The 57671-nt window shown below is 72.6% G+C and carries 47 protein-coding genes and 1 other RNA gene (2 of these 48 cut by a window edge); 34 read left to right on the top strand and 14 right to left on the bottom strand.

The genetic code is table 11. The features are described 5' to 3' along the window. The 4 genes from ABD299_RS22335 to ABD299_RS22320 all read right to left on the bottom strand — a co-directional run. On the bottom strand, nucleotides 1–123 hold the beginning of the coding sequence (locus ABD299_RS22335) for a carbohydrate ABC transporter permease (RefSeq protein ID WP_344265650.1). It extends 804 nt beyond the left edge of the window; the window shows 123 of its 927 coding nt (coding positions 1–123); the start codon lies at nucleotides 121–123; its stop codon lies beyond the left edge, outside the window. Continuing rightward, on the bottom strand, nucleotides 120–1421 hold the full coding sequence (locus tag ABD299_RS22330; RefSeq protein ID WP_344265647.1) for a carbohydrate ABC transporter permease: 1302 nt from the start codon (nucleotides 1419–1421) through the stop codon (nucleotides 120–122). The genes ABD299_RS22335 and ABD299_RS22330 overlap by 4 nt, the downstream gene beginning before the upstream one ends. Nucleotides 1422–1439: 18 nt before the next feature. Next, on the bottom strand, nucleotides 1440–2819 hold the full coding sequence (locus ABD299_RS22325) for an ABC transporter substrate-binding protein (protein WP_344265740.1): 1380 nt from the start codon (nucleotides 2817–2819) through the stop codon (nucleotides 1440–1442). 244 nt (nucleotides 2820–3063) lie between these two features. Continuing rightward, on the bottom strand, nucleotides 3064–5634 hold the full coding sequence (locus tag ABD299_RS22320; RefSeq protein ID WP_344265736.1) for an FHA domain-containing protein: 2571 nt from the start codon (nucleotides 5632–5634) through the stop codon (nucleotides 3064–3066). A 356-nt stretch (nucleotides 5635–5990) separates the two neighbouring features. On the opposite strand from ABD299_RS22320, the gene ABD299_RS22315 reads away from it, so the two are divergent. The 4 genes from ABD299_RS22315 to ABD299_RS22300 all read left to right on the top strand — a co-directional run bounded on the left by ABD299_RS22315 (nucleotide 5991) and on the right by ABD299_RS22300 (nucleotide 11034). Further along, on the top strand, nucleotides 5991–7631 hold the full coding sequence (locus ABD299_RS22315; RefSeq protein ID WP_344265645.1) for a serine/threonine-protein kinase: 1641 nt from the start codon (nucleotides 5991–5993) through the stop codon (nucleotides 7629–7631). Nucleotides 7632–7746: 115 nt separating this feature from the next. Then, entirely contained in the window at nucleotides 7747–8985 is a 1239-nt protein-coding gene (locus ABD299_RS22310; protein WP_344265643.1) for a serine/threonine-protein kinase, read from the top strand. A gap of 52 nt (nucleotides 8986–9037) precedes the next feature. Beyond that, nucleotides 9038–10144, top strand: a complete 1107-nt coding sequence (prfB, locus tag ABD299_RS22305; protein ID WP_344265640.1) for a peptide chain release factor 2 — start codon at nucleotides 9038–9040, stop codon at nucleotides 10142–10144. 239 nt (nucleotides 10145–10383) lie between these two features. After that, complete coding sequence (locus ABD299_RS22300) at nucleotides 10384–11034, top strand: hypothetical protein (protein ID WP_344265637.1); 651 nt, start codon at nucleotides 10384–10386, stop codon at nucleotides 11032–11034. A 160-nt stretch (nucleotides 11035–11194) separates the two neighbouring features. Here the strand turns inward: ABD299_RS22300 and ABD299_RS22295 are convergent, their stop codons facing one another. Next, a complete protein-coding gene (locus tag ABD299_RS22295) occupies nucleotides 11195–11392 on the bottom strand; it encodes a hypothetical protein (RefSeq protein WP_344265634.1) in 198 nt (65 codons plus the stop codon). A 206-nt stretch (nucleotides 11393–11598) separates the two neighbouring features. On the opposite strand from ABD299_RS22295, the gene ftsE reads away from it, so the two are divergent. The 6 genes from ftsE to ABD299_RS22265 all read left to right on the top strand — a co-directional run bounded on the left by ftsE (nucleotide 11599) and on the right by ABD299_RS22265 (nucleotide 17536). Next, nucleotides 11599–12288 (top strand): cell division ATP-binding protein FtsE, encoded by a 690-nt coding sequence (ftsE, locus tag ABD299_RS22290; protein ID WP_344265631.1) that lies wholly within the window; start codon nucleotides 11599–11601, stop codon nucleotides 12286–12288. A 30-nt stretch (nucleotides 12289–12318) separates the two neighbouring features. Next, nucleotides 12319–13230: a permease-like cell division protein FtsX gene (gene ftsX, locus ABD299_RS22285; RefSeq protein WP_344265629.1), complete on the top strand. Its 912-nt coding sequence runs from the start codon at nucleotides 12319–12321 to the stop codon at nucleotides 13228–13230. An 80-nt stretch (nucleotides 13231–13310) separates the two neighbouring features. Continuing rightward, nucleotides 13311–14459, top strand: coding sequence for a S41 family peptidase (locus ABD299_RS22280; protein ID WP_344265626.1), 1149 nt, complete (start codon nucleotides 13311–13313; stop codon nucleotides 14457–14459). A gap of 17 nt (nucleotides 14460–14476) precedes the next feature. Further along, nucleotides 14477–14956 (top strand): SsrA-binding protein SmpB, encoded by a 480-nt coding sequence (gene smpB / locus ABD299_RS22275; protein ID WP_344265623.1) that lies wholly within the window; start codon nucleotides 14477–14479, stop codon nucleotides 14954–14956. A gap of 175 nt (nucleotides 14957–15131) precedes the next feature. After that, nucleotides 15132–15502, top strand: a transfer-messenger RNA (tmRNA) gene (ssrA, locus tag ABD299_RS22270). Between the two features lie 108 nt (nucleotides 15503–15610). Beyond that, nucleotides 15611–17536 carry a penicillin-binding transpeptidase domain-containing protein gene (locus tag ABD299_RS22265; RefSeq protein WP_344265620.1) on the top strand — a complete coding sequence of 642 codons (1926 nt, stop codon included), beginning with the start codon at nucleotides 15611–15613 and terminating at the stop codon, nucleotides 17534–17536. 75 nt (nucleotides 17537–17611) lie between these two features. Here the strand turns inward: ABD299_RS22265 and ABD299_RS22260 are convergent, their stop codons facing one another. Next, the gene (locus tag ABD299_RS22260; protein ID WP_344265617.1) at nucleotides 17612–18538 is read right to left on the bottom strand and encodes a helix-turn-helix transcriptional regulator; all 927 of its coding nucleotides are present in this window, start codon (nucleotides 18536–18538) and stop codon (nucleotides 17612–17614) included. Between the two features lie 213 nt (nucleotides 18539–18751). On the opposite strand from ABD299_RS22260, the gene ABD299_RS22255 reads away from it, so the two are divergent. The 10 genes from ABD299_RS22255 (at nucleotide 18752) to ABD299_RS22210 (ending at nucleotide 30050) form a co-directional block, all read left to right on the top strand. Then, entirely contained in the window at nucleotides 18752–18925 is a 174-nt protein-coding gene (locus tag ABD299_RS22255) for a hypothetical protein (RefSeq protein ID WP_344265614.1), read from the top strand. Between the two features lie 77 nt (nucleotides 18926–19002). Next, nucleotides 19003–20229, top strand: coding sequence for an ATP-grasp domain-containing protein (locus ABD299_RS22250; protein ID WP_344265611.1), 1227 nt, complete (start codon nucleotides 19003–19005; stop codon nucleotides 20227–20229). Continuing rightward, nucleotides 20219–21253, top strand: coding sequence for a DUF1015 family protein (locus tag ABD299_RS22245; protein WP_344265609.1), 1035 nt, complete (start codon nucleotides 20219–20221; stop codon nucleotides 21251–21253). The genes ABD299_RS22250 and ABD299_RS22245 overlap by 11 nt, the downstream gene beginning before the upstream one ends. Before the next feature lie 108 nt (nucleotides 21254–21361). Further along, nucleotides 21362–22756 carry an MFS transporter gene (locus ABD299_RS22240; protein WP_344265606.1) on the top strand — a complete coding sequence of 465 codons (1395 nt, stop codon included), beginning with the start codon at nucleotides 21362–21364 and terminating at the stop codon, nucleotides 22754–22756. Between the two features lie 99 nt (nucleotides 22757–22855). Continuing rightward, entirely contained in the window at nucleotides 22856–24025 is a 1170-nt protein-coding gene (locus ABD299_RS22235; RefSeq protein WP_344265603.1) for a uroporphyrinogen-III synthase, read from the top strand. A 55-nt stretch (nucleotides 24026–24080) separates the two neighbouring features. Next, complete coding sequence (locus ABD299_RS22230; protein ID WP_344265599.1) at nucleotides 24081–26408, top strand: HelD family protein; 2328 nt, start codon at nucleotides 24081–24083, stop codon at nucleotides 26406–26408. A 321-nt stretch (nucleotides 26409–26729) separates the two neighbouring features. Further along, nucleotides 26730–27140, top strand: a complete 411-nt coding sequence (locus ABD299_RS22225) for a DUF6153 family protein (RefSeq protein WP_344265596.1) — start codon at nucleotides 26730–26732, stop codon at nucleotides 27138–27140. Between the two features lie 100 nt (nucleotides 27141–27240). Further along, nucleotides 27241–27870, top strand: coding sequence for a DUF305 domain-containing protein (locus ABD299_RS22220; protein ID WP_344265593.1), 630 nt, complete (start codon nucleotides 27241–27243; stop codon nucleotides 27868–27870). 161 nt (nucleotides 27871–28031) lie between these two features. Beyond that, on the top strand, nucleotides 28032–29438 hold the full coding sequence (locus ABD299_RS22215) for an NAD-dependent malic enzyme (protein ID WP_344265590.1): 1407 nt from the start codon (nucleotides 28032–28034) through the stop codon (nucleotides 29436–29438). A gap of 330 nt (nucleotides 29439–29768) precedes the next feature. Then, nucleotides 29769–30050 carry an HU family DNA-binding protein gene (locus ABD299_RS22210; protein WP_344265587.1) on the top strand — a complete coding sequence of 94 codons (282 nt, stop codon included), beginning with the start codon at nucleotides 29769–29771 and terminating at the stop codon, nucleotides 30048–30050. A gap of 96 nt (nucleotides 30051–30146) precedes the next feature. Here ABD299_RS22210 and murA read toward each other — a convergent pair whose 3' ends face one another. Next, nucleotides 30147–31466, bottom strand: a complete 1320-nt coding sequence (gene murA, locus ABD299_RS22205) for a UDP-N-acetylglucosamine 1-carboxyvinyltransferase (RefSeq protein WP_344265585.1) — start codon at nucleotides 31464–31466, stop codon at nucleotides 30147–30149. A 209-nt stretch (nucleotides 31467–31675) separates the two neighbouring features. Between murA and ABD299_RS22200 the strand changes: the two genes are divergently transcribed. From ABD299_RS22200 to ABD299_RS22175, 6 genes are all read left to right on the top strand, one after another. Continuing rightward, the gene (locus ABD299_RS22200; RefSeq protein ID WP_344265582.1) at nucleotides 31676–32233 is read left to right on the top strand and encodes a YqgE/AlgH family protein; all 558 of its coding nucleotides are present in this window, start codon (nucleotides 31676–31678) and stop codon (nucleotides 32231–32233) included. Between the two features lie 86 nt (nucleotides 32234–32319). Next, on the top strand, nucleotides 32320–32619 hold the full coding sequence (locus ABD299_RS22195) for a DUF3039 domain-containing protein (protein WP_344265579.1): 300 nt from the start codon (nucleotides 32320–32322) through the stop codon (nucleotides 32617–32619). A 92-nt stretch (nucleotides 32620–32711) separates the two neighbouring features. Further along, nucleotides 32712–34385: a beta-N-acetylhexosaminidase gene (locus ABD299_RS22190; RefSeq protein WP_344265576.1), complete on the top strand. Its 1674-nt coding sequence runs from the start codon at nucleotides 32712–32714 to the stop codon at nucleotides 34383–34385. Between the two features lie 144 nt (nucleotides 34386–34529). After that, nucleotides 34530–35441: an FAD binding domain-containing protein gene (locus ABD299_RS22185; protein WP_344265573.1), complete on the top strand. Its 912-nt coding sequence runs from the start codon at nucleotides 34530–34532 to the stop codon at nucleotides 35439–35441. Then, nucleotides 35438–36973, top strand: coding sequence for a 2Fe-2S iron-sulfur cluster-binding protein (locus tag ABD299_RS22180; protein ID WP_344265570.1), 1536 nt, complete (start codon nucleotides 35438–35440; stop codon nucleotides 36971–36973). Before ABD299_RS22185 ends, ABD299_RS22180 begins: the two co-directional genes overlap by 4 nt. Beyond that, nucleotides 36970–39294 carry a xanthine dehydrogenase family protein molybdopterin-binding subunit gene (locus ABD299_RS22175; protein ID WP_344265567.1) on the top strand — a complete coding sequence of 775 codons (2325 nt, stop codon included), beginning with the start codon at nucleotides 36970–36972 and terminating at the stop codon, nucleotides 39292–39294. Before ABD299_RS22180 ends, ABD299_RS22175 begins: the two co-directional genes overlap by 4 nt. Before the next feature lie 21 nt (nucleotides 39295–39315). Here ABD299_RS22175 and ABD299_RS22170 read toward each other — a convergent pair whose 3' ends face one another. Beyond that, nucleotides 39316–40383 (bottom strand): ArsO family NAD(P)H-dependent flavin-containing monooxygenase, encoded by a 1068-nt coding sequence (locus ABD299_RS22170; protein ID WP_344265733.1) that lies wholly within the window; start codon nucleotides 40381–40383, stop codon nucleotides 39316–39318. Nucleotides 40384–40570: 187 nt separating this feature from the next. Here ABD299_RS22170 and ABD299_RS22165 point away from each other — a divergent pair, with 187 nt between their 5' ends. Beyond that, complete coding sequence (locus tag ABD299_RS22165; protein ID WP_344265565.1) at nucleotides 40571–42025, top strand: MFS transporter; 1455 nt, start codon at nucleotides 40571–40573, stop codon at nucleotides 42023–42025. A 32-nt stretch (nucleotides 42026–42057) separates the two neighbouring features. On the opposite strand, the gene ABD299_RS22160 is transcribed toward ABD299_RS22165, so the two are convergent. Together ABD299_RS22160 and ABD299_RS22155 are read right to left on the bottom strand one after the other, a co-directional pair. Further along, on the bottom strand, nucleotides 42058–43017 hold the full coding sequence (locus ABD299_RS22160; protein WP_344265562.1) for a Gfo/Idh/MocA family protein: 960 nt from the start codon (nucleotides 43015–43017) through the stop codon (nucleotides 42058–42060). A gap of 70 nt (nucleotides 43018–43087) precedes the next feature. Continuing rightward, the gene (locus ABD299_RS22155) at nucleotides 43088–45706 is read right to left on the bottom strand and encodes a tetratricopeptide repeat protein (protein ID WP_344265560.1); all 2619 of its coding nucleotides are present in this window, start codon (nucleotides 45704–45706) and stop codon (nucleotides 43088–43090) included. A gap of 639 nt (nucleotides 45707–46345) precedes the next feature. Between ABD299_RS22155 and ABD299_RS22150 the strand changes: the two genes are divergently transcribed. The 3 genes from ABD299_RS22150 to ABD299_RS22140 all read left to right on the top strand — a co-directional run bounded on the left by ABD299_RS22150 (nucleotide 46346) and on the right by ABD299_RS22140 (nucleotide 50054). Next, entirely contained in the window at nucleotides 46346–48133 is a 1788-nt protein-coding gene (locus ABD299_RS22150) for a DEAD/DEAH box helicase (RefSeq protein ID WP_344265558.1), read from the top strand. Between the two features lie 412 nt (nucleotides 48134–48545). Beyond that, nucleotides 48546–49190, top strand: coding sequence for an IclR family transcriptional regulator (locus ABD299_RS22145; RefSeq protein ID WP_344265555.1), 645 nt, complete (start codon nucleotides 48546–48548; stop codon nucleotides 49188–49190). 33 nt (nucleotides 49191–49223) lie between these two features. Continuing rightward, nucleotides 49224–50054, top strand: coding sequence for a S16 family serine protease (locus tag ABD299_RS22140; RefSeq protein ID WP_344265553.1), 831 nt, complete (start codon nucleotides 49224–49226; stop codon nucleotides 50052–50054). A 100-nt stretch (nucleotides 50055–50154) separates the two neighbouring features. Here the strand turns inward: ABD299_RS22140 and hppD are convergent, their stop codons facing one another. Beyond that, a complete protein-coding gene (gene hppD / locus ABD299_RS22135; protein WP_344265551.1) occupies nucleotides 50155–51300 on the bottom strand; it encodes a 4-hydroxyphenylpyruvate dioxygenase in 1146 nt (381 codons plus the stop codon). Nucleotides 51301–51436: 136 nt separating this feature from the next. Between hppD and ABD299_RS22130 the strand changes: the two genes are divergently transcribed. Further along, nucleotides 51437–51913, top strand: coding sequence for an Lrp/AsnC family transcriptional regulator (locus ABD299_RS22130; protein WP_344265548.1), 477 nt, complete (start codon nucleotides 51437–51439; stop codon nucleotides 51911–51913). A 62-nt stretch (nucleotides 51914–51975) separates the two neighbouring features. Here ABD299_RS22130 and ABD299_RS22125 read toward each other — a convergent pair whose 3' ends face one another. Beyond that, on the bottom strand, nucleotides 51976–52644 hold the full coding sequence (locus tag ABD299_RS22125; RefSeq protein WP_344265545.1) for an AMIN-like domain-containing (lipo)protein: 669 nt from the start codon (nucleotides 52642–52644) through the stop codon (nucleotides 51976–51978). Nucleotides 52645–52743: 99 nt separating this feature from the next. After that, on the bottom strand, nucleotides 52744–53193 hold the full coding sequence (locus ABD299_RS22120) for an SsgA family sporulation/cell division regulator (RefSeq protein WP_344265543.1): 450 nt from the start codon (nucleotides 53191–53193) through the stop codon (nucleotides 52744–52746). A gap of 389 nt (nucleotides 53194–53582) precedes the next feature. Here ABD299_RS22120 and ABD299_RS22115 point away from each other — a divergent pair, with 389 nt between their 5' ends. Together ABD299_RS22115 and ABD299_RS22110 are read left to right on the top strand one after the other, a co-directional pair. Continuing rightward, complete coding sequence (locus tag ABD299_RS22115) at nucleotides 53583–55001, top strand: RDD family protein (RefSeq protein WP_344265541.1); 1419 nt, start codon at nucleotides 53583–53585, stop codon at nucleotides 54999–55001. 75 nt (nucleotides 55002–55076) lie between these two features. Beyond that, nucleotides 55077–55700 (top strand): RDD family protein, encoded by a 624-nt coding sequence (locus ABD299_RS22110; RefSeq protein ID WP_344265539.1) that lies wholly within the window; start codon nucleotides 55077–55079, stop codon nucleotides 55698–55700. Between the two features lie 61 nt (nucleotides 55701–55761). Here the strand turns inward: ABD299_RS22110 and ABD299_RS22105 are convergent, their stop codons facing one another. Further along, on the bottom strand, nucleotides 55762–56031 hold the full coding sequence (locus ABD299_RS22105) for a hypothetical protein (RefSeq protein ID WP_344265536.1): 270 nt from the start codon (nucleotides 56029–56031) through the stop codon (nucleotides 55762–55764). A 279-nt stretch (nucleotides 56032–56310) separates the two neighbouring features. Here ABD299_RS22105 and ABD299_RS22100 point away from each other — a divergent pair, with 279 nt between their 5' ends. Beyond that, on the top strand, nucleotides 56311–57671 hold the 5' portion of the coding sequence (locus ABD299_RS22100; protein ID WP_344265533.1) for an immune inhibitor A domain-containing protein. The gene runs 1003 nt beyond the window's last position; the window shows 1361 of its 2364 coding nt (coding positions 1–1361); its start codon is at nucleotides 56311–56313; its stop codon lies off the right edge, out of view.

Genomic DNA, 57671 nt, shown 5'->3' with positions numbered 1-57671 from the left:
CGCCCCGCCGGCGGTGTACGCCACGAGTCGCGAGGCGAGCGACCGGCGCGGAACGGCCGGTTCCGCCGGCCGGGGCGACGAGACCGGGTCGGGCAGGCGGTCGGTCGGAGTGGGGGCGGTCATCGCTGTGCCTCCCGTCGCAGTCGCCGCACATTCAGAACGATCACCGGCACCACCAGCAGGAGAAGGAACACGGCGATCGCGCTGCCCACGCCCTGGTTCGCCCCGGTCCCGAAGGACGAGAGATACAGCTGCAGGGCCAGCACGTTCGCGTCGGGCTGGGTGGACCCCGGCGGGATGATCAGCACCAGGTCGAAGATCTTCAGCACATTGATCATCAAGGTCACCATCACCACGGCCAGCACGGGGGCCAGCATGGGGACGGTCACCCGTCGGAAGACCTGCCATTCGGTGGCGCCGTCCACCCGGGCCGCCTCCATGAGTTCCCGCGGTACCCCGGCCAGGCCGGCCGCGATGAGCACCATCGCGAAGCCCGCCCACATCCACACGTAGCTGCCGATGATCGCGGGGGTGACCAGCGTCGGGCCCAGCCAGTCCACGCCGTTGAAGGACGCGGCGAAGTTGGTGGCGGCCAGCCGGAGCTGAGCGCCGTCGGCCTCCGCCGGCAGTGCGAACGTGCCATCCTCAGCGGTGGTCGCGGTGGCCACCACCCGGCCGTCCCGGAGGGCCTCCACCTCGATCCCGGCCAGCGCCTTCTCGCCGGGGTCGATCACATCGGGCTCGCCACCACCTCCCGGCGCGAAGTCGAGCCAGACGGTGCCGGTGACCTCACCGGCCACCTCCGGGGCCGGCTTGGCCTGTTCGGCGCCCTCGGCCTTCTGCGGGGGGACGCCGACCAGCGGCAGCAGGACCGGGGAACCGGCCTCGGCCGGTGCCTGGGCGACGAACGAGCCGTCGCCGCCGGGAGCCAGTTCGCCGTCCGGCCGGGGCCTCGCGTCCGGCCACGGCGCGCCCTCGGAGAAGGCGTCGTGCACCGACGTCAGGACGGCGTTGGCGATCCCGCGGTCCGGGTCGGCCTCGTAGACCAGCCGGAAAATGATGCCCGCCGCCAGCATGGAGATCGCCATCGGCATGAAGACGACCAGCTTGAAGGCGGTGCCCCAGCGGATCCGCTCGGTCAGCACGGCGAAGATCAGGCCGAGTGCCGTGGCGACCGCCGGGGCGACGGCGATCCAGATCAGGTTGTTCTGCAGGGCCTGGCGGATCCCCGGGTTGGTGAACAGCTCCCGGTAGTTGTCCATGCCGACGAACCCCGTGCCGGCGGCGTCGAACAGACTCCGCTGGACCGAGTAGCCGATCGGATAGACCACCAGGGCGCCCAGCAGCACCATGGCGGGGAGCAGGAAGAGGGCGACAGCCCATGGTCGTGCCCGGATGACGGCCGGGCCGCCGGATGCCATGACAGCAGCTCCGGCCGGTCAGTCGCCGTAGGCCCTGGCGGCCTGGGACTCCAGGTACTCCTGCGCGCCCTCGATGTCACCGGGGTTGCGCAGGAAGTCCTGCAGGCCCTGCCACATGCCCTGGCCGGTGGTGCCGCCGAAGGCCGCGGGGGCCTGGTCGGACAGGTCGAAGCGGAAGCCGTCCCCGGCCTCGATCAGTGCCTGGGCGATGTCACGCTGCACCTCGTCGGGGTAGGCGTCGAACTCCAGCTGGCTGTTGGGGGAGACGAAGCCGCCCTGCTGGGCCCAGATGCGGGCGGCGTCGGTGGAGGCGAAGAACGCCAGCAGGGCCTGTGCCGCCTCGGAGGCCTGGCCGTCGGGGGCCACGGCCACGGCGACGTCGCCGCCGCTGACCACCGGAGCCTCCTCGCCCACAGCCGGGAACGGGAAGACCTGGGCGTCCTCGCCGACCACCGCGTCGGTGGAGTCGGCGATGACGGAGGCCACGAAGTCGCCCTCGTAGACCATCGCCGCGGCGGGCGCGTCGGGGTTGGAGAAGGGCTGCGTCACGGAGGTCGGGAAGTCGGTGCGCAGCGCGCCCGCGCTGCCGCCGGCCAGCAGGCTCTCCTCGCCGAACAGCTCGCCCAGGGTCTCCAGCGCCTGCGCGACGCTGTCGTCGGTCCACGGAATCTCGTGGTTGGCCAGCTGGTCGTACATCTCCGGGCCGGCCTGGGAGAGATAGATGTTCTCGAACCAGTCGGTCAGCGTCCAGCCGTCCGCGCCGGCCACCGCGACCGGCGGAGTGCCGGAGTCCGAGATGGTCCGGGCATTGGTGATGAAGTCGTCCCAGGTCTCCGCCTCGCCCACCCCGGCGTTCTCGAAGGCGGTGGTGTTGTACCAGATGAGGGACTTGTTGGCGGCCTTCACATAGACGCCGTACTGCTCGCCCTCGTGGGCCCCCAGGTCCTTCCAGCCGTCGCCGTAGTTGGCGTCGAGCTGCTCCTGGACGGCGTCGTCCACCGGGGCTATCCAGCCGCGGTCGGCGAACTCGTGCAGCACACCCACCTGGGGCAGCAGCACCACGTCCGGCGGGGAGCCCCCCTCGATCTTCTGGCCGACGAAGGTGGCCACGTTGTCACCGGTGGGGACGAAGTTCACCTTCGCCCCGGTGCGGGACTCGAACTCCTTCACCGCCTCAAGAAAGTTGGCCTGCTCGGGGCCGGTCCATACCGCGGCTATCTCCAGTTGCTGGCCGCTGAGGTCGGGCAGTTCGACAGTGGACTCGGTCTCGCCGCCGCCATTGCCTCCGCCGCCGCCGCCGTCATCACTTCCGCACGCGGTGAGGGCCAGGGCGGAAGCGACCGCCACCACTGCCGCTGTACGGGTGGTCCTCCGGGAGCTGTGGACCCAACTGCGCATTGTCAACCGCCCTTGTCTGTAAGGCGCGTGGCCGTTCTGCGGCTGAGCAGTCCGGCCACGTCGCACGTCCTGTGCGGAATGTCCTACGCGCCGGGAGCGGACCAGGCAAGCGCGCCACTTGACGGACCCTTCTTTGTAATGGCCCTGTTACCGGGGTGGCAACAACCTGCCAGTTCTGGGTGCCAGACCACGCGCAGTACCGGATCGTGCCTGGTCATAGTGGCATGACCCGGTGAACAGCAGACTAGACCAATGATGCCGCCGTCGCCTGGTCCGGCTGGGCCGCCCGGGTGGCGGCACTGGCCAGCAGGGCCACGTCCGTCGGGCCGTTGCCCAGCTCCCGCACCGGACGCCGGGCGGGCGGATCGCCCGCGCGGGTCCAGTCCAGCGGGACCACCGTGGGCCGCAGGGTCGCCGTGCGCGGGATCCTGCCGGTGACCCGTCCGGCCTGAAACACCGGCAGGGAACCGTCCTTGCCCAGCAGTTCGGCCCGGCCGGGCGGGCGCCCGGTCAACCGGATCCGCAGGCCCGCCGGCCTTCCGCCGGGCTCGGCCGTCGTGATCAGGTGCACGCCCAGCCGGTTCCCCTCCTCGGCCACTGCCCGCAGGGCACGGATCACGGAGCCTGCCGCCTGCCGCCCGGGTGCGCCCAGCGGAGGGTCCAGCAGGGCCTCGACGTCGTCGGCCAGTACCACCAGCCGCGGGAGCGGTCCGCAGACGGGCGTGCGCATCGGCGGCTCGGTACTCTCCGGCGGTTCGCCGCTGCGCCCGGCGGGCCGTGGCGCCACCACCCGCCGGACGCCGCCGGAGACGGCGTGCTCGGTGAACTCACGATCGCCCAGGACGGCCGCCCGCCGCTTGAGCTCGGCGCGCAGCGACTGGGCGAAGGCCCGCATCCTGACCGGGTCCCTGGCGTCCAGGTGACAGGCGGTGTGCGGCAGCTCCGCCCCGGGCCGCAGACCGTCCTTGGAGCCCTCCACCAGCAGCAGCGCGAGGTCCGCCGGGCTCGCGGCGGCGGCCAGCGAGACCGCCATCGAGCACAGCAGCTCCGTGCGTCCGGACCCCGGAGGGCCCTCGACCAGTACCGGACCGGGCGAGCGGGCCGGATCCACCGTCACCGGCCCCTGCGGCCCGGTGCCCAGCACCAGCGGGAGGCCGGAGCGCCGGGCCCAGCGTTCCCGCAGGGCAACCGGCGTCACCCGGGAGAGCGAGAGGGCGTCCAGCAGGCGGCAGCTGTCCGGCAGTACGGAGGGCGCCCCCGGCGCGGCACCGGCGGGCTGCCCGTGCGGGGCGAGCGACCGGGCGAAGCGCTCGGCCCAGGCCGGGGAGACCGCGTCGGCGGTGGCCGCCGCACCGGGCTCGCCGTCCGGGCCGACCAGGCGGACGGTGGTGGCCATCGCCCCACTGAGCAGGCCGACCGTGCCGCAGGCGGCGACGGCCGGTGTCTCGCGCCGGGCGGCGGCCAGGGTGTCGGCGAGCGGTGAGGCGGGTGTGGCGGGGGGTGTGCGGGCCAGGCACAGCAGGTGCACTCCCGCCTGCGGCCCGTGAGCCGCCAGGCGCGCCACGGCCTCGTGCTGCTCGCTCCCGCCCGGGTCGCCGTCGAGCAGGACCACTGTCCGGCGGGACGGCCCGGCGCCCCCCGGCGCCCGCTCGGGCGGGGCGGCGAGCCGTTCGGTCAGTTCCCGCAGGCGGGCGGCGGCCTGCCGGCGGTCGAAGGCGAGCAGCAGGCGGCAGTCCTGGCCGCGCAGCGGCCGCAGGTGGGGCAGCCAGCCGAGCCACGACCACTCCCTGGCCAGCCCGGGGGTTACCGCGACGATCTCCAGCACGGCCGGCGGGTGGAGCACCGCGAGCTGAGCGAGTACCCAGCGGGCCAGTCCGGTGAGCCGTTCCCCGGGGCCCGCCAGGCCGAGCGAGCCCGCGGCGGTGAGGTCGACGGTTATCGGGTACAGCGGACCGGCGGCCCGGGGGACGGTGCCCACCTGCACGGTGAAGGGCGGCCGGCCGGACGGGTCGTTCTCCCACAGCCGGGGACCGGACTCCACTGCGGTGAGCAGGACACCGGCCGGGTCCGGCCAGTCACCGGGAGGCGGCTCCGGGAGGGGGGTGCGCTCCGGCCGCGCGGACGCCGTGGCCCCCGCCCGCCGTCTGCCCCAGCGGCGGGCCGGACGTCCGGCGGCGGTCTGCTCGGGTCCGGGCAGCGCGGGGGCGTGGTCGGTGACCGGTTCGGGCGGGCCGTCGCCGGTGACGATCCGCAGGGCGGATTCGCCGACGCGCAGCAGCGCACCGGGCCGCAGCGGCACCGGGTCGGCGGTCACGGGCACGCCGTCCAGCGTGGTGCCGTTGGTGGAACCGAGGTCGGCCACGGTGAGCGAGCCGTCCGGGGCGAGGTTCACGACGCAGTGCAGCCGGGAGACGTCGGGGTCGTCCAGCGGTACGTCGGCGCCGGCCGACCGGCCGACGCGGATCTCCCCGCCGTGCAGCAGGTGGACGCCACCCGCGTCCGGCCCGGAGACGACCATCAGCCGGGCGGCCGGGGGTGTGACGCGGGAGGGGGCGTCGGCCGGGCGGTGGAGCGAGATCACGGCGCCGTCCACCAGCGGGGGGTGCCCCAGGGGGGTGGAGCGGGGGTCCAGGCGCCGGCCTTCGCAGTAGACCGCGCCGGGCACGCCGGAGCCGGGCGCCGCCGCGGTGGCGAGCGCGCCGAGAACATCGGCGAGCGAGGTGCCCTCGGGGGCCGTGACCGCCACGTCGGTGCCGGAGCCGCTGCCCGTGGGATGGCCGCCGAGCGGCCCGAGAACGGTCAACCTGGTCTGGATCGGCATCGGCCCTCCCGGTCACCTCTGTCGCCCCGGCTGTGTCTCCCGGTCGCATCGAGTCCGATGCTGCATGCATCCTCGCACCCGTTTATGACAGGGGCCCCCGTCGCGGGCACGTGACGATCTTGATTGAGCAGATCTGACCAGAACTGATCGGTGCCGCCCTGTTCACGGCCGGGCCCCGGGGCACGTGACCGGACCCTGCGGTGGGCCGTCGGAGGTCTCGCCGGTCCTATTACAGTGGGCAGCCGCTGTTCCACCATGTTCCGATCCGTTCCACCGGCACGTTCACCGGACGGCTCCGTGCCGGCCCGCTTGCCGTCCTGTCCCACCACGCGACGATCCAGGGAGCGCACGTGCGGCCCGTAGGCAGTAAGTACCTGCTCGAGGAGCCGCTCGGACGCGGCGCCACCGGCACCGTCTGGCGGGGGCGCCAGCGGGAGACCGCCGGGGCGGAGGCGGCCGTGCCCGGCGAGCCCGGGGAGTGGGTCGCCATCAAGGTCCTGCGCGAGGAGCTGGCCCACGACCCGGACGTCGTGATGCGCTTCCTGCGTGAGCGGTCGGTGCTGCTGCGGCTCGCCGACGACAACATCGTCCGGACGCGGGACCTGGTGGTCGAGGGCGAGCTGCTCGCCCTGGTCATGGATCTGATCGACGGCCCCGACCTGCACCGCTATCTGCACGAGAACGGCCCCTTCAGCCCGGTCGGTGCTGCGCTGCTCACCGCGCAGATCGCCGACGCGCTCGCCGCCGCCCACGCCAAGGGCGTGGTCCACCGCGACCTCAAGCCGGCGAACGTGCTGCTGGCCGGGGGCGGAGAGAACGGGGAGCCGCTGCGCCCGATGCTCACCGACTTCGGCATCGCCCGCCTCGCGGACTCCCCGGGCGTGACCCGGGCCCACGAGTTCGTCGGCACGCCCTCCTACGTCGCGCCCGAGTCCGCCGAGGGCCGCCCGCAGACCAGCGCGGTGGACATCTACGGCGCGGGCATCCTGCTGTACGAGCTGGTCACCGGTCGTCCGCCGTTCTCCGGCGGCAGCGTGCTGGAGGTCCTCCAGCGCCACCGCGGTGAGCAGCCCGCGCGCCCCGAGGGGCTGCCGGACCCGCTGTGGACGGTCATCGACCGCTGCCTGCGCAAGGACCCGGGAGAGCGGCCGGGCGCCGTCAGTCTGGGCCGGGCCCTGCGCACCGTCGCCGCGGGCATCGGCGAGCACGCGGGGGAACGGGAACGGAACGCGGCGCTGGGTGTCGCGGCACTGCTGCTGCCCGACCCGTCCCCGGCCCGGGTGCCGGGTACCGGCATCAGCCCGCCCGGCTCGGCGGAACCCACTCAGGCGCTGCCCGGCGGTTCCGGCGGCCCGGGAGCGTCGCCGGACGCGGCGACCAGCGTGCTGCCCCGGGCGGGCGGGCAGCCCGGCCCGGAGCCGACCCGGGCGATGCCGGCGCCCGGCGCGGGCGGGGACGGCTCGCACCCGTGGGAGAACCAGCTGCGGGCGGCCCGGGACCGGAACGAGCAGACCCAGATCCAGCCCATGGACCCGGCGCACGATCCGCTGTACCGGGCTCCCCAGCGGCAGCGCAGGCGCCCCCCGGAGCCGCAGCAGCAGCCCCCTCAGCACCATCAGTCGCAGCAGTACCGGCAGCAGCCGCAGCGCCCGCCCCGGCGCGATCCGCAGCAGGACTACTACGACCAGCAGCAGTACCACCGGCCCGAGCCCCGGCCGCGGCGTCCCGAGCCGCGCCCCGAGCCGCCGCGCCGCGCGGCGCAGCGCTCCTCGGCCCCCATGCGCATCCCGGGGCTCGGCTGCCTCAAGGGCTGCCTTTTCGTGGTGCTGATCATGGTGGTCGTTCTTGTGCTGCTGTGGAACTTCACCCCGCTGCAGGACTGGATCGCCGAGGGCCGGAGCTTCTGGGAGACGGTCACCGACTGGTTCGAGACCGTGCGGGAGTGGGCGGGACTCGCGGAGGACGTCCAGGGGCAGATCCCGTCCGGCTGACATTGCGGATTTGTCGACACTTGGGCCGGAATTTTTCCCGGGGCGGCCACGGCAAAGACGGACAAGGCGGGCACGGCGTCCGGAGCCGGTCCGCCGGGCGTCGTAGCCTCACGCCATGGCAAGGAGAATCGGCGGCCGGTACAGCGTGCACCGCGTCCTCGGCCGCGGCAGTGCGGGCACGGTATGGCTCGGAGAGGGACCCGAGGGCCCGGTGGCCGTCAAGCTGCTGCGCGAGGATCTCGCCGCCGACACAGGGCTCGCCGCCCGCTTCGCCCATGAGCGGCACGCGCTGCTCGGGCTGGAGCACCCCCATATCGTCGGGGTCCGGGACCTGGTGATAGGGGACGGCGACGGCCGGGACCTGGCGCTGGTCATGGACCTGGTGCGTGGCACCGACCTCCGCACCCGCCTGGACCGCGAGCGACGACTGGCCCCCCGCGACGCCGTGATCATCACCGCACAGGTGGCCGACGGGCTCGCCGTGGCCCATGCCGCCGGAATCGTGCACCGTGACGTCAAGCCGGAGAACATCCTCCTGGACGACACCGCGCAGGACGGCCCGCGGGCACTGCTCACCGACTTCGGTGTGGCCAAGCTGATCGACGAGCCCCGTAACGGCAGCACCAGCGGTGTGGTCGGCACCCCCGACTACATCGCCCCGGAGATCGTCGAAGGGCTCCCGGCCCGTGCCGCCGTCGACATCTACGCTCTGGCGACCGTCCTCTACGAGCTTCTCGCCGGTTTCACGCCCTTCGGCGGCGGCCACTTCGGCGCGGTGCTGCGCCGCCACGTCACCGAGCGGGCGGCCGAGCTGCCGGACGTCCCGCGCGAGCTGTGGATCGTGCTCCAACAGTGCCTGGCCAAGGCCCCCGCCTCCCGGCTGCGCGCCGCGGAACTGGCCTCCCGGCTGAGGGAACTGCTGCCGGCCCTGGAGGGGCTTCCGCCCCTGGACATCCGTGACCCGGCGGAGGAGCCGGTTCTCCCCTCGCCGCGCAGCGGGGAGCCGGTCGCGGTCCCGGCCACCGGCGCGGGCGGACTGCGCGGTGCCGTGCCGCTGGTGCGCGGTGCCGCACCGGACTCGGAGCGCTCCACCCACACCCGGATGCGGGTCCCCGGCCCGGAGGAGCTGGCCGGGGGCGCCCACGGCACCGCCCGGACCCCCCGGGCGGCCGGCCAGCGGAGGGCGGGCTCGGCCAGGCACGGCGCCGCGGCCCGCCGCCGCAGGCTCGCTCTCACGGTCGGCGCGGCGCTGCTGGCCGTGGGGCTCGCCGTGGGCGGCTGGATGGCCGCGTCGGGCGGCGACGGGGAGGGCCACGACCGGCCGGCCGCCGAGCTCTCCGGCACCGCGCGGTGACGGCACCGCCCGGCCGGGCCGGAAAGCTTCCCCCAGCCGTTAGGCTGGGGGTGTGGCAGTCGTCGATGTATCCGAAGAGCTGAAGTCCCTGGCCTCCACCATGGAGTCGATCGAGGCCGTCCTCGACCTCGACAAGCTGAGGGCCGATATCGCCGTGCTCGAGGAGCAGGCGGCGGCCCCCTCGCTGTGGGACGACCCGGAGAGCGCCCAGAAGGTCACCAGCAAGCTTTCCTGGCTGCAGGGGCAGGTCAGGAAGACCGAGGAGCTCCGCGGCCGCATCGACGACCTCGAGGTGCTCTTCGAGCTGGCCGATTCCGAGGACGACGCCGACGCCCGGGCCGAGGCCCAGGCCGAGCTCGAGTCCGTCCGCAAGGCGGTGGACGAGCTGGAGGTCCGCACGCTCCTCTCCGGCGAGTACGACCCCCGCGAAGCCATGATCAGTATTCGTGCCGAGGCGGGTGGCGTCGACGCGGCGGACTTCGCCGAGCAGCTCCAGCGGATGTACCTGCGCTGGGCCGAGCGCAAGGGCTACCCCACGGAGGTGCTGGACACCTCCTACGCGGAGGAGGCCGGCATCAAGTCGACGACCTTCGCGGTCAAGGCCCCCTATGCCTACGGCACGCTCTCCGTCGAGCAGGGCACGCACCGCATGGTGCGCATCTCCCCGTTCGACAACCAGGGGCGGCGGCAGACCTCCTTCGCGGGGGTCGAGGTGCTGCCGGTGGTCGAGCAGACCGACCACATCGAGATCCCGGAGAACGAGCTGCGCATCGACGTGTTCCGCTCCTCGGGGCCCGGCGGCCAGTCGGTCAACACCACGGACTCCGCGGTCCGCATGACGCACCTCCCCACCGGCATCGTGGTCTCCTGCCAGAACGAGAAGTCCCAGATCCAGAACCGCGCCGCGGCGATGCGCGTGATGCAGTCCCGGCTGCTGGCGCACCAGCGGGCGCAGGAGCAGGCCAAGATGGACGCCCTCAAGGGCGACGGCGGCAACTCCTGGGGCAACCAGATGCGGTCCTACGTCCTGCAGCCGTACCAGATGGTCAAGGACCTGAGGACGGAGCACGAAGTCGGCAACCCGCAGGGCGTGCTCGACGGTGACATCGACGACTTCCTCGAGGCGGGCATCCGCTGGCGCAAGCAGCAGGAGAAGTGACCGGCGTCCGGGTGTTCTGTGTCAGCGGGACATTCGGCGCATCCCCCGCTTGACTCAACTCGGCCTTCCCGCAAGGCTGTCCGATTGGCATGCCCGCATCGGGGCGGCTTCTGCCGCCGCGGCCCTCACTACCGATGTACCGTCAGGGGGCCCTGGTTCAAACGTCGTTGCCCTGTGCGAGGCTGCTTCTCGGCGCCGAGGCGTCAACAACCACAATTGCTACAGGGGGTACTGGATACATGGCCAGTTCCAAGACGCGCGTCCTCGTGGCGCGTGTTGCAGCGGGGGCCGTCTTCGCCGCGGGCGCGTCGCTCGCCGTCGCCGGTGCGGCACAGGCGTCCCCGTCCGCCCAGGACACGTGCCCGGGGCTTCCGGTCATCGGCGACGAGTGTGAGGACGAGCCGGGCGACCCCGGTGACCCGGGCGACCCCGGTGACCCGGGCGACCCCGGCGACCCCGGCGACGGTGACCCGGGCGACGGTGACCCGGGCGACGGTGACCCGGGCGACGGTGACTCCGACGGTGGTGACTCCGACGGTGGTGACTCCGACGGTGGTGACAACGGCGGCGACCAGGGCGGTGACAACGGCAACGGCAACGGCGGCCCCGGGGGCGGGGGTCCGCAGGGCGTGACCAACGGCGGTGGCAGCGAGGGCGGCAACGGCAGCCCGCAGCTGAGCACCGGCGGCGGCAGCGTCGAGCAGACGCCGGCCGAGGAGGGCCTGACCGAGGTCGAGGAGACGCCGGCGGAGGGCGACCGGGCCGAGCTGGCCGAGACGGGTGCCACCACCGACGGGCTGCTGATCATCGGCGCGGCGACGATGCTCGCCGGCGGTGTGGCGTTCCGCTACCTGCCGCGCCTGCTCCAGGGACGCTCCGAGGCGGTCTGACCGGCCGGACGTGCCTGAACGGCACTGCGGGCCCGAGGCGGTTTCCCGCCTCGGGCCCGCACCACGTCCGGCTCAGGTCCGGACACGCGCGGCAAGCTGCGCGTGTCCGCTGCGAGCGGCCCACCGCACCCTTACGGGGCGTCCGTCTACGGGGCGTCCGTCACGCGGGGCGCGCCACCAGCAGCGCCACCGCGGCCAGTGCCAGCAGCAGGGCGATCACGGCCGCGGGGCTGCTCAGCACGGCGGCCCAGGGGCTGCGCTCCTGCCGCAGCCGGGCAAGCTGAGCCCGGCAGACCGAGCAGCGGCCCTCGCTCACCCGCCCCGCGCAGTTCGCGCACACCAGCCAGTCGGCGGTCATGCCCATCGTCTCCTCTCGGTCCCCTCCGCCCTCCACTGTGCCAGGTCCGGGGCCGAAGCGCAGAAACAGGGGAGGAAAGGGGCAATCTCCGCAATTGAGGGTTGCTCTCTGCGGGCCGGACGCGGCTTCGCGTAGGGTCAGCCCCACCGAGGGGGGAGCCGCACATGGCTCCCGCCGCACCTACCCAGTCCCGACGTGGTGTAACCGTGATCCGATTCGACAGTGTCTCCAAGACCTATCCCCGGCAGACCGCGCCGGCGCTCCGCGATGTCACGCTGGAGGTCGAGCGGGGCGAGTTCGTGTTCCTGGTGGGCTCCTCCGGCTCCGGCAAGTCCACCTTCCTGCGGCTGCTGCTGCGCGAGGAGCGGGCCACCCAGGGGTCCGTGCACGTGCTGGGCAAGGACCTCGGACGGCTGTCCAACTGGAAGGTGCCGCAGGTGCGCCGCCAGCTGGGCACGGTCTTCCAGGACTTCCGGCTGCTGCCCAACAAGACCGTGGGGGAGAACGTCGCCTTCGCGCTGGAGGTGATCGGCAAGCCGCGTGGCCAGATCCGCAAGACCGTTCCGGAGGTGCTCGACCTCGTCGGTCTCGGCGGGAAGGACGACCGGATGCCCGGTGAGCTGTCCGGTGGTGAGCAGCAGCGGGTCGCCATCGCCCGCGCCTTCGTCAACCGTCCCATGCTGCTGATCGCCGACGAGCCGACCGGCAACCTCGACCCGCAGACCTCGGTGGGCATCATGAAGCTGCTGGACCGGATCAACCGGACCGGGACCACCGTGGTCATGGCCACCCACGACGCCCAGATCGTGGACCAGATGCGCAAACGCGTGATCGAGCTCGAGAAGGGCCGTCTCGTGCGCGACCAGAGCCGCGGCGTCTACGGCTACCAGAACTGATCCTTCGTCCACGAGCACTGAGAGAACACCATGCGCGCGCACTTCGTCCTGTCGGAGATCGGCGTCGGTCTCCGCCGCAATCTCACGATGACCTTCGCGGTGATCGTCTCCGTCGCCCTGTCGCTGTCGCTGCTCGGTGGCTCGCTGCTGGCGAACCAGCAGGTCAACAGCATGAAGGACTTCTGGTACGACAAGGTCCAGGTGTCGATCTTCCTCTGCAACCAGAACGACGCCGAGACCGACCCGGAGTGTGCCAAGGGTGCGGTGACCGAGGAGCAGAAGACGGAGATCGAGGAGGAACTCCACAAGTTCGACATCGTGGACGAGGTGTACCACGAGTCGGCCGAGGAGGCGTACGGCCACTACCGGGAGCAGCAGAAGAACTCGCCGCTGGCCGCCGTGGTCACTCCCGACCAGATGCAGGAGTCCTTCCGCGTCAAGCTGACGGATCCCACCAAGTACGACGTGGTGTCCACCGCGTTCGCCGGCCGGGAGGGGGTGCACTCGGTCCAGGACCAGCGGTCGCTGCTGGAGAATCTGTTCAACCTGCTCAACGGGGTGAACTACGCGGCGCTGGGGCTGTTCGCGCTGATGCTCGTGGTGGCCCTGTTGCTGATCGTCAACACCGTGCGGGTGTCGGCGTTCAGCCGCAGACGGGAGACCGGGATCATGCGGCTGGTGGGTGCCTCCAGCTTCTACATCCAGCTTCCGTTCATCCTCGAAGCGGCCCTCGCCGGGCTGCTGGGCGGCATCCTGGCCTGCGTCATGCTGATCGGCGTCAAGTACATCGCCATCAACAACTTCCTTGCGGAACGCATCCCGTTGATCGAGTTCGTCGGGTGGGACGCGGTGCTGTCGGTGCTGCCGTTCATCCTGGCCGTCGGGGCCCTCATGCCGGCCGTTGCAGCTTTCTTCGCACTGCGCAAGTACCTGAAGGTGTAATGGAGATGTGATTTTTCCCCCTGGCGCGCGACCCGGCACTCCTTCCGTGCGCCACCGGCTTGTGTCCTACACTCCGCAGCATGTCGCATCCGTCCCGTTGCGTTCCGCCCCGGCCTGTCCGGCGCGGTGCCGCCCTGGTATGCGTCCTGGCGAGTGTGCTGGCCACCGGGGCCGCCACCGGATCGTGGGAGCCGGCCGGCCATGACGGCGGGCTGTCGTACCCGGGGCCGGTGCCCGGCGCCCGGCAGGCGGTGGCCCCGGCAGATCCCGCCGGCGACGCCGCCCGGCTGGTGAGCCGCAGCGGGGACCGCTGGTCGGCGGCGTACTCTCCGCAGGAGTACGAGGCGTTCCGGCGCTCGCTGGAAGGCGAGTACATCGGCACCGGGATCACGTTGCGCCGCACCCCCGCGGGCCGCATCGAGGTCTCCGGGGTGCACCCGGGGAGTCCCGCCGACGAGGCCGGTGTGACCCCCGGCGACATACTGCTGACGGTGGACGGCGAGTCCGTGGACGGGGTTCCTGTGACCGAGGCGGTTGCCCGGCTGCGCGGCAGCGACCGGCCGGAGGCCGCCGGGCCTGGCAGTACGGTCCTGCTGGGGCTCGAGCGTGACGGGGAGCCGCGTGAGGTGCCGGCCACGCGTGCGCGGCTGAGTATCGAGCCGGTGACCGTGAGCCGGGAGGCGGACGGGGTGACCCGCATCCACCTCTCGTCCTTCACGGCGGGATCCGCCGAGCGGCTGCGGGCGGCGGTGCGGGAAGCGGCCGGCGACGAGGGCATCCTTCTCGATCTGCGAGGCAACTCCGGCGGGCTGCTGACGGAGGCGGCCCGGGCGGCGTCGGTGTTCCTCGACGGCGGCCTGGTGGCCACCTACGACGTGCACGGCAGCCAGCGCGCCCTGCACGCCGAGCGCGGTGGTGACACGCGCACCCCGCTGGTGGTGCTGGTGGACGCGGGGACGATGAGCTCCGCCGAGATGCTGACCGGCGTGCTCCAGGACCGCAACCGGGCGGTGGTGGTGGGCTCGCGGACCTTCGGCAAGGGCACGGTCCAGATGCCCCGGGAACAGCCCGACGGTTCGGTGGCCGAGCTCACCGTGGGGCACTACGTCATGCCGTCGGGAGCGGTGGTGGAGGAGCACGGCCTGGTGCCGGACGTCGTGGTCGGGCCGGGAGAGGACGCCGAGACGCGGGCCCGCACGGTATTGAGTGGCCTGGCGACCGGCCGGTAGGGAACAATGGCCCGGTCATGGCTAAAGAGACGGGTCGCAAACTGATCGCGCAGAACAAGAAGGCGCGGCACGACTACCAGATTCTGGACACGTACGAGTGCGGGCTGGTGCTGACCGGCACCGAGGTGAAGTCGCTCCGGCAGGGCAGGGCGTCCCTGGTGGACGGCTTCGCGCAGCTCGACGGCGGCGAGATGTGGCTGCACAACGTCCACATCCCGGAGTACGCGCAGGGCACCTGGACCAACCACAGTGCCCGGCGCAAGCGGAAGCTGCTGCTGCACCGCTCGGAGATCGACAAGCTGATCGGGAAGGTGCAGGAGACAGGGCTGACGCTCGTGCCGCTTCAGCTCTACTTCTCCGGCGGCCGCGCCAAGGTCGAGATCGCGCTGGCGCGCGGCAAGCGGGAGTACGACAAGCGGCAGACGCTCCGGGAGAAGCAGGACCGCCGGGAGGCCGAGCGGGCGATGTCGGCCGTCCGGCGCAAGCAGCGGGCCTGAGCCCGCCCCGGAGAACGCCCCTGCGGAACGGGGGCCGGACCATGTACCATGGTTATTGGCGCCCCCGGGGGCGGTCGGCACGAAGAGCCCCTTCGGGACTTCGACGTCCGGTCCGTTCCGGAGGTGCCGGAGCCCGGCGGGAATACCTCGCGGGTGCTTCTTGTCAACACCATATGGGGATGATCGGTTTCGACAGCGGCTGTCGAAGCAGGGGAAGCGAGCCGAGGAACGCGGCAATGATCTCGTAAACCATCTGCCGCAAAAAAATAATCGCCAATCAGAAGCGCGATTCCTTCACCCTCGCTGCCTGAGCAGCGGGCGTGAAGTGTCAGTCCGGGCGCGTTCCCGTCCCGGGTCCTGGCATCAGCTAGGGAACTCACCGTCAGCTTCGGTCACGGGAGCTGAGCGGGACAACCAACAGTGACTGAGCCCGTCGGAGACTTGTCCGCGTGATCTCCGGGGCCGAGAAACTCGTAGCGGACTGCGCTCGGAGAAGCCCTCCTTCTGCACCGTTGGACGCGGGTTCGATTCCCGCCATCTCCACCATCCCCCGCCTGGCCGTGAAGGCCGGGAGGGGAAGAGCCCCGCCGCCGGAATCACGGCAGCGGGGCTCTTTCCGTGCCGCCCGTCGGTGCCGCCCGGTAGTGTGCGGCCATGGGCGACAGTGTGACGGGGTGGGACCCTCCGGGGCAGCCGAGTCGGTGGCCGGCTCACCGCTCCAAGATCATCGCGGGGGCCGCGCTGCTCGTCACCGTGCTCGCGGTCCTCGCCGTGCTGCTTCTGCGGACCACCGGTGACTCCCGGGCCGACGCGGCCGGGGAGCGCGTGGCGGATTTCCTGGCGGCCTGGGAGGCGGGCGACCCGGCGCGGGCCGCCGCGCACACCGATGATCCGGAGGCGGCCGAGTCGCTGCTGGAGTCCGTGCGGCGCAACCTCGGTGCGAAGGAGACGGCACTGGAGGTCACCGGCAGTGCCCGGGACGCGGGCGAGGGGGCACCGGACGGTGCCATGGCGGTGCCGTTCACCGCGGTGTTCACCTTCGAGGCGCTGGGGGAATGGACCTACGACTCGACGGCCCACGCCGTTCCGGGCCCGGACGACGCACCCTGGAAGGTCCATTTCGAGCCGGCCCTCATCCACCCGCGACTGGCGGAGGGGCAGACCCTGATGTACAGGGTGGAGCACCCCGAGCGGGCCCCCGTCCTGGCCGCCGATGGCAGCGAACTGGCCGGGCCCTCCACCGTGTGGGATCTCTCCGTGTGGCCGGCCATGCTGGAGGACCCGGAGGACGCCTACGAGGTGCTGGACGGCCTGGACGTCGGCCTGGACACCGAGGCACTCGCGGAGCGCGTGGCCGCTGCCGACCCGGATCAGGCCGTCCCCGTGATCACACTGCGGGACTCGCTCTACCAGGAGCACGCCGACACGCTGACGGCGGTCCAGGGGCTCCAGGCGCAGCAGGCCACAAGGCCGCTGGCGCACGCGGCCCGCTCGGTGATCGGCGGCGTGGACCCCGGCACCGGCGAGGGCTCCCACGGGCTGCAGGGCCGCTACGACGAGCAACTGACCGGCACCCCCGAGGCCTTCGTGGTGATCGCCGACCGGCAGACCGCCGAGCCGGTGGAAACCCTGGCCGAGCAGGGCGACGGCGAGCCGGGCACCCCGGTGCGCACCACCATCGACCCCGGTGTCCAGCGCGCCGCTGAGGAGGCGCTGGCCGGCCTGGAGCAGGACGCCTCGATCGTGGTGGTCCAGCCCTCCACGGGTCACATCCTGGCCGCGGCCGACCTGCCGGCCGCCGGCCCGGACCGTTCGCTCAGCGGCCGGCTCGCTCCCGGCTCCACGTTCAAGGTGGTGAGCACGGCCGCTCTGCTGGAGGACGGAGTGGGCCCCGAGGACCCGGTCGGCTGCCCGAAGTACGCCACCGTGGACGGACAGCGGTTCCACAATCAGAACGAGTTCGAGCTGGGACCGGACACGACGCTGCGCGAGGCGTTCACCGCCTCCTGCAACACGGCGTTCATCGAGAACCGGGACCGCTTCGAGGACGGCACGCTGCGCGACACCGCCGCGGCCTTCGGCATCGGCGGCGACTGGGATGTCGGGGTCTCGACCTTCGACGGCAGCGTGCCCGGCGCCGAGGGGGCGAACGACCTGGCCGCTTCCCTGATCGGCCAGGCCCGGGTGCAGGCCAGCCCGCTGGTGTTGGCCTCCGTGGCGGCCACGGTGGCCGAGGGCGCGTTCCGGCAGCCCGTGCTGGTCCCGGACGCGGTCCGGGAGCCCCACCGGCCGGCAGAGGAGCTGAGCGACGGGACCTTCGAGGCGCTGCGGGCGATGATGCGGGAGACGGTCACCAAGGGCACCGCCTCGGGGCTGCGCGGCGTGCCGGGACAGGCTCACGCCAAGACCGGCACCGCCGAGTTCGCCACCGGTGAGGACGGCGAACTGTCCACCAACGCGTGGCTGATCGGCTTCCTGGGTGAGGGCGATCTGGCGTTCGCGGTCCTGCTGGAGGACGGCGGCTCCGGCGGCTCGCACGCCGGCCCGGTCGCCGCCGCCCTGCTCAGGGGCCTGGACTGACCGCAGTGGGCCGGCTCGGCCGGTCCCGCGGCTCCCTTCCGGGGCCGCTTGTGGGGCCGCCTGCGGTCCCAGGGCTCAGGACAGCCAGCCGTTCATGGCGGCCCGCACGCCGGCCTGGAAGCGGCTGTCGGCCCCCAGACGCTCCATCAGGCCGGCGACGATGCGGCTGACCGAGCGCGGCGACATGCCGAGCTGGTGCGCGATGGCCTCGTTCTTCTTGCCCACCGCCATGAGCGCCAGCACCTCGCGCTCCACGCCGGTCGGTGCCGGGCCGGAGTCCTCCTCCTCGGAGAAGTCCAGGCCGCGCTCCCAGTAGTGCTCGAAGAGCCGCCGCAGGAAGCTCAGTACCGCCGGGTCGCGGATGAGGGCCACCCCCGCGGCCGTGTGCTCCGGATCCAGCGGCAGGACGGCGGAGCCCTTGTCGTACACGAGCATCCGGGAGGGCAGCAGGCCGGTGGTGCGGACCTCGGCGCCGGCGGCGGTGATCCTGGTGGCGTACTGCGTGGTGGGCCAGTGCCGCCGGGCGCTGTGCTGGAACAGCGTGCGGATCTTCACTCCTCTGGCCAGCGTCTCCAGATCCAGCGGGGTGGCGGCGCGGATGGCGTCCTCGTCCTGCCCGCCGCCGGGCACCATTGCGTCGAGGGAGGAGACGCAGGTGCGGGCCAGATCGTCGATCACCGCCCGGATGCTGTCGATGCCCTCGATGATCTCGATGCTGCTCTTGGCCGAGCGCATGCTGCGGGCTTCCAGGTAGTCCCCGGACAGCGCGTGCAAGCGGGCCCGGGTGGCCGCCATGGTGATGCGCCGCTGCAGTATCTCCTGCTCCACGGGCGCCAGCAGGTCGTCCGCCGCGCTCTCCGGGCTGATGGCCACCCAGCCGCCGCTGGGGGAACGTCTCAGCAGCCCGAGGGCCTCCAGTCTGCTCTCGGCATCGGCGGCCTCCTGCGGTGTCAGTTCCGCGCGCACCGCGATCTGGGCCACCCGATCCGTGGGATGGATCACACGCAGTCGATAGACTCGGGTGGCTGCTGCATCTATTTCGCCGGATTCCTGCACGTTCTTCTTCCTCGAACGACTCACCCAGCCCCTGGCATCAACACGCCAGGCTAGATGACGCCAGCGCGAATATATCGACTTCGCCGAAGATGCTCGTGAACATCGACTGCATCAGCATGCCACTCGTGCTCGCCAATGTGCACACGGAAGAGGGAACCCGTGAAGAAAATCGCTCTCACCCTTGCCGCAGCTCTGGCTCTCGCCACCGCTGCCACCGGGGCGCTGGCCACCGGGCAGGAGTCGGCCGCTCAGGCGCAGGCCGGCAACATCTGGCAGAACCCCGGGCAGCAGTCCACCGAGGACGTCGGCTCCGCGGGGAACATCTGGGGCTGACGCCCACTGGCCACGTCCCCCCCCCACGGGACTCCGGCCGGTTCCGAGGTCAGTCGTCCAGTTGAAGGAGCGGTCCGATGACGCCCCCCACCCCCACCGCGGTGCTGCTCAGTCCGCACCTGTCGGCGGTCCGGGCGGCACGGAGGGCCGGAGCGCGGAGCCTGGTGCTCGCACCCGACCTCGCCGCTCCCGGCGTCCGGCAGGCCGCGGCAGCGGCCGACCGGGCCGTGGAAACGGACTGGTCGGATCTTCCCCGGCTGCTGAGCGTCGCCGGGACGATCCGGCCTGCCTCGGAACCGGCTTCCGTCTTCGGGTTCACCGAGGCCGGTGCGCTGGCCGCCGCGCGGGCCAATGAGGCCCTCCGGCTGCCGGGAAACCCGCACGCGGCAGTGGCGTACCTCACCGACAAGGCAGCGCTGCGGGACCGGGTCAACCAGGTCACCGACGCCCCCGTCCGGTTCGAACGCTGTGACCGGGCGGCAGCACTGCCCGCGGTGGCGGAACGGGTCGGATATCCCTGCGTGGCCAAACCCAGAACCGGCTTCGGCGGTCAGGCTGTCCACACCCTGCGCAGCGCCGCCGAAGCCTCAGCCCTGGCGCGCCGGCTTCCCCCGGAGCCCGCCCTCATCGTGGAGGAGTATCTCGACGGCCCGGAGTACGCCGTCATCGCCCTGTCCGCCGGAGGGACGCACACCGTGCTCACCGTCTGCCGTGTGCGCACCACCGGGGTCCCCCGCCACGCGGAGACCGGGCAGGAGCTCCCCGCGGAGCTCGACCCCCCGGTGACGGCCCGGCTCACCGGGCTCGTCGAGGCCACCCTGACCGCCGCCGGCCACCACACCGGCCCGTCCCGTACCGAGGTGATCATCACCGCCCGAGGCCCCCGCCTCATCGAGTCGCACGCCCACCCCGGCGGTGAACACGTCACCGAACTGCTGCGAACCGCCACGGGCATCGACCTTCCCGCCCGCACCATCGCGGCCGTGCTCGGTCTTCCCCAGCCGCCCGAGCCACCGGTACGCGGACGGTGTGCGGGCATCCGCCACCTCCACCTCACCGCGGCCGAACTCGACACGGTGCTCGGCGTCGACGACGCACGGGCCCTGCCCGGGGTCACCCGGGTCGAGCTCACCGCGCCCCACGGCCGCCATGTGCCGGCGACCACCAGCCGGGTCGCCGGACATGGCTACATCACCGCCACCGCGGACAGTCCCGAAGAACTGGACGCGGTGCTGCGCAAGGCCCAGGAGACCTTGCGGACAGCCGTCACCCTCCCGAAGGAGCCTGAACCCAGTGCGGCCTGAGCTGCTCCCCACAGCAGCCCTTCCCGGAACTCCCGCCCCCCGGACCGACCTTCTGCTGCCCTTCCGCAGCGCCCTCGCGCACGCCGCCGGCCAGGCGGACTGCTATCACGTGCTCGAACGCCGCGACGCCACCGGAGCCGTCGAACAGCGGGGCGTCATCGGCGCGCTGGACCTGCGGGGCACCGAGACCGGCCACATCCTGCGGCACTCACAGGTGAGCGAGTCCGAAGTGCGCACTCAGGCACGGCTGCTGCAGCGCTCCGGCGGTGCCGCCGAGCCGCTGCTGCTGGCCGCCCCCGATCCCGGAGGCTTCCGGGAGTGCGCCGAACTCACCACCCGGCGTCCCCCCGACTCGGTGCTGAGCACTCCCGACGGCGGTGAACAGCGCCTGTGGGCCTGCGCCCCCCGTTGGACCGCCGATCCGCCCGCGCTGCCCCCGGTCCTGCTCGCCGACGGTCATCACCGACTGGCGGCCGCCCGGCGGATGGGGCGGGTGCGCATGCCGGCGCTCGTGGTGGACCACGCCCGGTACCCGCTGACCCTGTCGGCCACCCACCGGATCGTCCCCGGGCTGGACGCCGGCCGGGCCGCCCGTGCCGCCGCCCGGTTCGCCCGGGTGCGCTCCCGGCCCGCCGGCGTACAGGGCCCGCTGCCGCCGGGAACCTTCGTCCTGACCGGCGGAGGCAAGGCCTGGGAGATCTCCCGGATCGCGATGGCCACCGTGGCGGGCCGGCTTCGGTTCCTGCCCTCGGAATGGGCCGAACTGGACGCCGCCATCAGCGACCACGTGCTCATCCCGGCGCTCTGCGAGGAACAGGGCATCCTGCCCAGGCCGCGTCACGTCACCTCCCAGCCGTCCCCAGCCGACCCGGGCGTCATCCTGCCCCGGCCGACGTGGAACCAGGTCTGGGCGGGAGTGGCCAGCGGGGCGGGGCTTCCCCGCAAGAGCGCCAGCCTGGGGCCCAAACCCGTGCTGGAGCACATCGCCGCGCCCGCGCTCACCGCCGTCTCCCTGCCCGGGTGAGCCGAAGGTTTCGCCTGCGTCACCTGCGGCCACCGTCCGGAAACGCGGCCTGCCTAACGTCGGGAAAGCGAACGGTTCATCCAGCCGCCCGACGACCGTGGAGGCACCATGGCCACCTCGAAGACCGCCGCCGCCCGCCGAGGCGGGCGGTGGATCGAACACTGGGACCCGGAGAACGAGCGGTTCTGGAAGCAGCACGGCGAGCGGATCGCCAGACGCAACCTGCTCTTCTCCATCATCTCCGAGCACATCGGCTTCTCCATCTGGACCCTGTGGTCCGTGCTCGTGCTGTTCATGGGCCCGGAGTACGGCATCGACCCGGCAGGGAAGTTCTTCCTGGTCGCCGTGGCCACCCTGGTAGGCGCCGTCGCCCGGGTGCCCTACACCTTCGCGGTGGCCCGCTTCGGCGGGCGCAACTGGACGGTCATCGCCGCCGGGATGCTGCTGCTTCCCACCGTCGCGGCGTGGGTGGTGATGGAACCGGGCACCTCCTACACCACCTTCCTGCTGGTCGCCGTCCTCACCGGCGTCGGAGGCGGAAACTTCGCCTCCTCCATGACCAACATCAACTCCTTCTTCCCGCTGCGGAAGAAGGGCTGGGCGCTGGGACTCAACGCCGGCGGCGGCAACATCGGGGTGCCCGTCGTCCAGCTCGCCGGCCTGCTCGTCATCGCCGTGGCCGGAGCCGGCCAGCCCCGCGTGCTGCTGGCCGTCTACACCCCGTTGATCCTGGTGTCCGTCTACTGCGCCTGGCGCTACATGGACAACCTCGCCCCGGTCACCAACGACACCGGAGCGGCCCGGGACTCGGTGCGCGACGCGCACACCTGGATCATGTCGTTCCTGTACATCGGGACCTTCGGTTCGTTCATCGGCTACAGCTTCGCGTTCGGCCTGGTGCTCCAGACCCAGTTCGACCGCACACCGCTCCAGGCCGCCTCGCTCACCTTCATCGGCCCGCTGCTCGGTTCGCTGATCCGGCCCGTCGGCGGCTACCTGGCCGACCGGCGCGGGGGCGCCCGCATCACCCTGTGGACCTTCCTCGCCATGACGGCCGCCACCGGCGTCGTCGTGCTGGCCTCGGTGCGCGCCTCCCTCCCGGTCTTCCTGCTCGGCTTCATCAGCCTGTTCGTCCTGACCGGGCTGGGCAACGGTTCGACGTACAAGATGATCCCCGGCATCTACCACGCCAAGGCCCGGGCCCTCGGTCTCACCGGCGAGGAGGCCGCCGCCTACGGCCGCCGGCTGTCCGGCGCGGCCATCGGACTGATCGGGGCGATCGGGGCACTCGGCGGCCTCGGCATCAACCTCGCGTTCCGGCAGTCCTTCCAGACCGCCGGAACCGGCACCGCCGCGTTCGTGGCCTTCATGGCCTTCTACGCGGTCTGCTGCGTGGTCACCTGGGCCGTATACCTGCGCCGGTCGCCGGACGCGCGGGGGCACGACAGCCCGGCCGCGGACGGCGCCGACCGGCAGCGGCAGCCCGTGTTCGCGGGGGTGTGAGCCCGTAACACCCGGGAAACCGTGCCGAACCGGGCCCGTGACCCCCGGTTGACAGGCTCGACACGGCAGATCACCACTTCGGGCGGAGTGACGACAGCGATGCGGCGACAGCAGGACCACAGCGGCCTCAGGCCTCTCGAGGGGTTCACCGTCGGTGTGACCGCGGCCCGGCGCGCCGAGGAGCTGATCGCGCTGCTGCGGCGGCGCGGCGCGGAAGTGCAGCACGCGCCGGCGCTGCGCATCGTCCCGCTCGCCGACGACGAGGAACTGATGGCCGCCACGCGGCACCTGACGGCCCGGCCCCCCGACGTGGTGGTCGCCACCACGGCCATCGGTTTCCGCGGCTGGCTGGCCGCGGCGGACGGCTGGGGCACCGGTGAAGCACTGCTGCAGGCGCTGGGCGGCGCCCGGGTGCTCGCCCGCGGGCCGAAGGTGCGCGGCGCCGTCCGGGCGGCCGGTCTCACCGAGGAGTGGTCCCCGGCCTCCGAGTCGATGGCGGAGGTCCTCCAGCGGCTCCTGGACGACGGCGTCGAAGGGCTCAGGATCGCCCTCCAGCTGCACGGGGAGCCGCTGCCCGGGTTCATCGAGACGCTGCGGGCCGCAGGAGCCGAGGTCGTCGAGGTGCCGGTGTACCGGTGGATGCCGCCGGAGGACCTCGGCCCGGTGGACCGGCTCATCGACGCGGCGGTCTCCCGCTCCGTGGACGCGGTCACCTTCACCAGCGCCCCCGCCGCCGTGTCGCTGCTGGCCCGCGCCGGGGAGCGCGGTGCGCGGGAGGACCTGCTGGCAGCCCTGCGCGGCGAGGTGCTGGTCGCCTGCGTCGGCCCGGTCACCGCGCTGCCGCTGCAGTCCCTGGGGGTGCCCACCTGCCGGCCCGGTCGCTTCCGGCTCGGGCCGCTGGTGCAGACACTGTGCGAGGAGCTTCCCGCCCGGGCGCCGTCGCTGCCGGTCGCCGGTCACGTGCTGGAGCTGCGCGGGCACGCGGCGGTGCTGGACGGCGTGCTGCGGCCGGTGCCCCCGGCGGGCATGGCGCTGCTGCGAGCCCTGGCCAGGCGCCCGGGCTGGGTGGTGCCGCGCGCCGAGCTGCTGAGCGCGCTCCCCGGCACCGGCCGTGACGAGCACGCCGTGGAGACGGCCGTGGCCCGGCTGCGCTCGGCCCTGGGCCGGCCCCGGCTGATCCAGACCGTCGTCAAGCGCGGCTACCGGCTGGCGCTGGACCCGGCCACCGGCGGCGGCAAGTACGCCGTGACGGAAGAGCACCGCCGCTGACCGGGCGGTGTACGGTGGACGGCTGCCTTTCCCGGCTCAGAAAGGGGCTGTCGCGTTGGACGTGCGGGAGCGGGAGATCCATGGCGAACAGGAACACCTGGACGCCGTCTACCGGCGCCTCGAGGAGAAGATCCACGAGGCGGAGTTCCTCATGGACGACGCGGCCAAGCGGGTCCAGGTCGGCACTCCCGGAGCCCTGGTCGAGCGGGACGCGCAGGTGTTCCGCGCCGGACTGCACCTGAACCGGCTCAACGCGGAGTTCGAGGACTTCCTCTTCGGCCGCGTCGACCTGCTGGCCGGCAAGGACGGCGAACGCGGGGCGGACGGCGCGTACACCTCCGTGGAACCGGCCGACGGGGCCGTCCGGGAGCGCGACGGTGTGCCCACCGCGGAGATCGCCGAGACCCTGCACATCGGCCGGCTGGGCGTGCTGGACGCCGACTACGTGCCGCTGGTCATCGACTGGCGCGCGCCGGCCGCGGCACCGTTCTACCGGGCCACGCCGGTCGCCCCGGGCCGGGTGGTGCGCCGCCGGGTGATCCGCAGCAGGGGACGGCGGGTGCTCGGCGTCGAGGACGACCTGCTGCGCCCGGAGCTGCGCGCGCTGCTGGACGGCCGGGAACTGCCGGTGGTCGGCGACGGCGCTCTGATGGCCTCACTGGGCCGGGCGCGGACACACGCCATGCGCGACATCGTCGCCTCCATCCAGGCCGAGCAGGACGAGGTCATCCGGGCACCCGCGGTTTCCGTGACCGAGGTTTCCGGCGGGCCCGGCACCGGCAAGACGGCTGTCGCGCTGCACCGCGCCGCGTACCTGCTCTACCAGGACCGCCGCCGGTACGCCGGGGGGATCCTGATCGTCAGCCCGACACCGCTGCTGGTGTCCTACACCGAGGGCGTGCTGCCGTCGCTGGGGGAGGAGGGCCAGGTCGCCATCCGCGCACTGGGCTCGCTGGCCGAGGGGTTCGAGGCCGACGCCTACGACGACCAGGCGGTGGCCCGGATCAAGGGCGGCTCGGCGATGGCCCGGGTGCTGCACCGGGCGGCGCGCGGCACCGTGGAGGTTGTCGCGCGGCCGCCCGGGCGGCTGCGCGTCGTCGCCTTCGGCGCCCGCGTGGAACTGGACGCCGAGGAGCTGGCCGCGATCCGGCAGAGCGCGCTGGGCGGCACCGCGCCGGTCAATCTGCTGCGGCCGCGGGCCCGCCGGCTGCTGCTGGACGCGCTGTGGCGGAAGTCCGGCGCGCGGCGGCACTACCCGGATTCCGAGCTGGCGGCCGAGGCGAGGGAGGCGTTCAACGAGGATGTCGGCACCGAGGACGACTTCCTGGAGTTCCTGGACGCCTGGTGGCCCGAGATCACCCCGGTCCGGGTGCTGGCCGCGATGACCGACGAGCGGCGGCTGGGCCGCTGGGCCCGGCGCGTGCTGCGGCCCGCCGAGATCAGGCTGCTGGCCCGGTCACTGCGCCGGATCACCCCGCGAGGCGAGGGCCTGTCCGTCCACGACGTGGCGATGCTGGACGAGCTGCGGACGCTGCTGGGTGCTCCCGCGCGCCCGGAGAAGCCCCGGGAGATCGACCCGCTGGAGCAGTTCACGGGGCTGGAGGAGGTCACCACCTTCGCGGACCGCAGTTCCCCGCGCCGGGACCGCGCGGACCGGGAGGGGGCCGAGCGGACCGGGTACGCGCACATCATCGTGGACGAGGCGCAGGACCTGACGCCCATGCAGTGGCGGATGGTCGGCCGGCGCGGCAGGCAGGCCACCTGGACGGTGGTCGGGGATCCGGCGCAGAGCTCCTGGCCGGCCCCCGAGGAGGCGGCCGCCGAGCGTGAGGCGGCGCTGGGCAGCCGGCCCCGCCGCCGGTTCGAACTGACCGTCAACTACCGCAATCCGGCGGAGATCGCGGCCGTCGCCGACCGGGTGCTCGCGCTGGCCATGCCGCACATGCGGCCACCGCGGGCGGTGCGGGCGACGGGAGCCGAGCCCCGTTACCGGGCGACGGGGGAGGACCTGGCGGGCGTCGTACGGGCGGAGACGCGCCGGCTGCTGGCGGAGGTGGAGGGCACGGTCGGTGTGGTGGTGGCGATGGGCCGCCGGGAAGAGGCGCGCGGCTGGCTGGCCGCCCGGGACGCCGGCGCGGTGGAGCCGGACGGGGCGGAGGTTGAACGCGTGGTCGTGCTGGGCAGTCTTGAGGCGAAGGGACTGGAGTACGACGCGACGCTGGTGGTCTCGCCGGCCGAGATCGCCGACGAGTCGCCCGTGGGCCTGCGGGTGCTCTACGTGGCGCTCACCCGGGCCACCCAGCGGCTGACGGTCCTGGCCGGGCCGAAGGACGCGCCGGACGCCGGGCAGGTCCCCGACCTGCTGCGGGAGCTGGACGGCTGAGCTTCCCGGGCCGCCGCGGGAGGCCGGCCGGACCAGGACCCGGAATCCCCCTCGCCGGTGGCTGGAGTTGTTCTGGCAGGGTTTGTTAGGATTTACATGGCACCGGCCCGATCCATGCCCCCGGGCCCAACCATTGCCGCTACGAGCGGCCACTTGCCGCGAGGCGAGCTGGCGGGCCGGTGTCATTGCTTCTTCCCGGATATCTTCCCGGATCTCCGCGATCCCCCAGCCCGCGCACCCTTCCGGCGGGAACGGACGTGCCCACCCGCCCGGGTCGCCTGCCGGGTCACCGGAGATCGCCGGGCCGTTTACGATGGCGGCATGAGACGACCGCGGCGCCGCTTCGCCCGCCACCGCGCGGGCCGGATGCGGTTGCTGCTGATGCCGGTCGTTCTCGGTCTGCTGGCGATGCACGGCCTCGGTCCGGTGCCCGTGCCGCCGGTCACGCACGCGGCGCACGGCCAGCCGGCCGTGGCGGCCCCGGCCGGGGACCACGAGCCGTCGGAGCCGTCCGGGCCCTGCGGTCACGACTCCGGGCCGGACGGGCACCTCTCCCACGCGGACGACACCTGTGCGGCCGGTGGCACCGGCAAGGCTCCGGCCCTGCCCGCCCTGCGCCCGGTGGCGATGCCCGGTGCCGGGGAGTTCCAGCAGGGCCCCCAGCGCGCCCCGGGAGCCCTCGGAGCGCGCCCTCCGCCCTCGCTGAGCCAGTTGCAGCTCCTGCGCATATAGGCGGCCCCGCGGTCGCCGCCCGTCGGGCGGCGACCGTTCCGGCACGCCGTCATCCGGTACGCGTCGCCGACGCGTCGTCACGCACAGGAGTTCCTCACCCATGAACACGCGCATCCGTTCCACCGTCCGCCGGGCCGCCCTCGCGGCTGTCGCCGTCACCGCCGCCGTCGCGCTGGCCGCCTGCGGCAGCGGGGAGTCCGGTTCCCCGTCCGACTCCCGCGCAGGCGTCTCGGAGGGGCAGGAGGACAAGAAGGAGCACAACGCCGCGGACGTCGAGTTCGCGCAGCAGATGATCCCGCACCACCGCCAGGCCGTGGAGATGGCCGAGCTGGCCTTCGACCGCGCGGCCTCGCAGGAGGTGAAGGAGCTCGCGCAGGAGATCAAGGACGCCCAGGACCCGGAGATCGAGACGCTGTCGGAATGGCTGTCCGCCTGGGGCGAGGAGGTGCCCACCGGGACCGACGGCGGTCATGGCGGTCACGGCGGCCACGGGCAGATGCCCGGAATGATGGACGCCGGGGATATGGCCGCGCTGATGGAGTCGTCGGGGGAGGAGTTCGACACCGCGTTCCTCACCATGATGATCGAGCACCACGAGGGCGCGGTCGTGATGGCCGAGGCCCAGCTGAAGGGCGGCGCCCACGGCCCGGCCAAGGAGCTGGCCGAGGAGGTCATCGCGGCCCAGACCGCCGAGATCGAGCGGATGAGGGAGCTGCTCGGCGAGAGCTGAGCCGGGGCCTCGCGGCTGCCGCGGGGGTGTGCGCGTGCCCTTGGCGCACACCCCTTGCGGGGCTCTCCGCGGGGGGTGTGCGCGACGGTTACCGCCTACCGGGTGGTAAGTGGGACCATTCGCTGGCACAGCGGACAAGCAGAAAAGCGAAGGTAAGACCCATGGCAACGGTGCCCAGCGTCTCGTACTCGATGACGGTCCGGCTGGAGGTGCCGGCCGGCGGCTCGTCGGTCAGCCAGCTCACCACGGTCGTGGAGTCCTCCGGGGGGCATGTCACCGGCCTCGACGTCACCGCGTCCGGCCACGAGCGGCTGCGGATCGACGTCACCGTCGCCGCCACGTCCACCGCGCACGCGGACGAGATCGTCCGCAGGCTGAGCGGCATCGAGGGCGTCACCCTGGGCAAGGTCTCGGACCGGACGTTCCTCATGCACCTCGGCGGCAAGATCGAGATGACGTCCAAGCACCCCATCCGCAACCGTGACGACCTGTCCATGATCTACACGCCGGGCGTGGCGCGGGTGTGCACGCAGATCGCCGCGAACCCCGAGGACGCCCGCCGGCTGACCATCAAGCGCAACAGTGTGGCGGTCGTCACCGACGGGTCGGCCGTGCTGGGCCTGGGCAACATCGGCCCACGGGCGGCGCTGCCGGTGATGGAGGGCAAGGCCGCGCTGTTCAAGCGCTTCGCGGGCATCGATGCCTGGCCGCTGTGCCTGGACACCCAGGACACCGACGCCATCGTGGAGATCGTCAAGGCCATCGCCCCCGGTTTCGCGGGCATCAACCTGGAGGACATCTCGGCGCCGCGCTGCTTCGAGATCGAGGCCAGGCTCCGGGAGGCGCTGGACATCCCGGTCTTCCACGACGACCAGCACGGCACCGCCATCGTGGTGCTGGCGGCGCTGCACAACGCCCTGCGGGTGGTCGGCAAGGCGATGGAGGACGTGCGGGTGGTCATGTCCGGCGCGGGAGCGGCCGGTACCGCCATCCTGAAGCTGCTGCTGGCCGCGGGAGTCGAGCACGCCGTGGTGGCGGACATCCACGGCGTGGTGCACACGGGCCGCTCCGACCTGGTCGGCGCCCGGCCGGACTCCACGCTGCGGTGGATCGCCGACCACACCAACCCCGAGGGCGTCACCGGCACCCTGAAGCAGGCGGTGACCGGCGCGGACGTCTTCATCGGAGTGTCCGCCCCGGATGTCCTGACCGCCGAGGGCGTCGCGTCGATGGCCGAGGGCGCGATCGTGTTCGCGCTGGCCAACCCGGACCCGGAGATCGACCCGGCTGTCGCACGGCAGACCGCGGCAGTGGTGGCCACCGGCCGCTCGGACTTCCCGAACCAGATCAACAACGTGCTGGTCTTCCCCGGCGTCTTCCGGGGCCTGCTGGACGCCCACTCGCGCACGGTGAACGACGCCATGATGCTCGCCGCGGCGCGGGCCCTGGCGGACGTCGTGCTGGAGGACGAGCTCAACGCGAACTACATCGTGCCCAGCGTGTTCAACGAGAAGGTCGCCGGCGCGGTGGCGGGGGCGGTCCGCGAGGCGGCCGAGCGGACCGGCTGACGGCGCCGCGGGCCCGGGGAGGCAGGTGACGACGGCGGCCCTGCCTGCGCCGATCGCGGCCCGGGGGCGGCGCGTCGCGGGACGGGCCGCCCCGTGAGCCCGTTAGGGTTACCGGCGGGCGGGACGACGGATGAGACCATCCGTGCTCATCAGTGCTCTTCGTGTGACCTCGCGGGTGCCGGATTGGCCTTCCCGCCACTCGTGGGGGCAGGATGCGTCCGGGCGAGAGGGTCTGACGGCAGACCCGGGTCCGGGCACTGTCCGAGGGCCCTGGCAGCATCGGCTTCGATCTCACGCCTCATCGGCAAGAAGAACACGGGAGTACGAAATATGAACCGCAGTGAGCTGGTGGCCGCTCTGTCCGAGCGCGCCGAGGTGACCCGGAAGGACGCCGACGCTGTGCTGGCGGCCCTGGCCGACACCGTCGGTGAGGTTGTCGCCAAGGGGGACGAGAAGGTGACCATCCCCGGCTTCCTGACCTTCGAGCGGACTCACCGTGCCGCCCGCACCGCCCGGAACCCGCAGACCGGCGAGCCGATCCAGATTCCGGCCGGCTACAGCGTCAAGGTTTCCGCGGGCTCCAAGCTCAAGGAAGCGGCCAAGGGCAAGTAAGCCCAGGTACGCCGAAGGGTGGCCCCCTCCCGTCGGGAGGGGGCCACCCTGCTGTCCGGCCGCCCGTGCCGTTCGCGTGCCCGACCGCCGGGCGCCTCAGGGGCGTTCGGCCTTGCCGCCCAGCTTCTCCAGCTTCTGCAGGAAGTTCTCGTAGCCGCGGTTGATCAGGTCGATGCCGTGCACGCGGGACGTGCCCTGGGCCGCGAGGGCGGCGATCAGGTAGGAGAAGCCGCCGCGCAGGTCGGGGATGACCAGCTCCGCGCCCTGGAGCGTGGTCGGCCCGGAGACCACCGCGGAGTGCAGGAAGTTCCGCTGTCCGAACCGGCAGGGCGTGCCGCCCAGGCACTCGCGGTAGAGCTGGATGTGCGCGCCCATCTGGTTGAGCGCGCTGGTGAAGCCCAGCCGCGACTCGTACACCGTCTCGTGCACGATGGACAGTCCGGCCGCCTGGGTCAGCGCCACCACCAGCGGCTGCTGCCAGTCGGTCTGGAAGCCGGGGTGCACGTCCGTCTCCAGGGCGATGGCGTTCAGCGGTCCGCCCGGGTGCCAGAAGCGGATGCCGTCGTCGCCGATCTCGAACGCCCCGCCCACCTTCCGGTAGGTGTTGAGGAAGGTCATCATCTCCCGCTGGCTCGCGCCGCGCACGAACACGCTGCCCTTGGTCGCCAGCGCCGCGCTGGCCCAGGAGGCGGCCTCCAGGCGGTCCGGCAGGGCGCGGTGGTTGTACCCGCCGAGCCGGTCCACGCCGGTGATCCGGATCGTCCGGTCGGTGTCCATGGAGATCATGGCGCCCATCTTCTGCAGGACGCAGATGAGGTCCTCGATCTCCGGCTCCACGGCCGCGTTGGTGAGCTCCGTCACTCCTTCGGCCAGCACAGCGGTCAGCAGCACCTGCTCGGTGGAGCCGACGGACGGGTACGGCAGCCGGATCCTGCAGCCGCGCAGCCGCTGCGGTGCCTCCAGGTACTGGCCGTCCGCGCGCTTCTCGATGGTGGCGCCGAACCTGCGCAGTACGTCGAAGTGGAAGTCCACCGGCCGGCCGCCGATGTCGCAGCCGCCCAGACCGGGGATGAAGGCGTGCCCCAGCCGGTGCAGCAGCGGTCCGCAGAAAAGGATCGGGATCCGTGAGGAACCCGCGTGCGCGTCGATGTCCGCGACGTTCGCGCTCTCCACGTGCGAGGGGTCCAGGACCAGCTCGCCGGGCTCGTCACCGCTGCGGACCGTCACGCCGTGCAGCTGGAGCAGTCCGCGGACCACCCGGACGTCGCGGATGTCGGGGACGTTCCGCAGCCGGCTGGGGGAGCTGCCGAGCAGGGCGGCCACCATGGCCTTCGGCACGAGGTTCTTCGCGCCGCGGACCTTGATCTCGCCCTCCAGCGGGGTGCCGCCGTGGACAAGCAGTACGTCGTCGGTCATGGAACTCGCGATCTCTACGGATGGGCGGGGGACCAAGTGGAATGGTAATGCGCTCATCGGCTCACGCCGTTGTTCCTGCGGACCCGACGCCCGCGCCCGGCGCACGACCGGCACCCGGGCCGGTACCCGTTGTGCCGGCGCCTACGCGCGCCGGTGCGGTGAGCGCTCCGGCTCTCCCCAGCGGCGGCCGGATGCGGAATCATGGCCCCATGACCGAGGTGTCCTCGCTCACCGGGCGGCTGCTGGTGGCCACGCCCGCGCTGGCGGATCCCAATTTCGACCGCTCCGTCGTCCTGCTCCTGGACCACGACGCCGAGGGCGCCCTGGGCGTGGTGCTGAACCGGCCCACTCCCGTGGGTGTCGCGGAGGTGCTCCGGCCCTGGGCCGAGCTGGCGGGCGAGCCCGGCGTGATCTTCCAGGGCGGCCCGGTGGGACTGGACGCCGCCCTGGGGGTGGCCGCCGTGCCGGGGGCCGGACCGCTGGGCTGGCGCCGGGTGCACGGCTCGATCGGCCTGGTCGATCTGGACGCCCCGCCGGAGGTGCTGGCCGCCGAGGTCGGCTCGCTGCGCATCTTCGCCGGTTACGCGGGCTGGGCGGCCGGCCAGCTGGAGCGCGAGCTGGAGGAGGGTGCCTGGTACGTGGTGGAGTCCGAGCCCGGTGACGTCTCCGTGCCCGAGCCGGAGAGCCTGTGGCGCGCCGTGCTCCGCCGCCAGCGCGGCACCCTGGCCATGATGGCGACCTATCCGGAGGACCCCTCGCTGAACTGACGCCGGGCCCGGCCACCGCGCGCGGGGGTCTCGAAGCACCGGCGGAACGCCCCCGGGGGAATCAGCCTTGAGTACCCTTGATTTCCATGAGCACTCTCGAGCCCGAGCGCGGGGCGGGCACCGGCACGCTCGTCGAGCCGACCCCGCAGACGACGCACGGCGATGGCGACCACGAGCGCTACGCCCACTACGTCCAGAAGGACAAGATCATGGCGAGCGCGATGGACGGCAGTCCCGTCGTCGCGCTCTGCGGCAAGGTCTGGGTTCCGGGGCGCGACCCCAAGAAGTACCCGGTCTGCCCCATGTGCAAGGAGATCTACGAGTCGATGAGCTCCTTCGGCGGCGGCAAGGGCGGCAAGGGCGGCAAGGACGGCGGCAAGAGCTAGCCCCCTTCGGGCCGCACCGGCGCACGACCCGCCGTTGCGGCCCGCGCAACCCCTGCTCGCGCCCGTGACGGCCGCGCGGCACCATGTCCCGCATGGCCGCATCCGAGCCCGGAGAACCGCTTCTCGTCCCCGCCCCCCGCGCCCTGCGGCGCGGCCCGGGCCGACTCGTCCTGGACACCGCCACGTCCCTGGACGCCGGTCCCGGTGCCGAGGGCGTCGCCCGCTGGCTGCGCTCCGCGCTCGGGGGCGCCACCGGCCTGCCCCTGCTCCCCGCCGCGGGTGCGGGCGGCGCCGGCGTGCGGCTGACGGTGGACGACGAGGTCACCGCCGCGCTGGGCCCCGAGGGCTACCGCCTGGAGACGACGCCGCACGGCGCCACACTGGCCGGGGGCTCGGCCGCTGGGGTGTTCCGCGGAGCGCAGACCCTGCGCCAGCTGTGCGGCCCCGACGCCTTCCGCCGCGCTCCCGTGGCCGCAGGACAGCGGTGGCCGGTGCCCGTCGTGCGGATCGAGGACGCCCCCCGGTTCCGCTGGCGCGGCTTCATGCTGGACGTCGCGCGGCATTTCATGCCCAAGGACGGTGTGCTGCGCTACCTCGACCTGATCGCCGCGCACAAGCTCAACGTCTTCCACTTCCACCTCACCGACGACCAGGGCTGGCGCATCGAGATCACAAGCCGCCCGGAACTCACCCGGACCGGGGCCTGGCGCCCGCGTACCCGCGTCGGACACCGCGCCTCCCCGCTGTGGGACGAACTCGGCCACGGCGGCCGCTACACCCAGGACGACATCCGGGAGATCGTGGCCTACGCCGCGGAGCGGCACATCACCGTCGTCCCGGAGATCGGCCTGCCCGGGCACGCGCAGGCGGCGATCGCCTCCTACCCGTGGCTCGGCAACACCGATGTCGTGGACACCGCCGCGCTCGGCGTGTGGACCGACTGGGGGATCAGCGAGAACGTCCTCGCCCCCACGGAGGAGACCCTGCGGTTCTACGAGGATGTCCTCACCGAGGTCCTGGAGCTCTTTCCCGGCGAGTACGTGCACCTCGGCGGCGACGAGTGCGTCAAGGACCAGTGGCGGGCCTCGAAGGCCGCGCAGGCACGGATGGCGGAGCTCGGACTGCGCGACGAGGAGGAACTGCAGTCCTGGTTCATGCGGCACTTCGCCCGCTGGCTGGCGGAGCGGGGCCGCCGCATGATCGGCTGGGACGAGATCCTGGAGGGTGGGCTGCCGCCCGGCGCCGCGGTGACCTCATGGCGCGGCCGGGCCGGCGGGATCGCCGCCGCCGAGGCCGGCCACGACGTCGTGATGTGCCCGGAGCAGCATGTCTACCTGGACCACCGGCAGGCCGGCGGGGACGACGAGCCGATGCCCATCGGCTGGGTCCGCACCCTGCGTGACGTGTACCGCTTCGAACCGGTGCCGGCCGCGCTGGCCGGCACGCCGGCCGCGGGCCGCGTCATCGGAGCCCAGGCCAATCTGTGGTCCGAGACCCTCGCCGTCCCGCAGCGGGCCGACTACCAGGCGTTCCCCCGGCTCGCCGCCTTCGCCGAGGTCGCCTGGTCCCCGCTCCCCGCGCCGGAGCGCCGGGACTTCGCCGACTTCGAGAACCGGATGCGCCGGGCCCACTACGCACGGCTGGACGCCCTCGGCGTCGACTACCGGCCCCCCGGTGGCCCGCATCCGTGGCAGCGCCGCACCCTCCCGGAGGGAATGCCGGGAGCACTCGGACGTCCGCTCGAAGGGCGACCTCCGGACGAGTGACCGGGATGCTCGTCCGACCGCGCTCCGCCGTCGGCGAACCCCCTCTCCGGCCTGCCCGGAAAATATGCCAGAGTTGCCACCTCCGGGTTCCGAGCACGTACCGTACGGCTCGGCAGCCGGGACGACCGGGAAGGGGCAGCCGGATTGAGCACGCACGCACCGCATGCACCACACACGGCGCAGCCGGTAGCGCTGCCGGCCACGCTCGACGAGGCCGTGGCGGCGATGGCCGCCGTGCCCGCGGCGGTGCCGGTGGCGGGCGGCACCGACCTCATGGCAGGGGTGAACGCCGGCCGGCTGCGCCCCGCCGCGCTCGTCGGCCTGGGACGCCTGGCGGAGCTGAAGGGGTGGGAGTACCAGGACGGTCACGCCCTGCTCGGCGCCTGCCTGACGCACGCCCGCATGAGCCGGCCCGACTTCGCCACCCTGATCCCGGCGCTCGCCGCCGCCGCCCGCACGGCCGGGCCGCCCCAGGTGCGCAATGCCGGCACGCTCGGCGGCAACATCGTCACCGCCGCACCGTCCGGTGACACCCTGCCGGTGCTCGCCGCGCTGGACGCCGCACTGCTCATCGCCGGGCCGGACGGCGGGAGCCGGGAGATCCCGGTGGGACAACTGCTGGCCGGGCGGGACCGGCTGCGGGGCGGCGAGCTGCTCACCCACGTGCGGGTGCCGCTGCTCTACGCCCCCCAGAGCTTCCTGAAGGCCACCGGGCGGACGGGCCCGGGCCGGGCCCAGGCGTCGGTGGCCGTCGTCCTGGATCCGGTCCGGCGCGAGATCCGCTGCGCGGTCGGCGCTGTCGCGCCGATGCCGCTGCGTCCTCTGGAGGCCGAGCGGTGGGTCGCCTCGCTGGTCGACTGGGACGGCGAACGCGCCCTGGCCCCCGAGGTGGTGGGTGCCTTCGGGGAGTACGTCGGCATGGCGTGCGTGCCCGATCCCGAGCCGGGACCGGAGCAGGAGGGCGGTGAAGCCCCCCGGCTGCCTCCCGCGATGCTGCATCTGAGGCGTACCGTGTCCGCACTGGCACGTCGTGGGCTCGGGAGGGCTCTCGCATGAGCAAGGACCAGCAGCCGAACGGTCCCGCCCCGCACACGGGCTGGGGCGGCGAGTACGACCCCGAGGCGACCGCCTTCGTGCAGTTGCCGGACGGTGGCCTGCCCGGTGATCCGCTGGCCGCCCCGGGCCACGGCTACGCACCGCCGGAGATCGGCGAGGCACTGGGTCCGCCGGCCACTCCGGCCCCCACCACCGACCCGGCGGCGACCGGGCAGTGGACGCTGCCGTTCGCCGGGGCCGGCGGACCGGGCGGGCAGGAGGGTGCCGACCGCGGGCGTTCCGGCGCCGCGGCGGCGATGGGCCAAGGGGCCGCGGCCGCACTGGCGGGCTCCCACCAGGGCCGTTCCCGGCGCCGTCCCCTCGGCGAGGGGGGCACGGGGCACGAGACCGCGGAACACCCGGAGCGGGAGTCCGGGCCCGCGGCGTGGGAGGCACCGCCGGCCGTTCCCGCTGCCTCCGGCGGCCACGCCCCGGACGGCATGGGCCACCCCGCCGACGCGCCGCCGGGCGCGGAGCCGGCCCCGCCGGGCGTCCGGCGGGAGCCCGCGCCGGAGGCCGCCTGGAGCGCCTCCTCCACGGCCGGTCCTTCCGGTGGCGGCGGCGGTGAGCCCGGCGCGGGGCCCGGTCCGGGCGCGCCCGGACACTGGTCCGCGCCTCCTGAGGGAGGCACGCACCCCACCGATCCCGGCTCCGGCGACACCGGCGCCTGGCAGCTGCCCTCCGGAACCACGGAGACCCCCGGCCCGGCCGGCTCACCCGCGCCGGGTCCGGAGCGGGACCCGGGCCCTCAGCCCGCGCAGCCGGACGTCCCGGCCGCCCCGGCGCCCGCGCCGGACACCGGCACGGACGGTGAGCCGTCGGACGGCGGGCACACGGACGGCGAGGCCGCCACGGACGGCGGAGCCGGGCCGGCCGAGGACCGCGCGCCCGCCCTCGCCGGCAGCAGCGACCACCCGGAGACCTCCTACACGCTGCGGGTCAACGGCATCGCCCGGCCGGTCACCGGCTCCTGGATCGGGGAGTCGCTGCTGTACGTGCTGCGCGAGCGGCTCGGCCTCGCCGGTGCGAAGGACGGCTGCTCCCAGGGCGAGTGCGGCGCCTGCTCGGTACTGGTCGACGGCCGGCTGGTGGCCGCCTGCCTGGTGCCCGCCGCGACCGCCGCCGGCTGCGAGATCCGCACCTGCGAAGGCCTCGCCGACGCCGACGGCAACCCGTCCGACGTGCAGCGCGCCCTGGCCGCGACCGACGTGCAGTGCGGCTTCTGCCTGCCGGGGATGGCCATGACCGTGCACGACCTGCTCGAGGGCAACCACGACCCCACCGAGCTGGAGACCCGCCAGGCGCTGTGCGGCAACCTGTGCCGCTGCACCGGCTACCGCGGAGTGCTGGAGGCGGTCCGCACGGTCGTCGAGGAGCGGACCGAGCGCGCCGCCCGGGCCCAGGAGGAGCGGGACGAGGAGCGGAACCCGCCGGAGCGGCCCGCCGCGGTCCGCATTCCGCACCAGGCAGGACCGGCTGGAGGGGACACATGACCGACAAGCCCGACGGCCCCGCCGCCGTGACCGTGACGGCGCCGGCCGGTCCGGCCCCGGACGAGAACGCCGTGCCGCACGGGCTCGGCACCTCGCTGCCGGCCGCCGACGCCGCGGCCAAGGCTGAGGGAACGTTCCCCTACACGGCAGACCTGTGGGCCGAGGGGCTGCTGTGGGCGGCGGTGCTGCGCTCCCCGCACCCGCACGCCCGGATCACCGGGCTGGACACCTCGGCCGCGGCCGCCATGCCCGGCGTCCGTGCCGTGGTCACCCACGCCGATGTGCCCGGCGAGGAGGCCGGACTGGGGCGCACCGTCCCCGACCGTCCTCCGTTCGCCGACGGCGTGGTCCGCTACCACGGGGAGCCCGTCGCGGCCGTGGCCGCCGATCACCCGGAAACCGCCCGGCTCGCCGCCGCGGCCATCGCCGTCGAGTACGAGGTGCTGAAGCCGGTCACGGACCCGGAGCAGTCCTTCGAGGCCGAGCCGCTGCACCCGGACGGCAACCTGATCCGGCACATCCCGCTGCGCCACGGCGACCCCTCCGCCACCGGTGAGGTCGTGGTCGAAGGGCTGTACCGCATCGGCCGGCAGGACCCGGCGCCCATCGGCGCCGAGGCGGGCCTGGCCGTGCCCCGCACCGACGGCGGCGTGGAGCTCTACACCGCCGCCACCGACCCGCACACCGACCGCGACCGGCTCGCCGCCTGCCTGGCCCTGGACACCGACCAGGTGAAGATCTGCGTGACGGGGGTCCCCGGGGCCGTGGCGGACCGCGAGGACCTGGGCGTCCAGCTCCCGCTGGCCCTGCTGGCCATCCGCACCGGCTGCCCCGTCAAGCTGGCCGTCACCCGCGAGGAGTCCTTCCTCGGCCACGCCCACCGCCACCCCACTCTGCTGCGCTACCGCCACCACGCGGACGGCGAGGGCAAGCTGATCAAGGTCGAGGCGCAGCTGCTGATGGACGGCGGTGCCTACGCCGACGACTCGTCGGAGGCGCTGGCCGCCGCGGTGTCGTTCGCCGCCGGTCCCTACGTCGTGCCGCACGCGGTCGTCGACGGCTGGGTGGTGCGCACCAACAACCCGCCCTCCGGCCACCTGCGAGGTGAGGGCGCCATGCAGGTGTGTGCCGCCTACGAGGGCCAGATGGATCAGCTCGCGGCCCGCCTCGGCCTGGACCCGGTGGAGCTGCGGGCCCGCAACGTCATGGCGACCGGCGATGTCCTGCCCACCGGGCAGGCCGTCACCTGCCCGGCCCCCGTGGCCGAGCTGCTGGACGCCGTCCGGAGCGCTCCGCTGCCCGCCCTGCCCAAGGACGGGCCGGTGGAGGACTGGCTGCTGCCCGGCGGCCCGCAGGGCGCCGGTGAGCCGGGCGCGGTGCGCCGCGGCGTCGGTTACGCGCTGGGCATGGTCCACATGCTGGGCGCGGAGGGAACGGACGAGGTCTCCACCGCCACCGTCAAGGTCGAGGGCACGGTGGCGACCGTCCTGTGCTCCGCGGTGGAGACCGGGCAGGGCTTCACCACCCTGGCCCGGCAGATCGTCCAGGACGTCCTGGGCATCGACGAGGTCCACGTCGCACCCGTGGACACCGACCAGCCACCGGCCGGGCCGGGCTGCCGCGGGCGGCACACCTGGGTCTCCGGCGGAGCGGTGGAGCGGGCGGCCAAGATGGTCCGCACCCAGTTGCTCCAGCCCCTGGCCGCCACGTTCGGGATGTCCGCGGAACTGCTCTCGATCGCGGACGGCAAGATCACGTCCTATGACGGAGTGCTGAGCACCACCGTGGCCGAGGCACTGGAGGGGAAGGAGCTGTGGGCCACCGCCCAGTGCCGCCCGCACCCCACCGAACCGCTCGACGCCACCGGCCAGGGGGACGCGTTCGTCGGCATGGCCTTCGCCGCGGTCCGGGCCGTCGTGGATGTGGACATAGAGCTCGGATCGGTGCGCGTGGTGGAGATGGCCATCGCCCAGGACGTCGGGCGGGTGCTGAACCCGCGGCAGCTGCGGGCCCGGATCGAGGCCGGCGTCACCCAGGGGGTCGGCGCCGCGCTCACCGAGCACCTGCGGGTGGCCCGCGGTGTGGTGCGGCGGCCGGACCTGTCGGACTACGCCCTGCCGACGGCTCTGGACGCGCCCGAGGTGCGGATCGTGAAGCTGGTGGAGGAACCCGACGTGGTCGCTCCGTTCGGGGCCAAGCCCGCGGGTGCCGTGCCGGTCGTGGTCTCGCCGGCCGCGGTGGCCGCCGCGGTCCGCGCCGCCACCGGCCGGCCCGTCAACCGCCTGCCCATCCGCCCCCAGTCCGCCGTCGGGACCTCCTGAGCCAGTGCCCCGCGCGCGGTGTCAGCGCCCGCCGGTGCGCACCAGGGCCGCGATCCGGCGGACCGCGTCGCGCGCGGGCAGGCCGACGCCGATGAGGGTGGCGGAGGCGGGACCGGTCCAGTCGCCGTAGCCCAGCAGGTGGAGCCGAGGCTCTTCCACCGACCGGGTGCCGTCGGTCGGGATGAGCCCGCCGCTGCGGCGCAGGCCGAGCGGTGCGAGGTGGCCCAGGGCGGGACGGAAGCCCGTGCACCAGATGACCGCGTCCGCGCGGACACGGGTGCCATCGGCCCAGACCGGGCCGTCGGCCTCCAGCCGGTCGAACATCGCCACGGGGCGGAGCAGCCCTTTGTTCCGGGCGGCCCTGACCGGGGGTGTGGCGACAATGTCGCCCAGCGCGGCAACGCCTCCGGGGTCGGGTTCCCCGGCGTCCAGGGCCCTGCGGCGTGCGGTGGCCGCGGCGAACAGGGCACGGCCGTCGACATCATCGGCAAGGAACCGGGGCGGGTGACGGGTGACCCAGGTCAGCTCGGCATGCCCGGCCAGATCCGCGGCGATCTGCGCGGCGGAGTTGCCCGCGCCGACCACCGTGACGGACCGGCCGGTGAACTCCCCGGGATCGCGGTAGCCGACGGTGTGCAGCTGGCGCCCCCGGTAGATCTCCCGGCCGCGGACGGCCGGGATCAAGGGCCGCCACCAGGTGCCCGTCGCGCTGATCACCGAACGTGCCCATCGGCGGCCGGAATCGGTCTCCACCCGGAGGTCATCGCCGTCCCGGTGGACGCCGAGCACCCTGACCGGCCGGTGGACGGGCAGGCCGTAGCGCTCTTCGTACTCCTTCAGATAGCCGATGACGTGGGAGGCGTCGGGATAGGTCCGGCCCGGCTGCGGCGGCATGGGGCGGCCGGGCAGCGAGGAGTGCTCGGCCGGCGAGAACAGCCGCAGCGAGTCCCACATGTGGCGCCAGGCTCCGCCCGGCGCGTCCTGGGCGTCGAGAATCACGAAATCCAGGCCCGTGCGGCGCAGGTAGTAGCCGGCGGCCAGACCGGCCTGCCCGCCACCGATCACCACCACATCGGTTCGTGCGGTCACCGCGCGCGGGCTGTCCATCTCACGTCTCTTCTCATGGTGAGGGCTGCGGGGCGCTCAGGCCCTGGAGGCCTCAGTATCGGCTGATGCCGGCGCTGATACCGAGCCCCCTCCCCGGCCGGGACGGAACGAGGAGGAACGGAGGCCGGGGCCATGGGCAAAGCGATTGCTTGGTCCTTACAGTGAAGCCATGACACCTCCCAAGGCGCCCGTTGCCACGTCCTCGCCGGAGCTGCCCCTGCTTCCGTCCGGAACCGGCGGAGGCGTGCTGAGCCGCCCCTACCGGGCGCTCACCCTGGGGTGTGTCAGCGTCATCCTGCTCATCGCGTTCGAGGCGATGGCGATCGGTACGGCGATGCCGGCCGCCGCCGAACAACTGGACGGCGTCGCGCTCTACGCGTTCGCCTTCTCCGCGTACTTCACCACCAGCCTGCTGGGCATGGTGCTCTCCGGCCAGTGGTGCGACCGCAGCGGCCCGCTGCGCCCGGTGGTCGCCGGCATCGCGACGTTCTCCGCCGGGCTGCTGCTGTCCGGCACCGCGCAGGCCATGGCGGCGTTCGTGCTGGGCCGCGCCTTCCAGGGCGTCGGCGGCGGCATGGTCATCGTCGCGCTGTACGTCACCGTCCGCCGCGCCTACCCCGAGCACCTGCGGCCCGCCGCGCTGGCCTCGTTCTCCGCCGCCTGGGTCGTGCCCGCCATGCTCGGCCCGGTCATCTCCGGGACGGTGACCGAGCACTTCGGCTGGCGGTGGGTGTTCCTCGGCATCACCGTGCTGGTCGTGCTGCCGCTGGCTGTCATGGTCCGCCCGCTGCGGAAGGCCGCCGGCGGCCCGCCCGACGGGGCCCCCGCCGCCTTCGACCGGCGTCGGCTGGCGCTCGCGGCCGCGGCGGCGGGCGGTGCCGGGCTGCTGCAGTACGCGGGCCAGGACCTGCGCTGGCTGTCCGCCGTGCCGGCGGCCGTCGGCCTGGTGCTGCTCGTCCCGGCCGCGCTCCGGCTGCTGCCGCGCGGCACGTTCCGGGCCGCCCGCGGACTTCCCGCCGTGATCATGCTGCGCGGACTGGCGTCGGCGGCGTTCCTGGCCACCCAGAGCTTCCTGCCGCTGCTGCTGGTGACCCAGCGCGGCTTGTCCTACACCCAGGCCGGTCTGGCGCTGGCCGCCGCGGGGGGAGCCTGGGCGCTCGGCTCCTTCGCCCAGTCCCGCCCCGCGCTGGAGATGCACCGCTACCGCCTGGTGCGGGCCGGTACCGTCCTGGTGACCACCGGCGTCGCCGCGACCCCCGCGGTGCTCCTGGACGCGGTGCCGGTCTGGACCCCCGTGTTCACCTTGGCGTTCGCCTGCTTCGGCATGGGGCTGGTGGTGGCCTCGGCCGGTGTGCTGGTGCTGCGGCTGTCCGAGCCGGAGGAGGCCGGCGGCAACATCGCCTCCCTCCAGGTCTGCGACAGCCTGTCCAACGTGGTCATGCTGACCGCCGTCGGCACCGCCTTCGCCGCACTGGGCGGAGGCAGTCAGGCGGCCGCCCATGCGGCGGCCACCGACATCCAGGTCGGGCCGCTGCCCTTCCTGGTCGTCTACGCGGCCGGTACCGGCGTCGCCCTCCTCGCCGTCGTCGTCGCCGGCCGCCTCCGCACCCCTGCTGACAACTGAGCTGAGACAAGCACCCACCGCCCGCCTCGGCTCTACTCGCAGTCCGAAGGCGCGATCCGGGCCTGGTGCAGCTCGGTGATGGCCGCTGCTGTGCGGAAACCGAGAACGGGGTCCGGGTGATCGGAGAGCAGGCTCTCGTAGAGGGGCCGGTAGTGTGCGACCTTCCGGGAAACGCGACCGTTGTTGCCGTGTGTGGCAAGGAGGGTTCCGCCGTCGGCGGCGAAGCCGGTCATGGCGGTGTGATCGATCCAGATCTCGACCCCGGAGCGGGTGCGGAGGACGGTCTCCTTGCTGCTGGAACCGGTGAGCCAGCTGGTACGGAGCCGGGCCGAGCCCTCAGTTGCCGCGGAGCGGTAGCGGTAGACGCGCCAGGCACTGGCGCCGCTGTCCATCTCCTCGGCGGAGGTGAGCGCGATGACGTCGACGAAGCGGGCGAGCATGCTGAGCTGGTTGACCCCGGAATCGGTCCAGCTGGAGACGTAGGAGGCGAAGGCCTGTTCCCCGCGGAGGACGTAGGGGTCGTGGAAAGCCGAGGTGATGTCCGCGACGGGTCCCCACTCGGGGTGTCCGGCCAGTTGCTCCGCAGCCCAGCGGACCTCCGGCGAGAAGGCGAAGTGGTGTGCGGTGAAGAGCCGCTCCCCGGCAGGAGCGCCGTTGTCGAGGGCTCGCAGCCGTGAGAGCGAGGGCAGGTCGTGAACCAGTGGCTTCTCCACGAGCACGCGGGCCCTGGATCCGGTGAGCGCTTGGATGCTCAGGTCACAGTGCGTGTCCGTGGGTGTGGCGATGACCAACAGGTCGGGCTCGTGTGCCCCGAGGGCCTCGGGCAGGTCCCGATAGTGAGAGGGATGGGTCCCGCCGAACTCCGGCGGTTCCGGACGGTGAGGGTCGACGGTGAACTCCAGCGCGACCCGGGGGAACCCGGAGAGGACTTCGAGGTGGATTCCGGCGATGATGCCGACCCCGACCAGGCCGACCCGTACCAGGTTGTTCAAGGCTGCCTGCCTGTTCGTAGTGAGCGGAGGGAAGAGGAACGAGGGGACACAGCCCGGTTGGGCGGCTGCTTCACCGGGGAGGGCCCACCCGCGCCCAGCGGACGAGTGCCGCTGCCGCGCCGTCGATCCAGTCGACGGAAGGCGTGTGCGCTGCCGCTGCCTCCACCCCGTCGAGCCATGACGTCACGATGGGTACCCAGTAGGTGTTTCCGCCCGACTCGCTCGTGCGGATGTCCAGTTCACTCCGGGTGCGGTGAGCACTCTCGAGGTCGCCGAGACGGCAACTCAGGAGCACCTGCGCTACATCGGCCAGATTGTGCCCACCGCGGTAACCGATCGAGTCCGCCAGCCGCCGGGTGTCCCGGATGGCCTCCCCTGCGGCTGCCGAGTCGCCGGCGGTCGCCGAGGCCATCGCTTCGGCAGATCTGACCTTGACCAGTTCGACCGGGTTGGGCACCAGGTCGAGCAGTTCCCGGGCCTGAGCGGCAGCCGTGGACACGGCGGAGCCGTCGCCGGACCAGCAGGCCGTCTGCGCAAGATTGACCAGTGCCTTCGCCTCGGCGGCTGCGAGCCCTTCCGCGCGGGCCAGGGTGATCGCTTCACGGTAGGCCGCGGTCGCTTCGGAGAAACGGGCGTTGACGCGCCAGATGTGTCCGATCAGCCGGAGCCGTTCGCCCTCTTCCGCCGGACTGCCGCCTTCCTCGCTGAGCAGAGTGTGGAGGGCCGCGCGAAAACGGCCGTTGAGGTAGTCGTGATCGCAGAGCCAGTAGCGGGCGGCAGCGCCGAACTCACCGTCCAGCAGATGTCGGTAGAACTCAGCGGCCTTCGTGTAGTCACCCTGGTTCCGCAGAGCGTGGGCAAGGTGCAGACGAACCAGTTGGGCCACCGGACTGCCCGGGTCCAGGTCTGTGTCCGCGCCGTCGAGCAGCCGGACCGCTTCCGGGGCGCGACCGGTGCGGCGCAATTGCACTCCCTGCACGGCAGCGCGAATCGCCCGGAACTCCGGCACACCCGACTGGCCGGAGGTGAGCCCCGCTCCGATCTGTGTCCACTGACCGGCTTCCACCAACTGCTGGACGGCCCGTGCCATCCAGCTCTCGAAGACACCGTAGGTTCCGGAGAGCTTGAGACCCGATTCGAGTGATTGAGCAGCGGCGGTGCGGTCGGCGGAGGGCCCCAGCCTGTCTCCCAGCGCGCGCAGCAGCCGAGCGGCGACCTCCCGGCGGTCGTGGTCCGACCAACCGTCTGCCAGCCCTCGGTCGGCGTCCATGATGGCCACGCGCAAGGCCATGTGTAAGGCGTACGGAAGGTCGTAGGCGTCGTCGTGTGTCAGAAAGGGGCGGCGGAGGAAGCGTGCGACGCAGCCGTCCGGCAGGGAGGGTTGACCGGATCGGAGAAGACCCGCGTCCACACGGTCGACGAGCGCGGCTGTTCGTACCAGATCACGCTCTTCCCGTGGGAGATCCCTGATCGACCGAGTGGCGACGGCAGTGAAGGAACCGCCGAAGTCGTCCTCGGAGGGCTGTCTGCCGCGTGACAGCAACTCGACGAAATGAGAAACGGACAGGTCGAGGTAGAGAGGCAGCCCCTGGGCCCCGGAGATGATCCGTTCCCGGACCGGGGCGGGCATCGCCGGTTCGCCGTCCCGCGTGAGTGCCTCACAGAGATAGCGCTCGGCGTCAGAGTCCGACAGGTAACCCACGAGATGCTGGCGCGGCTCCGCGGTGTCATTGCTGAAGTGCAGGTTCGGCCAGCGCTCGGGTCCGGTGAAGTCCAGTTCTCCACTCATCCCGGTGTCCGCCCAGTCGATGCGGTTCCGGCCGGTGATGACGAACAGCGTGTTCGGCATCAGGTAGACGCAGCGCTGCAGATACTGTTCCGCAACACGGTCGGCGTGGGAACCCAGAACCTCAAAGGTGTCGAGGAAGACGCAGACGTCCGGGCGGCGCCCGCCCCGGCTCTGCTGCTGCTCGAGGTCCCATGCCAGCAGATAGGGGAAGAACGAGAGTGTTTCGTAGGTGGCGTCCGCCTCGATCAGCTCGGCGAACAGTTCGCACTCCGAGAGCAGCCGTCCCTCTCGTACCCGGTTACGGATGGCCCGGTAGGTGGCCAGCGCGGCCCGCTGCGCCAGCCCTGCCAGCCCGCCGGCTTCGTCAGGGGCGAAGTGCTCGACACTCGCCGCGATCTGCTCGCTCAGACCGACGCTGCGTGCCGCTCGTCGTACTGCGGGGGAGGCGTCCAGGAAGTCCTGCAGCGCTTCCCCGGGATGGGCGCGAGCCCAGTAGGAGGCAAGGGCCAGGTCGAAGGCGGGCCACCGGTTCCCCAGAGCTCCCATTCCCGCACGCAGGCGCAGAAGCAGGGTCTCGATGTCCGAAGCGCCGTCTTCTGCCAGGTCGATTCGTACGGACACGGCGTTCCGGCCGTCGGCGTCGGCGAGGAGGCGGCGTTCCAGTTCCTGGGAAAGGGTGGTCTTGCCGATGCCGCCCACTCCGTAGTAGGCCAGAACATTGCGCCTGCCCTGCGCGCGATCGACGACGGGCGAGATCTCGGTGTCCAGTGTCCGGCGCAGTTCGGTCAGGGCGCGGTCGAACGCGGCTACTTCGTCCGTACGGTTGGTGAACACTTGCTGAGCGGAGACGGTGGACGACGTACCGCTGATAAAGGCGGCTCGCAAGTTCACTCGCGCCATCTGACCTCCTCGGGCCCACGTGACATGCAGTATCCCGGCGGCCCGCGCGAGGCCCCGTCCAGTGACCGTAACGTGACTGCCGGTACTGCCGGAACAGGGCCCAGCAGGCGCTGTGCGGTGGAAGACCGTGTGACGACGGCTGCGCCAGATGCCAGCCCTCCGCGTATGGGTGTGCAGCCCTGCTGTTGCGCCGGTCGGCACGGGCGGCTGTGTCATATTGGGCGGCCATGAACCTCGTACTGCCGGACGACGTACAGCGAGTCCTCCGGGAAGGGCCGACGAGGAGGGCCGCAGCATGCACGCAGTGGTGGTGTCGGCGGTGGAGCGCTACCTTGGCAGACGGTGCAAGCCGGGCCACTGTGCGCAGAGCCGGGCGTAGTTCGCGGTGGTCCACGCGGACCTGCTGCGGAAGCTGGGTGAGCAGGACTGAGGCGGTTGCCGGTTCGTGGAGGGCCCTCACAGGCGATCCCGCCCCGGGCGGGACCCGGTCCCGGTGATCCGGGAGGGGCTGCGGGGGCTGGCGGGGCGGGTGTGATCCGGGACGCACCCGGCCGGGTGGCGCTGTCGCTCGTACGGGTGAGTGCCGGGCCCGGGTAGTCTGGCGCGGTTGCTGATCGCCGAGCCAGCCTTGCGGAGACCGTGACTACCACCTCGACTTCCCACCATCTCTCACCGGCGTTTCCCGGACGAGCCCCCTGGGGCACCGCCGGCAAACTGCGCGCCTGGCAGCAGGCCGCGATGGACACCTATCTGGAGAAGCAGCCCCGGGACTACCTGGCCGTCGCCACACCCGGTGCGGGCAAGACCACCTTCGCGCTCACCCTGGCCTCCTGGCTGCTGCACCATCATGTCGTCCAGCAGGTCACGGTCGTCGCCCCCACCGAGCACCTGAAGAAGCAGTGGGCGGACGCGGCGGCGAGAATCGGCATCAAACTGGACCCGGAGTACAGCGCCGGGCCGCTCGGCAGGGAGTACCACGGCGTCGCCGTCACCTACGCCGGGGTGGGGGTGCGGCCCATGCTGCACCGCAACAGGTGCGAACGGCGCAAGACGCTGGTCATCCTGGACGAGATCCACCACGCCGGCGACTCCCGTTCCTGGGGCGAGGCCTGTCTGGAGGCCTTCGAGCCGGCTACCCGGCGGCTGGCGCTGACCGGAACACCGTTCCGCTCCGACACCAACCCCATCCCGTTCGTCAGCTACGCCGAGGACGGGGCCGGCATCCGGCGTTCGGTGGCCGACTACACCTATGGGTACGGCAGCGCACTGGGCGACGGCGTGGTGCGGCCGGTCATCTTCCTCTCCTACAGCGGCAGCATGCGCTGGCGGACCAAGGCCGGCGACGAGGTGGCCGCCAGGCTCGGCGAGCCGATGACCAAGGACGCCGTCTCGCAGGCGTGGCGCACCGCGCTGGATCCCGGCGGTGAGTGGATGCCGAGCGTGCTGAACGCCGCCGACCGCCGGCTGACCGAGGTGCGCCGGGCGATCCCGGACGCGGGCGGCCTGGTGATCGCCACCGACCAGGACTCCGCGCGGGCGTACGCGAAGCTGCTGCGGGAGATCAGCGGAACGTCCCCGACCGTGGTGCTCTCCGACGACACCGGGGCTTCCGGGCGCATCGAGGACTTCCGGCAGTCCCACGACCGCTGGCTGGTCGCGGTCCGGATGGTCTCCGAGGGCGTGGACGTTCCCCGGCTCGCGGTCGGCGTGTACGCCACCACCATCTCCACCCCGCTGTTCTTCGCCCAGGCGGTCGGCCGCTTCGTGCGGTCCCGGCGGCGCGGCGAGACCGCGTCGGTGTTCCTTCCGACCATCCCCGCGCTGCTCGGCTTCGCCCACGAGATGGAGGTCGAGCGCGACCACGTCCTGGACAAGCCGAAGAAGAGCGGCGAGGACGACCCGTACGCGGAGGAGGCCGACCTGCTCAAGGAGGCCGAGAAGCAGAAGGACGAGGCGGACGGGGACCAGGACCAGCTCCCTTTCGAGGCGCTGGAGTCCGAGGCGGTCTTCGACCGGGTGATGTACGACGGGGCCGAGTTCGGCATGCAGGCCCACCCCGGCAGCGAGGAGGAGCAGGACTACCTGGGAATCCCCGGTCTGCTGGAACCCGACCAGGTACAGATGCTGCTGCAGAAGCGCCAGGCGCGGCAGATCGCGCACAGCCGCAGGAAGCCGGCCGAGGAGGCCGACCTGCTGGAGATGCCGGCCGACCGGCGCCCGGTGGTCACCCACAAGGAGATGATGGAGCTGCGCAAGCAGCTGAACTCCCTGGTCGGCGCCTACGCGCACCAGTCGGGCAAGCCGCACGGTGTCATCCACACCGAACTGCGCCGGGCCTGCGGCGGTCCGGTCACGGCCGAGGCCACGGCGGGGCAACTGCAGCAGCGCATCGCCAAGGTGCGGGAGTGGGCGACCCGGCTGCGCTGAGCCGGGAGTACGCCGCCTGAGCGCTCGGTCAGGGCCTGCGGAGACCGGCCGGATCCGTTCGGCCGGACTCTGGCGGGTCGTGACCGAGTGCTGACGGAGTGCTGAGCGAAGCCGCCCCCGCTGCCCGGAAACGGGTGGTATCCGGTCGGCGCAGGCGCGGATGTTCGCTGCTGCGTGCGCTATCCGGCCAAAACGGCGCTCGGAGTGCTCGGATTCTGGACAGGCTCTTCCGCTCAGCGGTGCCCCTGTATAGGTTTCCGGTCACGCGCAAGCCCGGTGGCAGAGTCGCCCCGGAGCGCAACCGGCTGTGTGCCTAGCCACCACACCCGGTGGGTTCCCGAGCGTGCCGACCCTCCCGTCGGTGTCCTGCCGTACGCGACGGCCACCGGACTCACCCGAGAAGGGGGGCGTCGTGACCGCGGAGACTTCTCAGACGCTCGACCGGGGCCTGCGGGTCCTGAAGCTGCTTGCCGAGACCGACCACGGACTGACCGTGACCGAGCTGTCCAAGCAGCTCGGTGTCAACCGCACGGTGGTCTACCGGCTGCTTGCCACGCTCGAGCAGCATGCGCTGGTGCGGCGTGATGCCGGTGGCCGGGCCCGGGTGGGCGTCGGTGTGCTGGGGCTGGGACGCCAGGTGCATCCCCTGGTGCGGGAGGCGGCGCTGCCGGCGCTGCGCTCGCTGGCCGAGGACGTCGGGGCCACGGCTCACCTCACCGTGGTGGACGGCAACGACGCGCTGGCCGTCGCTGTCGTGGAACCGAGCTGGACCGATTACCACGTCGCCTACCGCACGGGTTTCCGGCATCCGCTGGACCGGGGCGCGGCGGGCCGGGCGATCCTGACGGGCCGCTGCAAGGACATCGAGGAGGAGGACGGCTATGTCCTCACCCACGGTGAGCTGGAGGCGGGGGCGAGCGGGGCCGCGGCGCCGCTGCCCCGCGACTGCGGCATCGAGGGCAGTGTCGGCGTGGTGATGCTGAGCGAGGCGGTTCCGCAGGGAGTCGGCCCCCGGGTGGTGCGGGCGGCGCAGGAAGTGGCGGACGTCCTGCGGTGAGACGGCCCGGCGCGTTGGGTTAGATTCGCTGGCATGCCCGCTGCTCCGCCTGTCACCGACTCCCTCGGGACCACCGCGCCCGGCCGCCGCCGTCGCCCGCTGATGCTGACGCTGTGCTCCGCACTCGTGGCCGCGCTGCTGGGGGTCGCCGCGCTGGCCCCGCTGCCGTACTCGGTCGCCCAGCCGGGAATGACAGCCGACGTACTGGGCGAGCACGAGGGCGAGCCCGTCATCAGCATCTCCGGTACCGAGGTGCGGGATACGGACGGGGAGCTGCGGATGACCACCATCGCCGCCACGTCGCCGGATGCCCGGGTCGGAATCGCGGAGCTGATCGCGGGGTACGCCGCCTCCGACCGTGCCGTGATGCCGCGTGACGCGGTCTACCCGGTGGGGGACACCACGGAGGAGATCCGCGAGCACGGCACCGCGCAGATGCGGGAGTCGCAGGGGGCCGCGGTGGAGGCCGCGCTGGTCCATCTCGGGATGGAGGACGGCGACGTGGCCGTCGAGCTGCGTCTCGCCGATGTCGGCGGTCCCAGCGCGGGGCTGCTGTTCTCCCTGGGCATCATCGACCTGATCGAGGGGGACGGCAACGGCGGCGGCCTGACGGGCGGCCTGACGGTCGCCGGCACCGGCACCATCTCCCCGGACGGCACGGTGGGTGCGGTCGGCGGGGTCCCGCTCAAGACGCAGGCCGCCCACCGGGACGGCGCGACCGTGTTCCTTGTCCCGGAGCGCGAGTGCGGCGACGCGAAGTCCGGCCTCCCCCAGGGGCTGCGGCTGATCCCGGTGACCACGCTGGCCGGTGCGGTGGCGGATCTCCGCGCGCTGGGGACCGGCGGCCGCGTCTCCTCCTGCTGACGGGTTCCGAGGACGCAGCGGACCGTGCCGCCGGGCCCGGCCGCAGCAAACCGCCCCCGCGAGTGCAGGTCGCGGGGGCGGTATGTGGGGGGTGGTGATACTAGAGATTCCCCCGCTTCGCCTGTTCACGCTCGATGGCTTCGAAAAGAGCCTTGAAATTACCCTTACCGAATCCCATCGATCCGTGCCGCTCGATCATTTCGAAGAAGACCGTCGGGCGGTCCTGCACGGGCTTGGTGAAGATCTGCAGCAGATAGCCGTCCTCGTCGCGGTCGGCCAGGATCTTCAGCTCCCGCAAGGTGTCCACGGGAACCCGGGTGGTGCCGACCCACTCGCCGAGCGTGTCGTAGTAGGAGTCGGGTACGTCGAGGAACTGCACACCGGCGTCGCGCATGCTGCGCACGGTGTGGATGATGTCGTTGGTGGCCAGCGCGATGTGCTGGACGCCCGGCCCGCCGTAGAACTCCAGGTACTCGTCGATCTGCGACTTCTTCTTGGCGATCGCGGGCTCGTTGATCGGGAATTTCACCTTGCGGGTGCCGTCCGCCACGACCTTCGACATGAGCGCGGAGTACTCGGTGGCGATGTCGTCGCCGACGAACTCCTTCATGTTGGTGAAGCCCAGCACCTTGTTGTAGAACTCCACCCACTCGTTCATGTGGCCGAGCTGGACGTTGCCGACGCAGTGGTCGATGGCCTGGAAGGTCCGCTTCTCGCGCCGGGGCACCAGCGGCTGCGCCGCGACGTAACCGGGCAGGTAGAGGCCCTTGTAGCTGCCGCGCTCGACCAGGGTGTGCCGGGTCTCGCCATAGGTGGCGATGGCGGCGAGCACCACCGTGCCGTCCTCGTCGGAGACCTCGTGCGGTTCCTCGAGCCCGCGGGCACCCTGTTCGACGGCGCGGGCATAGGCGGCACGGGCGTCGGGAACCTCGATGGCCAGGTCGATCACGCCGTCGCCGTGCTCGGCGACGTGCCGCGCGAGGAAGTGCCCGTGCTCGGTCGCGGGCTTGATGACCGAGGTGAGAACGAACCTGGCGGCACCGGATTCCAGCACGTAGGAGGCGGTTTCCCGGTAGCCGTTCTCCGGCCCGCGGTAGGCGACGAGGGTCATCCCGAACGCCGTGGAGTAGTAGTGGGCTGCCTGCTTGGCGTTGCCGACGGCGAACACGACGGCGTCCATGCCCTGCACCGGGAAGGGATCGGCCTCACGGGCGGTGCGGGGAGCGGAGTGTGTGGTCTCAGTCATGTTCGCAGGGTGCGCGCGAACGACAAGCTGCGCAATAGTTGTGCCGTGAACTGGGCATGGTGTATGGCACTATCGCGAAGGTAGCGGGCGATCTGTACAGGGTGCCCAGCCCTCCGGGCGGCCGAAGGAGATGGCGATGGCGATCGACGGACTCGACGGGCGGCTGCTGGAACTGCTGGCACGGGAGCCGCGCATAGGTGTGCTGGAGCTGTCCCGCAGGCTCGGGGTGGCCCGGGGAACCGCCCAGGCGCGGCTGGACAAGCTCCGTGCGAGCGGCGTGATCCGCGGCTTCGGGCCCGAGGTGGACCCGGCGGCGATCGGGTTTCCGGTCATGGCTTTCGCCACGCTGGAGATCCGGCAGGGCAAGGGCGCCGAGGTGCGCCGCCACCTGCAGGGGGTGCCGGAGGTGCTGGAACTGCACACCACCACGGGGCAGGGGGACATGCTGTGCCGACTGGTCGCCCGCTCCAACGCGGATCTGCAGCGGGTGATCGACCGGGTGGTGGGGTTCGAGGACATCGTCCGGGCGGCCACGGCCATCGTCATGGAGAACCCGGTGCCGCTGCGGATGATTCCACTGGTCAGGCTGGCCTCCGGCCTCGACCGCCGGTAGCCGGCAGGCCCGGGCCGGCGCAGGCCGGGTGCGGGGCGGGTGCGGGGCGGGTGCGGGGCGGCTCAGCGGTAGAGGTCGAGCACGATCCGGTTGGGCGAGCCCAGGTCGTGGGCCTTCCAGTCCATCGGCTCGTCGAGAGAGATGCTCAGGCTGCTCGCGCCCTCGAACTCGGTGAAGGCCAGACCGTTGATTCCCTGCGGAAGCCCTCGGTCCTGGGTGCGCGGGCCCTGGTAGACGCTGACCAGCTCGTCCCCCTCGTCGTCCCAGTACCAGGCGTGCGCGGGCCACATCCGCAGGTGGAGATAGGCGGCGCCGGGGGGCAGGTCGGGGGTCTGCTCGTCGTCGGGGTCACCGAGGTCGTCGGTCTCCTCCACCAGATACTCGGGCAGGTCCCCGTCGATGTCCATGACCAGCCGGATGCGGTCCTCGTGCTGCCCCATGCGCAGGTCGAGCACCCAGGTGACGCCCCAGTCCGGCACCGGCGCCAGATCCCTGGCCCTGGACTCCTCGTCCACCGGCCACTCCTCCTGGCGCGCCGGTCCGCCCGCCCGGCCGTCGTCCCCCGCGTCCGCGGACCCCTCCGGCTCCGGCTCCCCGCCCGGTGCCGAGTCGCCGGTGGGGGAGGAGCCGGGCGGGTCCTCCCCTTCTCCCGGCGAGGACGCCGAGGTGCAGGCGGCTCCCAGAGGAAGCAGCAGCGCGCACGCCACGGCTGCGATGAAGGTTCTGGGCACGGTGGGCCCCCGTTCCGTCGGGCTGGAACGCAAAGGTCCCACGGTGACGGTTCCCGGTGCAAGAAGGCCGCTGAACAGGCATTTCTTAAGACGGTATCTTCAGCATCCTTTCTCGCCGGAATCGTCGAGGAAGGAGGGGTGGGAGGCCATCAGGGCCCACAGCTCGTCATCCATGTCGAGCTGGTTCGCCTCCGAGCCCGGGGGAACGACGCGCAGGGTCTCCTCCAGCCACTCCGACAGCGCCCCGGCCGGTGCCTGCAGCAGGGCTTCCCCGTCCGGGGACCTGAGGGCCACGCACACCACGCCGTGACCCTCGTTCCAGGTGGGCCACACGCGCACGTCGCCGTGCCCCGTGGGGTGCCGTACCCCTTCGGTCAGCAGTTCCCGGGCGAACGTCCAGTGCACCGGTGCGGACGAGCCGACGTGAAAGGTGATGTGCACGGCGTAGGGATCGTCCGACCTGTGCGAGAGGAGGGCAGGAACGGGGATGCTGCGCTCCGGGGTCAGGATCAGCTCCAGTTCGAGTTCGCGCTCGACGATCGTGTGCATGCGGTGCGTCCTTCCTGTGCTTCCCGAGGCTGCGCTGAAGGGGAGGACTCCGGACCTGTGTCACTGAAGCGAGTCGGGATTCTTCGCGGCTGTGGTGGAGTACCCGCTCTCAGCGGGATACGCCCTCGGACACGCGCCTGCCCCGATCCTGGCCGAAAAACCCTGCTTCCCCCCGGCTTCGCCCGGCGCGGCCCGGGCCCGGGCGCCTTCCCCCGATCGCGTGTCCGCGGCCGCATCCTGCGGCGTGGCGCGGCGGTCTTCGTTAAGGTCTCGCACCAGCAGGGTTCCGGCCCCCTCCGCCGCCCGGCGACGTACCATGCGAAGCCCCGGTTCGGAACACCTCAGCACCACACAGCGCCCAGCACGGACGAGGAGATGCGGATCCGCTCATGAGCTCCCCACCCGCAGGAACCGCCGGCGGCAGTCCGGGGCCCGGTTGGTATCCCGACCCTTCCATCCCGGAGTACATCAGGTACTGGGACGGTCTGTCCTGGGTGCCGGGAAGCAGCCGCCCGGAACCGGAGAACGGGCAGCCGGCACCGGCACCGCCCGAGGGCGTCGTCCCGCGGGCCGCCCCCGGACCGGTGGCCTCCCAGGGGCAGGCGCCCTCAGGATCGGCTCCGGGGGGCGCGTCTTCCGCGGTGCCCCCTCCCTCGAAGGCGGAGGAGACCGGGCCGGTCTACTTCGACGAGGACCCCATGCCCCCGCGGCCCCAGGAGCCCGGTGGCAGCCCCGCACAGGCCGGTCCCCAGGCGGCCGGTCCCGCCCCGCTGCCGGAACTCCGCGGGCGGGGCGGGGTGACACCTGCCGCGGACGCCTCCGCTCCGGCCGGTCCGGTGCCCTCGGCAGTGGACCCGCGCGGAGCGTTCCTGCGGCCCACGGGCACCGGTGCCTCTGCCTCGCCGGGGCCCGCCACGCCGACCACGCCCGCCGCGCCCCCCGGGCCGACAGCGCCCGCCGCGTCCGGGGCAGGCACTCCGCAGGCCGCCCGCGGGGAGCGCGAGCAGACCATCGGTCTGCGCCGGACCGAGCTGCCCGCGGGCGGGTCGTGGGCCAGACAGGTCCGCGAGCTCGTCGAACAGGGGCCGGAGGCGGGCGGAGTGCCGGTGCCCGCGCCGCGCCCGGAGCCCGTGAAGCTCACGCCACCGGCGCGGGATGCCGCCCCGGTGGTCCGGCAGGCGGCTCCGCAGGGCCTGTCCGGGCTGCCGGCGCCGGCCCCCGGCCCGTCCGGGCCGCCGACCGCGGCCGTTCCGCAGCCCGCCGCGCCTGCCGCCCCCTGGGAGCCCTCCCCACCGCCCGTGCGGCTGTTCGGCAGCGCCGAACAGGCCTATCCCGCCGGGCTGGGCCGGCGGCTGCTGGCCCGGCTGCTGGACTCCCTCGTGCCGCTCGCCGGGGCCGCCGCCGTTGCCTGGCCGCTGGTGGACCGTGCCAGGGAGCACATCCAGCAGAAGGTGACCGCTGTGGAGCAGGCGGGGGTCACCCGGGACATCTGGCTGGTGGACGCCACGACGGGCCCCTATCTCGCCCTGGTGATCGGCGCCTTCCTGGTGGCCGGGCTGCTCTGGGACGCCCTGCCCACCGCGCTGTGGGGCCGTACGGCGGGCAAGGCGCTGTGCGGCATCCGGGTGCTCGACCTGGAGGGGCAGGAACCGCCGGCGTTCGGTGCCGCGTTGCGCCGGTGGCTGGTTTTCGGAGCCCTTGCCGTGGTGCTGATCGGCGTCGTGAACGTCGCCTGGTGTCTGCGCGACCGGCCGTGGCGGCAGTGCTGGCACGACAAGGCGGCCGGTACCTACGTCGCGGTCCGCTGACCCGCCCGGGCTACTGGCTCGCCCGGATGCGCCGCGCCGGATGCGGGGCGGACGTGCTCGGGTTCCACTCGGGCCATGAGCAACCAGCAGCCGCCGCCCGGTCCCGGGGACCCGGAACCGGAGCCGCCGGAACCGGACGGATTTTCCGGGCTGCCGCCGCCACCGCCCGGCGGGGACGACACCGCTTTCGGCGGGCCGCCGCCCGACCGGTACGGCTCCAACCCGTATGGCGGAGCGCACGGCGCTTCGGACCCGCTGGCCGGCATGCCGCCTCTGGGAAACCTGGGACGGCGCTTCGTGGCCCGCGTCATCGATGCCCTGGTCGTCGGCGTCCCGGTGATCCTGGTGCTGTGGCCGATGATGGGCGGCTACGGGGAGGCCACCGACGCGCGTTCCTATGTGCAGCAGGCGGTGCTGCTCCTCCTGTACTTCCTCTACGAGGGAGTGATGTTCACGGCGCGCGGCCAGACCCTGGGCAAGATGGCGATGGGGCTGCGGGTGGCGATGCTGGACAACGGCGCCGTACCGCGCGGGAACGCGGGCTGGTTCCGCTCGGCGGTCTACGCGCTGGTTCTGCTGGTGCCGTGCATCGGCCTGTTGTTCTGGCTGTTCAATGTGCTGTCCTGCACCTGGGACCGGCCCTACCGTCAGTGTGTCCACGACAAGGCGGCCAAGACGGTGGTGGTCTCCGCGTCCTGATCCGGCCCGGTGCGGCGCCCGCCGTCCGCCGCTGGGGCGGGGACGGCGGGCGCGCGGTGGGTCAGACCCTTGCTCCGGGCCTGTCGGGTGCTGTCATCGGGTGCGTCCGCTGCACCGGTACCCGGGGCCCGCCGGAGGCGACGGTGCGCCCGGGAGCGCGGCGGCGGGCGGTGAGAGTCACCGTCACCAGCAGACCGAGGCCCAGGGCGCCGGCCGTCAGGGCGGCGACCGCGGCTCCGGGTACTCCGGGCGCGAGCAGCAGGGGAAGCAAGGTGGAGAGGATGACCGTGGCCGAGCCGTAGGCGATATGTCGGGGGGTCGGATGCGGCATGGGGCTGTTTCCGTCCTCGGGAGGGTGCTGTCGGCCGCCCGGGAAGGAGGGGACCCCGGGAGGCACTACGGGCCTCAGTGCCCGCGCGGGTTCGCGGGTAAGCCTGACATCAACGGCGCGGCGGGGGCACGGGGGGCGCACGGTGTCATGCGACAACAGACCTGCCCGGCACGCTAGTTGCCTGACCGGTAGGAATCAAGGGGTGTCTTTTCTCCGGTCACTCGTGTCGAATGCCAGCGTGTCACACCACTGCGTTCTTCAGGGGAGGACAGCGAAAAAGTGAACATACGCCGTAGATCCACGAGATCGACCGCTGCCGCGGCCGGGACGGCCATCGCCGCCCTGGCGGCGGCGGTACTGGTACCCGCCGGAGCGGCCCAGGCGCAGCCGACCGTGGATACCGACCGCGACCTCGTCGTGGAGCCCCTCCACGCGGGCGATCCGCATCTGCACAACCCGCTGGGCGAGAAGCGCGAGGCGCTCAAGCAGGAGGCCCAGCAGCGCCTGATCACCGGTCAGGCCAGGCCCCGCTCCTCCAACGGCTCGGAGGTCGTGGAACTCGACGACGGTTCGTTCGTCGAGGTCGCCACCACCGGCACCGACCGGATCTTCACCATCCTGGTGGAGTTCGGGGACGAGATCCACCCCGAGTTCGGCGGCGACCCCGGTCCGCTGGCCAACCAGATCGAAGAGCCCGACCGCTCGGTGAACAACACCACGATCTGGCAGGAGAACTTCGACCGGAAGCACTTCGAGGACCTCTACTACTCGGACGACCCCGGCACGGATTCCGTCAAGCAGTACTTCGAGCGGCAGTCCTCGGGCCGGTACTCCGTCGAGGGCCATGTCACCGACTGGGTCAAGGTCGATTACAACGAGGCCAGGTACGGCAACACCGCGTGCGGTTCAGCCGTGTGCCGCTCGGTGTGGCATGTCGTCAGTGACGGCGTCAACGCGTGGTACGAGGATCAGCTGGAGCGCGGTCTGTCGACCGAGGAGATCCAGGAGATCCTCGCCGAGTACGACGTGAAGGACCGTTACGACTACAACAACGACGGCAACTTCAACGAGCCCGACGGCTACATCGACCACTTCCAGATCGTGCACGCCGGTGAGGACGCCTCGGCCGGTGGCGGCGCCCAGGGCGACGACGCGATCTGGGCGCACCGCTGGTACGCCTTCTCCGACCTGATCGGGCAGGCCGGCCCGGAGTTCAACCTGTCCGGCGGCGCCGAGATCGGTGACACCGGCTTCTGGGTGGGCGACTACACCATCCAGCCCGAGAACGGCGGCGTGGGCGTGTTCGCCCACGAGTTCGCCCACGACCTGGGCCTGCCGGACCTCTACGACACGGCCGGGGGCGAGAACGGCACCGGCTTCTGGACGGCGATGTCCTCCGGTTCCTGGCTCGGCCTGGGCGACGGCACCATCGGCGCCCTGCCCAACGACATGGGCCCCTGGGAGAAGCTGCAGCTGGGCTGGCTGGACTACAGGGTGGCCAAGGCCGCGAAGACGTCCGTGCACCGGCTGGGCGCCTCCGCGCTGGAGTACCCCGAGGGCCGCAAGGGCAAGGACACCCAGGCCCTGATCGTCGAGCTGCCGGACAAGACCGTCACCACCGAGCTCGTCGAGCCCGCCGC

It is taken from the genome of Streptomyces sodiiphilus (genome assembly GCF_039529215.1).
Classification (GTDB): domain Bacteria; phylum Actinomycetota; class Actinomycetes; order Streptomycetales; family Streptomycetaceae; genus Streptomyces; species Streptomyces sodiiphilus.
Note: the sequence above shows the minus strand (reverse complement) of the source record. Positions and strands in the feature narration are given on the sequence as shown.

Excerpts from the sequence above, each read along its gene's own strand:
- ABD299_RS22330 (WP_344265647.1), bottom strand. The coding sequence starts at position 1,421 with ATGGCATCCGGCGGCCCGGCCGTCATCCGGGCACGACCATGGGCTGTC.
- ABD299_RS22325 (WP_344265740.1), bottom strand. The coding sequence starts at position 2,819 with ATGCGCAGTTGGGTCCACAGCTCCCGGAGGACCACCCGTACAGCGGCA.
- ABD299_RS22310 (WP_344265643.1), top strand. The coding sequence starts at position 7,747 with ATGGCAAGGAGAATCGGCGGCCGGTACAGCGTGCACCGCGTCCTCGGC.
- ABD299_RS22300 (WP_344265637.1), top strand. The coding sequence starts at position 10,384 with ATGGCCAGTTCCAAGACGCGCGTCCTCGTGGCGCGTGTTGCAGCGGGG.
- ABD299_RS22295 (WP_344265634.1), bottom strand. The coding sequence starts at position 11,392 with ATGACCGCCGACTGGCTGGTGTGCGCGAACTGCGCGGGGCGGGTGAGC.
- ftsX (WP_344265629.1), top strand. The coding sequence starts at position 12,319 with ATGCGCGCGCACTTCGTCCTGTCGGAGATCGGCGTCGGTCTCCGCCGC.
- ABD299_RS22280 (WP_344265626.1), top strand. The coding sequence starts at position 13,311 with ATGTCGCATCCGTCCCGTTGCGTTCCGCCCCGGCCTGTCCGGCGCGGT.
- smpB (WP_344265623.1), top strand. The coding sequence starts at position 14,477 with ATGGCTAAAGAGACGGGTCGCAAACTGATCGCGCAGAACAAGAAGGCG.
- ABD299_RS22265 (WP_344265620.1), top strand. The coding sequence starts at position 15,611 with ATGGGCGACAGTGTGACGGGGTGGGACCCTCCGGGGCAGCCGAGTCGG.
- ABD299_RS22250 (WP_344265611.1), top strand. The coding sequence starts at position 19,003 with ATGACGCCCCCCACCCCCACCGCGGTGCTGCTCAGTCCGCACCTGTCG.
- ABD299_RS22240 (WP_344265606.1), top strand. The coding sequence starts at position 21,362 with ATGGCCACCTCGAAGACCGCCGCCGCCCGCCGAGGCGGGCGGTGGATC.
- ABD299_RS22235 (WP_344265603.1), top strand. The coding sequence starts at position 22,856 with ATGCGGCGACAGCAGGACCACAGCGGCCTCAGGCCTCTCGAGGGGTTC.
- ABD299_RS22225 (WP_344265596.1), top strand. The coding sequence starts at position 26,730 with ATGAGACGACCGCGGCGCCGCTTCGCCCGCCACCGCGCGGGCCGGATG.
- ABD299_RS22220 (WP_344265593.1), top strand. The coding sequence starts at position 27,241 with ATGAACACGCGCATCCGTTCCACCGTCCGCCGGGCCGCCCTCGCGGCT.
- ABD299_RS22215 (WP_344265590.1), top strand. The coding sequence starts at position 28,032 with ATGGCAACGGTGCCCAGCGTCTCGTACTCGATGACGGTCCGGCTGGAG.
- ABD299_RS22210 (WP_344265587.1), top strand. The coding sequence starts at position 29,769 with ATGAACCGCAGTGAGCTGGTGGCCGCTCTGTCCGAGCGCGCCGAGGTG.
- murA (WP_344265585.1), bottom strand. The coding sequence starts at position 31,466 with ATGACCGACGACGTACTGCTTGTCCACGGCGGCACCCCGCTGGAGGGC.
- ABD299_RS22200 (WP_344265582.1), top strand. The coding sequence starts at position 31,676 with ATGACCGAGGTGTCCTCGCTCACCGGGCGGCTGCTGGTGGCCACGCCC.
- ABD299_RS22195 (WP_344265579.1), top strand. The coding sequence starts at position 32,320 with ATGAGCACTCTCGAGCCCGAGCGCGGGGCGGGCACCGGCACGCTCGTC.
- ABD299_RS22190 (WP_344265576.1), top strand. The coding sequence starts at position 32,712 with ATGGCCGCATCCGAGCCCGGAGAACCGCTTCTCGTCCCCGCCCCCCGC.
- ABD299_RS22180 (WP_344265570.1), top strand. The coding sequence starts at position 35,438 with ATGAGCAAGGACCAGCAGCCGAACGGTCCCGCCCCGCACACGGGCTGG.
- ABD299_RS22175 (WP_344265567.1), top strand. The coding sequence starts at position 36,970 with ATGACCGACAAGCCCGACGGCCCCGCCGCCGTGACCGTGACGGCGCCG.
- ABD299_RS22165 (WP_344265565.1), top strand. The coding sequence starts at position 40,571 with ATGACACCTCCCAAGGCGCCCGTTGCCACGTCCTCGCCGGAGCTGCCC.
- ABD299_RS22155 (WP_344265560.1), bottom strand. The coding sequence starts at position 45,706 with ATGGCGCGAGTGAACTTGCGAGCCGCCTTTATCAGCGGTACGTCGTCC.
- ABD299_RS22140 (WP_344265553.1), top strand. The coding sequence starts at position 49,224 with ATGCCCGCTGCTCCGCCTGTCACCGACTCCCTCGGGACCACCGCGCCC.
- hppD (WP_344265551.1), bottom strand. The coding sequence starts at position 51,300 with ATGACTGAGACCACACACTCCGCTCCCCGCACCGCCCGTGAGGCCGAT.
- ABD299_RS22130 (WP_344265548.1), top strand. The coding sequence starts at position 51,437 with ATGGCGATCGACGGACTCGACGGGCGGCTGCTGGAACTGCTGGCACGG.
- ABD299_RS22120 (WP_344265543.1), bottom strand. The coding sequence starts at position 53,193 with ATGCACACGATCGTCGAGCGCGAACTCGAACTGGAGCTGATCCTGACC.
- ABD299_RS22115 (WP_344265541.1), top strand. The coding sequence starts at position 53,583 with ATGAGCTCCCCACCCGCAGGAACCGCCGGCGGCAGTCCGGGGCCCGGT.
- ABD299_RS22110 (WP_344265539.1), top strand. The coding sequence starts at position 55,077 with ATGAGCAACCAGCAGCCGCCGCCCGGTCCCGGGGACCCGGAACCGGAG.
- ABD299_RS22105 (WP_344265536.1), bottom strand. The coding sequence starts at position 56,031 with ATGCCGCATCCGACCCCCCGACATATCGCCTACGGCTCGGCCACGGTC.